Origin of the sequence: Colwellia sp. MB3u-8, from assembly GCF_014076985.1 — a bacterium.
In the GTDB taxonomy this organism is placed as follows: domain Bacteria; phylum Pseudomonadota; class Gammaproteobacteria; order Enterobacterales; family Alteromonadaceae; genus Cognaticolwellia.
Genome location: NZ_JACGVA010000059.1, coordinates 288,358 through 346,028, shown reverse-complemented (window position 1 = coordinate 346,028; position 57,671 = coordinate 288,358). Strand labels below are relative to the sequence as shown.

The 57,671-nt window shown below is 38.0% G+C and carries 43 protein-coding genes and 2 pseudogenes (1 of these 45 running past the window's edge); 13 read left to right on the top strand and 32 right to left on the bottom strand.

Annotation, left to right across the window (positions count from 1 at the left end; genetic code table 11):
• The 7 genes from H4J54_RS08205 to H4J54_RS08175 all read right to left on the bottom strand — a co-directional run.
• Positions 1–22 carry the start of a response regulator gene (locus H4J54_RS08205; protein WP_182190392.1) on the bottom strand. It extends 578 nt beyond the left edge of the window, so 22 of the gene's 600 nt are visible here — the first part of the coding sequence; the start codon lies at positions 20–22; its stop codon lies off the left edge, out of view.
• 271 nt (positions 23–293) lie between these two features.
• On the bottom strand, positions 294–1,187 hold the full coding sequence (locus H4J54_RS08200; RefSeq protein WP_182190391.1) for an HD-GYP domain-containing protein: 894 nt from the start codon (positions 1,185–1,187) through the stop codon (positions 294–296).
• Positions 1,188–1,224: 37 nt separating this feature from the next.
• Complete coding sequence (locus H4J54_RS08195; protein WP_182138094.1) at positions 1,225–1,596, bottom strand: response regulator transcription factor; 372 nt, start codon at positions 1,594–1,596, stop codon at positions 1,225–1,227.
• An 18-nt stretch (positions 1,597–1,614) separates the two neighbouring features.
• On the bottom strand, positions 1,615–4,929 hold the full coding sequence (locus tag H4J54_RS08190; protein WP_182190390.1) for a PAS domain S-box protein: 3,315 nt from the start codon (positions 4,927–4,929) through the stop codon (positions 1,615–1,617).
• 73 nt (positions 4,930–5,002) lie between these two features.
• Positions 5,003–5,632, bottom strand: coding sequence for a hypothetical protein (locus H4J54_RS08185; protein ID WP_182190389.1), 630 nt, complete (start codon positions 5,630–5,632; stop codon positions 5,003–5,005).
• A gap of 971 nt (positions 5,633–6,603) precedes the next feature.
• A complete protein-coding gene (locus H4J54_RS08180) occupies positions 6,604–7,731 on the bottom strand; it encodes an aminotransferase class V-fold PLP-dependent enzyme (protein ID WP_182190388.1) in 1,128 nt (375 codons plus the stop codon).
• A gap of 582 nt (positions 7,732–8,313) precedes the next feature.
• The gene (locus H4J54_RS08175; protein ID WP_182190387.1) at positions 8,314–8,850 is read right to left on the bottom strand and encodes a hypothetical protein; all 537 of its coding nucleotides are present in this window, start codon (positions 8,848–8,850) and stop codon (positions 8,314–8,316) included.
• A 349-nt stretch (positions 8,851–9,199) separates the two neighbouring features.
• On the opposite strand from H4J54_RS08175, the gene H4J54_RS08170 reads away from it, so the two are divergent.
• Positions 9,200–9,742 (top strand): TrmH family RNA methyltransferase, encoded by a 543-nt coding sequence (locus H4J54_RS08170; protein ID WP_182190386.1) that lies wholly within the window; start codon positions 9,200–9,202, stop codon positions 9,740–9,742.
• Positions 9,743–9,856: 114 nt separating this feature from the next.
• Here the strand turns inward: H4J54_RS08170 and H4J54_RS08165 are convergent, their stop codons facing one another.
• The 6 genes and pseudogenes from H4J54_RS08165 to H4J54_RS08140 all read right to left on the bottom strand — a co-directional run bounded on the left by H4J54_RS08165 (position 9,857) and on the right by H4J54_RS08140 (position 17,471).
• Positions 9,857–10,327 carry a DUF1499 domain-containing protein gene (locus H4J54_RS08165; RefSeq protein ID WP_182190385.1) on the bottom strand — a complete coding sequence of 157 codons (471 nt, stop codon included), beginning with the start codon at positions 10,325–10,327 and terminating at the stop codon, positions 9,857–9,859.
• 209 nt (positions 10,328–10,536) lie between these two features.
• Positions 10,537–11,763 (bottom strand): FAD-dependent monooxygenase, encoded by a 1,227-nt coding sequence (locus H4J54_RS08160; protein ID WP_182190384.1) that lies wholly within the window; start codon positions 11,761–11,763, stop codon positions 10,537–10,539.
• 303 nt (positions 11,764–12,066) lie between these two features.
• Positions 12,067–14,631 carry a TonB-dependent siderophore receptor gene (locus H4J54_RS08155; RefSeq protein WP_182190383.1) on the bottom strand — a complete coding sequence of 855 codons (2,565 nt, stop codon included), beginning with the start codon at positions 14,629–14,631 and terminating at the stop codon, positions 12,067–12,069.
• A gap of 520 nt (positions 14,632–15,151) precedes the next feature.
• Positions 15,152–15,274, bottom strand: a pseudogene (locus H4J54_RS19215) (transposase); the annotation flags it as partial.
• 197 nt (positions 15,275–15,471) lie between these two features.
• Complete coding sequence (locus H4J54_RS08145; RefSeq protein ID WP_182190382.1) at positions 15,472–16,383, bottom strand: sensor domain-containing diguanylate cyclase; 912 nt, start codon at positions 16,381–16,383, stop codon at positions 15,472–15,474.
• 224 nt (positions 16,384–16,607) lie between these two features.
• The gene (locus H4J54_RS08140) at positions 16,608–17,471 is read right to left on the bottom strand and encodes a S9 family peptidase (RefSeq protein ID WP_182190381.1); all 864 of its coding nucleotides are present in this window, start codon (positions 17,469–17,471) and stop codon (positions 16,608–16,610) included.
• Between the two features lie 279 nt (positions 17,472–17,750).
• Here H4J54_RS08140 and H4J54_RS08135 point away from each other — a divergent pair, with 279 nt between their 5' ends.
• From H4J54_RS08135 to H4J54_RS08105, 7 genes are all read left to right on the top strand, one after another.
• A complete protein-coding gene (locus H4J54_RS08135; RefSeq protein WP_182190380.1) occupies positions 17,751–18,224 on the top strand; it encodes a hypothetical protein in 474 nt (157 codons plus the stop codon).
• Positions 18,225–18,252: 28 nt separating this feature from the next.
• A complete protein-coding gene (locus tag H4J54_RS08130) occupies positions 18,253–19,128 on the top strand; it encodes a sulfite exporter TauE/SafE family protein (RefSeq protein ID WP_182190379.1) in 876 nt (291 codons plus the stop codon).
• A 304-nt stretch (positions 19,129–19,432) separates the two neighbouring features.
• Positions 19,433–20,374: a lipid A biosynthesis acyltransferase gene (locus H4J54_RS08125; protein WP_182190378.1), complete on the top strand. Its 942-nt coding sequence runs from the start codon at positions 19,433–19,435 to the stop codon at positions 20,372–20,374.
• A gap of 764 nt (positions 20,375–21,138) precedes the next feature.
• Positions 21,139–22,122, top strand: a complete 984-nt coding sequence (locus H4J54_RS08120; RefSeq protein ID WP_182190377.1) for a S41 family peptidase — start codon at positions 21,139–21,141, stop codon at positions 22,120–22,122.
• A 1,136-nt stretch (positions 22,123–23,258) separates the two neighbouring features.
• The gene (locus H4J54_RS08115; RefSeq protein ID WP_182190376.1) at positions 23,259–24,554 is read left to right on the top strand and encodes an efflux RND transporter periplasmic adaptor subunit; all 1,296 of its coding nucleotides are present in this window, start codon (positions 23,259–23,261) and stop codon (positions 24,552–24,554) included.
• Positions 24,551–25,273 carry an ABC transporter ATP-binding protein gene (locus H4J54_RS08110; protein WP_310650083.1) on the top strand — a complete coding sequence of 241 codons (723 nt, stop codon included), beginning with the start codon at positions 24,551–24,553 and terminating at the stop codon, positions 25,271–25,273. The genes H4J54_RS08115 and H4J54_RS08110 overlap by 4 nt, the downstream gene beginning before the upstream one ends.
• A complete protein-coding gene (locus tag H4J54_RS08105) occupies positions 25,273–26,484 on the top strand; it encodes an ABC transporter permease (protein WP_182190375.1) in 1,212 nt (403 codons plus the stop codon). Before H4J54_RS08110 ends, H4J54_RS08105 begins: the two co-directional genes overlap by 1 nt.
• Before the next feature lie 190 nt (positions 26,485–26,674).
• Here the strand turns inward: H4J54_RS08105 and H4J54_RS08100 are convergent, their stop codons facing one another.
• Positions 26,675–28,582, bottom strand: coding sequence for a helix-turn-helix domain-containing protein (locus H4J54_RS08100; RefSeq protein ID WP_182190374.1), 1,908 nt, complete (start codon positions 28,580–28,582; stop codon positions 26,675–26,677).
• Positions 28,583–28,854: 272 nt separating this feature from the next.
• On the opposite strand from H4J54_RS08100, the gene H4J54_RS08095 reads away from it, so the two are divergent.
• The 5 genes from H4J54_RS08095 (at position 28,855) to H4J54_RS08075 (ending at position 35,621) form a co-directional block, all read left to right on the top strand.
• The gene (locus H4J54_RS08095; protein ID WP_182190373.1) at positions 28,855–29,427 is read left to right on the top strand and encodes a hypothetical protein; all 573 of its coding nucleotides are present in this window, start codon (positions 28,855–28,857) and stop codon (positions 29,425–29,427) included.
• 563 nt (positions 29,428–29,990) lie between these two features.
• On the top strand, positions 29,991–30,254 hold the full coding sequence (locus H4J54_RS08090; protein WP_182190372.1) for a DUF4282 domain-containing protein: 264 nt from the start codon (positions 29,991–29,993) through the stop codon (positions 30,252–30,254).
• 17 nt (positions 30,255–30,271) lie between these two features.
• Complete coding sequence (locus H4J54_RS08085; protein ID WP_182190371.1) at positions 30,272–30,619, top strand: hypothetical protein; 348 nt, start codon at positions 30,272–30,274, stop codon at positions 30,617–30,619.
• A gap of 881 nt (positions 30,620–31,500) precedes the next feature.
• Positions 31,501–34,311 carry an XrtA/PEP-CTERM system TPR-repeat protein PrsT gene (gene prsT, locus H4J54_RS08080; protein ID WP_182190370.1) on the top strand — a complete coding sequence of 937 codons (2,811 nt, stop codon included), beginning with the start codon at positions 31,501–31,503 and terminating at the stop codon, positions 34,309–34,311.
• 179 nt (positions 34,312–34,490) lie between these two features.
• On the top strand, positions 34,491–35,621 hold the full coding sequence (locus tag H4J54_RS08075; RefSeq protein WP_259366934.1) for an ice-binding family protein: 1,131 nt from the start codon (positions 34,491–34,493) through the stop codon (positions 35,619–35,621).
• 111 nt (positions 35,622–35,732) lie between these two features.
• Here H4J54_RS08075 and H4J54_RS19425 read toward each other — a convergent pair.
• The 18 genes and pseudogenes from H4J54_RS19425 to H4J54_RS07985 form a co-directional block, all read right to left on the bottom strand.
• Positions 35,733–35,971 (bottom strand): annotated as a pseudogene (locus H4J54_RS19425) (transposase); the annotation flags it as partial.
• Positions 35,972–36,182: 211 nt separating this feature from the next.
• Complete coding sequence (locus H4J54_RS08065) at positions 36,183–37,523, bottom strand: ferric reductase-like transmembrane domain-containing protein (RefSeq protein ID WP_182190368.1); 1,341 nt, start codon at positions 37,521–37,523, stop codon at positions 36,183–36,185.
• Between the two features lie 558 nt (positions 37,524–38,081).
• The gene (locus H4J54_RS08060) at positions 38,082–39,155 is read right to left on the bottom strand and encodes a lipase family protein (RefSeq protein WP_182190367.1); all 1,074 of its coding nucleotides are present in this window, start codon (positions 39,153–39,155) and stop codon (positions 38,082–38,084) included.
• Between the two features lie 626 nt (positions 39,156–39,781).
• Positions 39,782–40,510 carry a hypothetical protein gene (locus H4J54_RS08055; RefSeq protein ID WP_182190366.1) on the bottom strand — a complete coding sequence of 243 codons (729 nt, stop codon included), beginning with the start codon at positions 40,508–40,510 and terminating at the stop codon, positions 39,782–39,784.
• A 732-nt stretch (positions 40,511–41,242) separates the two neighbouring features.
• The gene (locus H4J54_RS08050; RefSeq protein ID WP_182190365.1) at positions 41,243–41,593 is read right to left on the bottom strand and encodes a DUF3147 family protein; all 351 of its coding nucleotides are present in this window, start codon (positions 41,591–41,593) and stop codon (positions 41,243–41,245) included.
• 152 nt (positions 41,594–41,745) lie between these two features.
• A complete protein-coding gene (locus tag H4J54_RS08045) occupies positions 41,746–42,078 on the bottom strand; it encodes a DUF6488 family protein (RefSeq protein ID WP_182190364.1) in 333 nt (110 codons plus the stop codon).
• A gap of 62 nt (positions 42,079–42,140) precedes the next feature.
• Positions 42,141–42,632, bottom strand: coding sequence for a hypothetical protein (locus H4J54_RS08040; RefSeq protein ID WP_404851894.1), 492 nt, complete (start codon positions 42,630–42,632; stop codon positions 42,141–42,143).
• 118 nt (positions 42,633–42,750) lie between these two features.
• Complete coding sequence (locus H4J54_RS08035) at positions 42,751–43,449, bottom strand: HupE/UreJ family protein (protein ID WP_182190362.1); 699 nt, start codon at positions 43,447–43,449, stop codon at positions 42,751–42,753.
• Positions 43,442–46,585 (bottom strand): efflux RND transporter permease subunit, encoded by a 3,144-nt coding sequence (locus H4J54_RS08030; RefSeq protein WP_182190361.1) that lies wholly within the window; start codon positions 46,583–46,585, stop codon positions 43,442–43,444. Before H4J54_RS08030 ends, H4J54_RS08035 begins: the two co-directional genes overlap by 8 nt.
• 88 nt (positions 46,586–46,673) lie before the next feature.
• On the bottom strand, positions 46,674–47,909 hold the full coding sequence (locus H4J54_RS08025) for an efflux RND transporter periplasmic adaptor subunit (protein WP_182190360.1): 1,236 nt from the start codon (positions 47,907–47,909) through the stop codon (positions 46,674–46,676).
• Between the two features lie 2 nt (positions 47,910–47,911).
• Positions 47,912–49,327, bottom strand: a complete 1,416-nt coding sequence (locus H4J54_RS08020) for a TolC family protein (RefSeq protein WP_182190359.1) — start codon at positions 49,325–49,327, stop codon at positions 47,912–47,914.
• Between the two features lie 35 nt (positions 49,328–49,362).
• On the bottom strand, positions 49,363–50,331 hold the full coding sequence (locus H4J54_RS08015; protein ID WP_182190358.1) for a M56 family metallopeptidase: 969 nt from the start codon (positions 50,329–50,331) through the stop codon (positions 49,363–49,365).
• Positions 50,328–50,717, bottom strand: coding sequence for a BlaI/MecI/CopY family transcriptional regulator (locus H4J54_RS08010; protein ID WP_182190357.1), 390 nt, complete (start codon positions 50,715–50,717; stop codon positions 50,328–50,330). Before H4J54_RS08010 ends, H4J54_RS08015 begins: the two co-directional genes overlap by 4 nt.
• Before the next feature lie 610 nt (positions 50,718–51,327).
• Entirely contained in the window at positions 51,328–52,581 is a 1,254-nt protein-coding gene (locus H4J54_RS08005; RefSeq protein ID WP_182190356.1) for a Y-family DNA polymerase, read from the bottom strand.
• Positions 52,569–52,982, bottom strand: a complete 414-nt coding sequence (locus tag H4J54_RS08000) for a LexA family transcriptional regulator (protein ID WP_182190355.1) — start codon at positions 52,980–52,982, stop codon at positions 52,569–52,571. The genes H4J54_RS08005 and H4J54_RS08000 overlap by 13 nt, the downstream gene beginning before the upstream one ends.
• 590 nt (positions 52,983–53,572) lie before the next feature.
• Complete coding sequence (locus H4J54_RS07995) at positions 53,573–54,550, bottom strand: transposase (protein ID WP_182190354.1); 978 nt, start codon at positions 54,548–54,550, stop codon at positions 53,573–53,575.
• An 84-nt stretch (positions 54,551–54,634) separates the two neighbouring features.
• Positions 54,635–55,261, bottom strand: a complete 627-nt coding sequence (locus H4J54_RS07990; protein ID WP_259366925.1) for a chemotaxis protein CheB — start codon at positions 55,259–55,261, stop codon at positions 54,635–54,637.
• 1,000 nt (positions 55,262–56,261) lie between these two features.
• Positions 56,262–57,239, bottom strand: coding sequence for a transposase (locus H4J54_RS07985; protein ID WP_182190353.1), 978 nt, complete (start codon positions 57,237–57,239; stop codon positions 56,262–56,264).
• Positions 57,240–57,671 lie beyond the last annotated feature (432 nt).

Sequence of the window (57,671 nt, the reverse complement as noted above, 5' to 3'; positions counted from 1 at the left end):
TTAAATCAGTTGCTTGATACATGTAATTGCACTCCTTTCTATTTATTCCGTATTTTCCGCATTTTCCGTATATATAAAATATATACTAAGCACTAACAAGAGTCAACTCTGCAGAGTGACGTCTGGTTAAAACAACCCAAGACTGTGTTGCTAAAATTTAGCTGCTATCAAATTTTTTTGTGTTATCTATCGTTGAGATAAAACTGTTAATTTATAACAGTTTCGTTGGTGAGGAGATCTACTTTATAGGCGAAAAAACCAAATATAAAAACGCTTACAGGCTCAAATAAAGCTTAATTTTCCTTATTAATTCTATTGCGTTCATTAATAAGGTCATTACTCACAGAGAAAAAAGCTTTAACAACCTTGGGATCAAAATGAGTGCCGCTGCTTTCTTTCACCATAGCAAGTGCTTTTTCATCAGAGAATGCCGGTCGATAGCATCTATCCATGGTTATAGCATCAAAAAAATCTGCCAAAGCAACAATGCGGGCACTTAAAGGAATTTGCTCACCCTGCAGATTTGAGGGGTATCCGCTACCGTCAAATTTCTCATGGTGTGCTAAAGCGACTTCTTCCGCCATTTGTAAAACAGGAACGTCTGAACCACTTAAAATATTAGCGCCATACTCGGGGTGCTTACGCATTAATGCCCATTCTGCTTCAGTTAATTTACCCGGTTTTTTCAAGACATCATCAGGTACACCTATTTTTCCTATATCGTGCATAGGGCTGGCTTGCTCAAGTAGATTACAGTATTTTTCATCTTGACCATAAGCACGCGCAATGATTGAAGAAAAACGGCTCATTCTAAGGATGTGTGCGCCGGTATCGTCATCTTTAAATTCTGCCGCTCTCGCTAAACGTCTTATAGTATCAAGATGAGATGATTCAAGCGCTTGATATGATTTTTCTTTTTGCTCTATCAAAATCATAAAATCATGATTAAATCGCTCTAATTGTTTATAGGCGGCATTTTTTTCATTTTCATTCATTACTGCTATATCGCGCTCAGCAAGTAGTTTTTGAATATCTTGTGCATAACGAAAAAGCTGAGCTTGTAAGTCTTCTTTTTCTGTCTCCATGACTTTAACAAGGTCCCAGACAAGATTTATGTCTGTTGGCTTTGCAGCAAGTTTTTTAACAAGCGAATCCATTTCATTACCCATAAAATGATGAACTGACATTTGATTATTCTCTATTAACTATTAGATATATTTATAGTTAAGTTAATGCACTATTAACTTTTTGTATTAATTCCAATGGACTAAAGGGTTTAACAAGGTAGCTGTCTGCCCCAACACGTTCTCCTTCTTCAAGGTCAGATTTTTGCCCTCGCGCTGTTAACAACATTACATATGGAATTTTTACACTACTGTCTTGTTTTAGTTGTTCGCAGACCTGATAACCATCAACTTCGCCAGGCATCATTACGTCTAGAATAACTAAGTCGGGTTGGATCACTTTGGCTAATGCCAATGCACGTTGGCCATCTTCTGCTTCATGTAATTCGTAATCACCAAAATCAAGCGTCATTCGGACTAATTTTCTTAATTCACCTTGATCGTCAACAATTAAAATTCTTTTTTGACTCATAGTTCATTCCTCAAGCTATTAATTTTTAACCATGGGTAACCACACGGTTACCACCATTCCCTTTTCGTTATCACTTGCAAACTCAACCTCTCCAGCGTGAATCGAGACAATTTCTTTAACCAATGACACACCTAAACCTGTACCTGGTGTTGCACCCGAGTCGTCTGCTCGATAAAACCGCTCTCCAATACGAGAAAGTTGTTTAGGTGTCATGCCTATACCGTTATCGATAATGCTAACACCGAACTGCCTAATGCCATTTTTTTCTCTTTCACTTGTTTCTAATCGTACTTTTTCATTTTCAGGAGAATATTTAAAGCTATTACTTAACAAGTTATTAAATACTTGACGCATTTTATCAATATCGCAAGAAATTACCGGCCAACTTCCGGTTGACTTGACCTCAACTTTACGGCCCTTAAATGCACCTTCTGCTTCAAGACATGACTGTTCTACAAGTTCTTTAAGCGAATGATTATCCATATAAAAATCTTTTCCCGCTCTTGCCTCTATACGTGATAAATCAAGTAGTTCATCTAATAACTTTTTTAGATTTAATGACTGACGGTGAATAGTTTCAAAAATTTCATGTGACATTTTTTTATCATAATCACGATTCATTAATAATTCAGAAAACCCATAGATACTGGCTAGTGGTGTGCGTAGTTCATGAGCCGCTGTTGATAAAAAATCACTCTTCATCTTATCAACTTCAGTTTCATGAGTTACGTCCCTGAAATACAGTACTTGGCCTTCTTTTTCACCCGTCAAGCCATGCATTGTTCTTTGCTTACAGTTAATAATGCGTACCGTCGGACGTGAGAGATAAATGGTATGTTCACAATCTTCGTTGCCAATAATATTGGTATATTCCATCAGCTCTGAATTATATAAACTTGCCATTGCGTCACTAAAAATTTTAGCACTTTTACCAATAAACTTATCTTCTGTAAACCCGGTCATGTTTAATAAAGCGGGGTTAATATAAACAATATTATTGTTGGCATTTTCTAAAACAAATCCATCTGGACTTAAGGTTAATATGGTATCTAATTCACGCGTACGCTCTTTTACTTTTTTTTCCATTTCAGAACGATAACTATCAAGCTCAGTAATATCTTGACCTACCCCAACGACACCAACAGCTTCCCCATTCGCATTACGTCGGGTGGTGGCATTGAGTAGCACCAAGACCGGATTGTTCTCTTTTGTATAAAGTGGAAACTCGAAGTTAGAGGTTTCCACGCCTTTTAAGGCTTTTTGTAATACTTGGTTTACTGACTCACGATAATCTTCTGTGATCAATTCTTTTACCAGGTTTTTACCCAGTACTTCATCCGCTTGGTAGCCAGTAATAGCCGCTGACTTTTGATTCCATTGGTTGACATTACCTTGAGCATCAACACCAAAAATAGGGGCATTGGCGGTATCCATAAATATGGTTAATTCCTGAGCTACACGTTCCCTTTCAGAACGATAACTGTCTAACTTTATTTGAAAAGCGAGTTCTTTGTTAGCCAGAATTAACTCGTGTTCCCACTTATCTTTCTCTTCGTGAACAAGGACTAATTCATTGGCTCGCTTTTCTTTTTCTTCGTTGGCAAGAATTAACTCCTCAGCCCGTTTATCTTTCTCTTCATTGGCAATAACTAACTCATCTGCACGCTTATCTTCTTCTTCGTTTTGAAAGGCTAGTTCTTTATTAGCGAGGACTAATTCATTGGCGCGTTTTTTTTTCTCTTGGTTGGCAACAATTAACTCTGCAGCCCGTTTGTCTTTCTCTTCATTTTGAAAGGCCAATTCTGTGTTGGCAAGAATGAGTTCTTCAGCCCGTTTGTCTTTCTCTTCATTTTGAAAGGCTAGCTCTGCGTTGGCGAGAATTAATTCATCGGCACGTTGTTCTTTTTCTTCTTTGGCAAGAATGAGCTCTTCGGCCCGCTTGTCTTTCTCTTCGTTTTGAAAGGCTAGCTCTGCGTTGGCGAGAATTAATTCATCGGCACGTTGTTCTTTTTCTTCTTTGGCAAGAATGAGCTCTTCGGCCCGTTTGTCTTTCTCTTCATTTTGAAAGGCTAGCTCTGCGTTGGCAAGAATTAATTCATCGGCACGTTGTTCTTTTTCTTCTTTGGCAAGAATAAGCTCCTCAGCCCGTTTGTCTTTCTCTTCATTTTGAAAGGCTAGCTCTGCGTTGGCGAGAATTAATTCATCGGCACGTTGTTCTTTTTCTTCTTTGGCAAGAATGAGTTCTTCAGCCCGTTTGTCTTTCTCTTCGTTTTGAAAGGCCAGCTCTGCGTTGGCGAGAATTAATTCATCGGCGCGCTGTTCTTTTTCTTCTTTGGCAAGAATGAGCTCTTCGGCCCGCTTGTCTTTCTCTTCGTTTTGAAAGGCTAGTTCTTTGTTGGCAAGGACTAATTCATCAGCGCGTTTTTCTTTTTCTTCTTTGGCAAGAATGAGCTCTTCGGCTCGCTTGTCTTTCTCTTTATTTTGAAAAGCTAGCTCTGCGTTGGCGAGAATCAGTTCATCAGCACGTTTTTCTTTTTCTTGATTTTGAAAGGCCAGTTCTGTGTTGGCAAGCACTAATTCATCCGCTCGTTTTTCTTTCTCTTGGTTGGCAAGCGTTAATTCATCTGCCCGTTTATCTTTTTCTTGATTGGCTAGAAGCAGCTCTTCAGCCCGCTTGTCTTTCTCTTGATTGGCTAGAAGCAGCTCTTCGGCACGCTTGTCTTTCTCTTGATTGGCAAAAATCAGCTCTTCAGCGCGTTTATCTTTCTCTTGGTTAGCAAAAATTAACTCTTCAGCTCGCTTGTCTTTCTCTTGGTTAGCTAAAATTAATTCTTCGGCCCACCTGTCTTTCTCTTCATTTTGAAAGGCTAGCTCTGTATTGGCCAGCGTTAATTCCTCTGCACGTTTTTCTTTCTCTTGGTTGGCAAAAATTAATTCTTCGGCCCGCTTGTCTTTCTCTTGGTTGGCAAAAATTAATTCTTCGGCCCGCTTATCTTTCTCTTGATTGGCAAGAATTAACTCTTCAGCCCGCTTGTCTTTCTCTTGATTGGCAAGAATTAATTCCTCGGCCCGCTTGTCTTTCTCTTGGTTAGCTAAAATTAACTCTTCGGCCCACCTGTCTTTCTCTTCATTTTGAAAGGCCAGTTCTGTGTTGGCAAGCGTTAACTCCTCTGCGCGCTTTTCTTTCTCTTGGTTGGCAAAAATTAATTCTTCGGCCCGCTTATCTTTCTCTTCATTTTGAAAGGCTAGTTCTTTGTTAGCGAGGACTAATTCATTGGCTTTTTTTTCTTTCGCTTCGTGTCGATTATGTTTTTGATCATTATCTTTAAACATAAATAGTCCTAGTTATTTTTAGTAAACAATCAATTAAATGAGAAGGTAAATTTAAACTCTAAATACAACAGTGCTATTTTTTAAAAAGTCCCCGTAAAAAATCAAGCTCTTCATTGACTAAAATTAATTCATTGGCGCGCTTATCTTTCTCTTGATTAGCTAACACTAATTCATTGGCACGCTTATCTTTCTCTTGATTAGCTAGCACTAATTCATCGGCGCGCTTATCTTTCTCTTGATTAGCAAGTACTAATTCATTGGCGCGCTTATCTTTTTCTTGATTAGCTCGTACTAATTCATTAGCGCGCTTATCTTTTTCTTGATTAGCTAGTACTAATTCATTAGCGCGCTTATCTTTCTCTTGATTAGCCAGCACTAATTCATTGGCGCGCTTATCTTTTTCTTGATTAGCTCGTACTAATTCATTGGCGCGCTTATCTTTTTCTTGATTAGCTCGTACTAATTCATTAGCGCGCTTATCTTTTTCTTGATTAGCTCGCACTAATTCATTGGCGCGCTTATCTTTCTCTTGATTCGCTAGCACTAATTCATCGACAAGCTTATCTTTTTCTTGATTAGCTAACACTAATTCATCAATACGCTTATCTTTCTCTTTATTTTGCAAGGCCAGTACTTTGTTAGCGAGGACTAATTCACTGGCTTTTTTTTCATTCACTTTGTTTTGATTATGCTGTTTATCCATATTTCCCAAGGTAAATGGTCCTCATCATCTTTATATTTTAGTAAAAAATTGCCTGAATTCAAGAGGAAATACCCATGATTAAATTCAGCCTAAAAACTTCAATATCGTCTCAATTAAAGCGACGGTGATCATTGATGTATAACAATTTTTCAATAAATCTGATCCTGACCACGATGGTGTCGTGCATGTTGTAAACGACTAACCTGGATTAATTGGCAGTATTTTAGTTTCAACTCCGTCATTTAAGGAGATTAATAGTGGCTCTGAATTTTACGATTGTTCCGACTTTTATGGTTATTCCGATTTTTCCGTATGTTCTGACTTTTCCGTCTAAGTCAAAATTACGCTAAATAAATACAGCAGTCAACTCTATATATTAACAGTAAGCACAATCAATCAAGATTTAACAGCTGATTAACGAAGAAACCTCAGCTAAGAAACATTAAAAAATAAAGCTAGGCATAAGTTCACAGATGGCTCAAAAAAATTGTGCGGTTATTACTCAATAAAAAGCCTAACTAAACGGCGTTTGGGAAATAAATCGTGGATAAATTAGGCATATCATATAATAGTGAGATTTATTATTTTACCGAAAGAATCACTCAAATATTGACGATTGAGCGTAGTGGCCTTACCTGATATCACTAAACTCAAATCGTTAAGCTGAACATTTTTTGCAATAGCTTACGTTTCGTCATCACTTACAGCTCAAGGTTTAAGAACAAGCCTAGATGATCAATGGGCATAAAGCAGCTTGCTAAGGTCAGCAAAGGTTTGAACTGATATTTAAACGCTATACTGGTTTGCTTGTGGCTAATATTGACTATGAATATCTAAGTAAATCAAATTGAATTAAGTTGATTTTTCTGACTAATTTAGTTCAAGGTTAATACCACACTGCTGGACGGCTTGCCATCAATACCATGGATAAATACATGACAAGCGCCCGAAGTTCATACTACAAGATATGTCTATAAGAGACGTGTCAACGCTTGTTCTAGTTGAGCAACAGTTCGGTCAATATTATGCAGTTTTTCTAAACCAAACAAGCCAATACGGAAAGTTTTAAAATCAGCACGCTCACCTACTTGTAATGGCACGCCAGCGGCAATCTGTAAACCAACAGCGGCAAATTTCTTACCGTTTTGAAATTCATCATCACTGGTAAAGCTTACGATCACACCGGGTGCAGTAAAGCCTTCAGCGGCGACACTGTTAATGCCATGTTGAGTCAGTAATGCGCGAACACGTTGACCTAAATCAAGTTGTTCTTGGCATACTTTGTCAAAACCATAGCGTTTGGTTTCTTGCATAATATCTCTAAAACGCGTCAAGCTATCCGTTGGCATAGTCGCGTGATAGGCATGACCTCCATTTTCATAAGTTTCCATGATTTGTAACCATTTCTTCAGATCACAAGCAAAACTATCACTGGTGGTTGACTCTATCTGTTGGCGCGCCAGCTCACTGAGCATCACTAAACCACAGCAGGGTGAGGCACTCCAACCTTTTTGTGGCGCACTAATCAAGACGTCGACACCGGTTGCTTGCATGTCTACCCAGATAGTGCCCGACGCAATACAATCAAGCACCATAATACCACCCACTTGGTGCACGGCTTTTGCCATCGCTTGAATATAGTCATCAGGTAACATGATACCGGCGGAGGTTTCTACATGCGGTGCAAACACGACATCAGGTGATTCAGCTAAAATAGTGGCCACTACGTCGGCTATCGGTGGCGGAGCAAATGGTGCTTGGGCGTCATCACGGGTTTGTTGCGCTTTTAATACGGTTTCGCTGCTAGGGATATCTCCCATTTCAAAAATTTGGCTCCAGCGATAACTGAACCAGCCATTACGAACGACCAAGACTTTTTTGTTACGCGCAAACTGACGAGCAACGGCTTCCATACCAAAGGTGCCACTACCAGGAACGACAATAGCGCTATGGGCGCGGTAAACGGATTTTAGATCGGCAGAAATATCTTGCATGACCTGCTGGAATGAACCAGACATATGGTTCAAGGAGCGATCGGTGTAAACAACGGAATATTCTAATAATCCATCAGGGTCAATATTGGGTAACAATCCAGGCATATCAGGCTCTCTTAGTAATTATTTATAGCATGATATTGCCGTATATTGCGCTAGCTATCAATGCATTTTACAGAAAGTTGCTGTTAGAGAAACCTCGAAAAAATAACTGAACACTCGCTAAGTTTTACAGCGACAGCATGACTACAAAGCGTTAAGTGGATAAAATTTTCACTATTAGGATAAAATAAAAGCCGTGGCTATAAATAAAGGCCCGCCAATGAAAATATTTACTTAAAGATAGCAATTAAAAGCTAATTTGAAAGCTAAGGTATAATCACCTTGTCTGCGTTTACTGATGAGTCTGTGGGATTTTTTTATTATAAGGTCCTCAATGTTAAACATATGTCAGGACGGGACAGGTAATGATTAAAAGCCTGTCAATAACTCTGCCCCTATTGATACTACACCCATTGATAGTAGCCTCTACAGCACCCTCGATAGCAAAGCTCAACATTTGGCAAAAAAATTAAATGACCAAAGTCAGCCAAATTAATGGCTGAACATAGAGTTAGCAAGGGCTGCTTAGTCATTATACACTTCAAATACTGAGTATTCCCCTTTGTATAATCAAGCGTTTAAACCTTACTGAGTGAGTGTTACAGAGCCACCTACTACCTCAAAATTATTTTGACCAAATTTAGCTAGAGATGGGCAGTTGTTTATTACGCCCCTTAACACAATAAAACCACCGGGTTCAACGCCGGCATAAATGCCGGTGCCAGCGACAATATGTAATGTTTCTTCAACCTCAAAAGGTATGATACCTGCGCCGTTTTCACAAGTGGGATCACCTGTATAAACCATGGTGACCGTGTCATTTGCTGTATAAAAGACACCTGTGCGCTCTTTGTTCACAAAAGTATGATTTATGGTGAAATCAGCATTCAAAAGTCCTTTACTAATACCTTTTAAAACCAATTTATCACGGCCAGAACCTGATCCTCTAATGGGTTTTAACACGACTCTAAACTTACCTAACTGCTCGAGATGAGAGACAGAAAATGTTTCTGAAAAACCACGCTTGACATTGTATGTCACTGTATCATTAGTGTTTTCCACTGCTAAGGCAGAAAGACTATACATAGATAATAGCGCTACACTGATTAATAATTTTTTCATAATAATAATATCCTTTTGTTATTTATGTTTGAGCCCTTTTTGGGGTTAGGGATCTAAAAGTTGGAAATAATAATTAACGAAGAAAAGCCTTTTATTTTGACTGGTGTACAAATCCTAGTAGAGGGCTTGAGATTTTTCCATTAACAATGGATGTCTGGTTAATTTTCTTTTACTCCTTGATGTAAATTGGCTTATAAACATTAATTTGATCTTCGCTAGATAAAGTCGCACAATCCTCGGCTCAGCTATATGCTGAGAAATAGGGACCGTAGAGGAGGGAAAGCATCAGCACTTAGTCATAGTAAGTCGTCATAGTAAGTCGTCATAGTAAGTAATCAGAGTAGAAATCATGCATTCAAAAATACAACTTAGCAAAGAAGACCTTAGAATAAGCAAGCCAACTCGAGATGAGTACTTAACCAAGCCAAAAATCCCTTTGGTCGTGGTATTAGACAATGTCACTAATAGCTACAACATTGGCGCTTTTATTCGCTTGGCTGATGCGTTTGCTATCGACAAGGTTATTGTTTGTGGCGCGCTCACTATTTCAGATAAAAAGATGAAAAAAGCCTCTAGAAATGAAGCTAAATGGGTTTGCGTTGAATATAGCGATAATACCACCTCAAGTTTACAAATTTTATTGAATGAGGGTTATTCCGTTTACAGTGTTGAGCTATGCCATGAGTCAGTTGATTATACTGATGTGACTTATCCTGCTAAGTGTGTTTTAGTTTTAGGTAATGAACGTAAAGGCGTGAGTGAAGCCGCATTAAAACTCAGTCATCAACAAATACACATTCCCATGTTTGGTATGGGTAACTCACTGAATGTTTCAACCGCTGGCGCAATTGTTTTAGCCGAATGTGCTAATCAAATAAGAAAAAAACGATAAGGCTAACTGCTGTAAAAGCATGCTATTGATAGCCAAATACTGAAAAAATGTCGCAATCAATGGGGTCTGAATCCAATGACTCTGCCCCCATTGATACTCTGATCCCCATTGATATTACATTGATTCAGACCCGCTGATATTAAGTGTTTTAAATTTAAGTCGAATGGTTTCAATACGCTCTCGATTAACGTTAAAGTCTGAATAACCCACTCTAGAACCTGAGCGAATATGTATGCTGGTATCTTTAGACTTTGTTTCTGGGAAATAGAATTCTACATCATCAACAAAGCCAAACACTTTAGACGTAAACTCAGCCCTAACATAGCTATTTTCGGTCACTGTGACCTTTGAATTTTTTAATTCATTAACAATGCTCACAATATCGTTTTTGATTTCTAACCTCTTGCCCTTAATCATAATGGGCTTGATATAGTGTTTTTCATTATTTGAAAAGCTACTAACACAATTAGGTTTATCTGGACATTGGGTTAATTGCCCATTCTCAATACCTAGGTTTGGTGCTTTTACGGCACAACCCGTTAACAATATAAAACTTGTGAAAACAACTTGAGTGAGTTTATTCATTGTACAGAGCCCTTAAAATAATAGATTTATATAAAATAATAATAACGTTAAGCGCGCAAGTTAATCATAAGATTAAAAAGCCGATGACAAATATACGACTTAAAGCATAACGCTCTTCTTTTGAATCTATGAGCCGGTTAACTTACTCGATTTTATTATTTATTGTAGCACGCTAACGACATTGATTTTCTTAACCCTCTATTAAGTACCTATGACTCTGATCCCATTGATACTGGCCCCATTGATAACTGCTCAACGATATTATAGGCATAAATGGCGTCGAGCTTGTTCGCTGCGATTCTATCGCTAAGGCCAATACGGGATAGTCCTGAAACCAGTGCTAATTTGGCCTGTTCTATTGGCGAACTCATATGATACAAAGCGGCATTTTTACGCGCATTCAGTTGAATATTGCGGGTGCGCGGTAAACGTATATTTTGATAGCTTTGCAACGCGTTTTCAATATTGGCATCACGAGATAAACAATGTGCCAAGGCATAACTATCCTCAATGGCCATCGCTGCACCTTGAGCTAAAAATGGCAACATGGGATGGCATGCATCACCTAAAAGTGTGACCTTTCGATCTGACCATTTTTCAAGGGGTTTTCTGTCGAACAAAGCCCATAAAAAACACTGCTCTGTTGCGTTTAATAATTTGATTACCTCAGGATGCCAATCACTAAAAGTCTCGCGTAATTCATTGATATCACCGGGCTCATTCCACGATTCTTTTTGCCAATTTTTACGTTCTTGCACGGCAATAAAATTGATTAAGTCTCCGCCACGAAGATAATAGCTAACGAAATGTTTGCCCGGTCCTACCCATAGGTTGGCATTGGGTTTAATTAATCCTTTAGGGAGTTTACTTGCTTCGACCACACCACGCCAAGCGACTTGTCCAGTAAATTCAGCTGGTTTTTTGCCTAACATACAGGCTTGGATATTTGACTTGATACCATCTGCACCGATTAACAAGTCAGCTTCTATACTGTCATTGTTGTCAAATTGAATGGTTATATTTTTTCGGGTTTGCTGGTAATTTTGAATAGATTTACCTAAGTAAATAGTTACCTTCATATTGATACAGGCATTATATAGCGCCGTATGTAAATCAGCACGGTGAACATGCAGGTAATCCGCGCCATATTTTTGTCTGGCGTTATCACCCAAAGGCACAGTAAAGTATGGTTTGCCCGTTTTATAATGACGCATCACTGCTGCATCTGGACTAAAAGCCTTGGCTTTAACTTCGTCTGCTATACCAAGTGCTTGTAATACATGCATGGCATTAGGGCTAAGCTGTATGCCAGCGCCTACTTCGCCCACTTGAGGATTTCGTTCGTAAACAGTCACCTCAAATTTGTTTTTAGCCAATGCTAACGCGGCGCACAAACCACCAATACCAGCACCAGCAATAACAATTTTTTTACTCAAAATAATTATCCTAGGATCTAGACTTTCCTACCCCTCAGTGGGGTCCAATACAATGAAAAAATCAACAACATCAATGACTCCATTGATAGCTAACTCCGTTAATAACTGAGGTCAGTCGGTAAGGTTATTAAAAAGCATTAGGAAGTAGTGAAGAATAAATTGAATTCGTTAATTAACAAGCCAAAAATATACCTCTAAATTCGTCAATCTCCCTTAGACGCTTATTGCATTAATACTTGTTAATTATATCAATGTAAAGAAAAAGCTTGAGCAGCAAATACCACTCAAGCTTTTAGATTACGGTTAAAAAGTTACACTAATTTTTCCATAAACATATCGTCCGGTAAAACCGAAAGGCGAAAAGCCAGAGTAAGAAAATAATCGAGAAAATGTGGTTACATCTTCAACCAACTCGCGCGTTGTATCAGGGTAAACATCAAAAATATTATTCGCCCCTAAAGTAAACTTAACACTTTCTGTTAGCGCGTAACTCACATCGAGATCAGTCACCCACTTTTCAGGTAACACTTCATTGCGAGCAGTGTTGTCAGATGGGTCTTGTGTTTCACCATAACGCGTTGTTCTTAGCGTGGCATACCAACTATCTTTATTCCAGGTCGCACTAAGGTTCAATTTACTTTTTGGTGAGCCAACTTCAAATCGACGCAATTCATTACCAGAAAATAAATTATCCTGATCAAATCCTGCATTTTGTAATACCGTTGGTGGATCGATAACATGAGTTACTTCATTTTTATTGTAGTTAAAACCGGCATTAAGTAATAAATTGCCCATCTCTGCCATGTCCATAGAATAGGTTGCAACTACATCAACACCTTTAGTTGTACTATCGATAGCATTTAAGAAAAATCGTGCGCGGTTGGCACCACTACCTGCTAACAAGGTCTCTACTTCAGGGCCTGATAAATTGTTTGATAAGACAATGCGATTGTCAATATCAATGCGATAATAGTCTACCGATAAGCTAAATTCAGCCAATGGTGTCCAAGTAAAGCCGCCGCCAAGACTCATGGCATCTTCAGCGTCTAAGCCCGGAGAACCTAGTGCCTTAGCCACATTACTGTTTGGCGAAAATGTACCTGTTTCTGTTGGTACAGCATCAACGAAAACAGTGGAAATAGAGGTGAAATGTTGTTGCTGTAAAGAAGGGGCTCTAAAACCTGTTGACGCCGAAAAGCGCAGTGCAAACTCATCAGTTAATGAGATCCTATTAGCAACTTTACCACTTACCGTAGAGCCAAAATCAGAATAATCTTCATAACGTGTCGCTACTGTTAAATTCCATATTTCAGTAATATCAGCTTCTAGATCAATATAGGCACTGACATTATGACGGCTATTGTCGCCTGCTGATGCGGGTGTAAATCCAGGAAAAACTTGTGAGCCCGCAGAGCCAAATGGACCATTTATCGGATCAGTTACTGCACCGCCACTACCAAAAGTGCCAAGTTCGTAAGATGCCGTTTCACCAGCTTCAATTTGATAGCCCTCGTTTCTATATTCAAAACCAAAAGCAACATTGAGGCTACTGTCAAACATATCAACATCGACTTCTTTGCTAAAATCTGCATTTAATGTCAGTTGATCATAAGTTAATGTACCAGCATCAAATTCAGTCTGGCTCGACGGACCAAATGAGGTATTTAAGCTATTAGTGACGCCAAATTGAAACTCATCTTTCCCGTAAACTGCTGATAGATCATAATTATAATCATTGATATAACCGCGTACTCCTGCAGCTAAAGAATAATCAGCAATATCTGACGTAATGACCGGTAAAAAACCATCGGGGTAAATACTTTGTATATTACGACTGTCTTGTGCTCGGCGATAAAACCCACCTCCCTCACCTTCTCGGCCGCTATAAGAGCCAAAGGCATAAAGTTCAGCATTTTCGTTAAGGTAGTAGCCACTATTAACAAACAGTGCGATGTCGTCCACGTCGCCATTCCCGTAGGTATGATTATATCTATTAGTTGTTAATTCGCGTGGGTCTAGACTACCATCATCAAGTCGTGCGTAATTTTCTCGTTGGTCATAATCAGCTCGATTGGCCGAATGGCGATTACGAAGCTCTGCTGATACATTGACGAAACCATCTTCACCCAGCGCAAAACCTGAGTTAACTCTTAATGTTAATGTTTGACCATCAGTGACTTTGCGATCTCCACCCTCAACAAAGGCTAAGTTACCATCATCACCAACACCCACTGAATTTAAAGTGGGCACTCCATCCATTGTAGAGACATTAGCACCATAGGTTACCGATGCTGAGCCACCACTATTAGCATTTTTAAGGACAATATTAATGACGCCAGCAATGGCATCTGAACCATATTGAGCCGCAGCGCCATCACGCAACACTTCAATTCGCTCAATGGCATTAGCAGGAATGGCGTTCATATCAACCGCTGATGAACCTCGTCCAGAAGAACCATTTAAATTTAATAAAGCACTACTGTGTCGACGCTTACCATTAATTAATACTAAGGTGTGATCTGGTGCCAAGCCTCTTAATTGTGCAGGTCGAACATGGTCGGTACCATCGGTGATTGAAGGTTGAGGAAAGTTAAAACTGGGGAGTAATGTCCCTAAAATTTGATTGGTTTCAGTAAGACCCGTATTCATAATTGCATCAGCGTCTATAATGTCGATGGGGACAGGACTATCTTCAACACTCCGCCCTAATCGTCTTGAGCCAACAACACTAATTGTTTCTACGTTTTCATCCACCTTAGCCTCTTCTGCCAAAGCACTGGGGGTAAATGCCATTGCTGATAAACCAGATAAAGCGATAGCTGATGTAATTAAGCTTAGCTGTGATTTAATATTTTTAGTCTGTATCATTGTATTATTCCCATAGTAGTTAACTCTCCATTTCGTTCTATTATCAATCAGTTGCTTTTATGTTATCGACTTGTATATCAATCTATCAATATCAATGGGGTCAGAGTTAACAATATCAATAGGGTCAGAGTTAATGACTTTCATTAATTGTTTATTTACTTTCATGATATATAAATGATTTTTTATCATCCCCTCGAGTTAAGGGACTTGCTCTTTTACCTGTTTGTTGTGCTATTTAAGCTTTAAATCGTTCACTACCAAGCACCTAAGCTTTAATTGTTGCTTCTTGTATTTCAAGCAAATTTTTGGCGATATCTGCTGGTGAAATAATGCATAATAAGCCTGTTGTCTCAACTCACTATTTATTTCTAACATTTGATAACAATTTTCATAACAATAATGAGGAGTGATTAGCGACTCGCTTTTCCTCATGCATTATGCTGAAAATCTGACCATAAATAGACACTGGGCGCTAAAACCATATTAGCCCTTCACACAAAATGCCTGTTCGGCAATAAGACTAATTAATATAGCGCACATAATAACAACCCAGTGATTGCATCAATTGACTCATACCTTTTTCAGTCGCGGGTGTAAGTAATAAATGTACATGATTCGTCATCAACACATAAGCATGCACTTTGACCTGAAATTTTTAAGCATAAAATTTTAGTTTATTAAGGTAGGCTTTATAGTCCTGTTCGGCAAAAAATCATAATTGACGATTATTGCCGCGTTGAGCAACATGTGGTGGAATATTAGGTAAATTAAAACGCGGAAGTCTTGCTATATTATTCACTAATCCATGTGCACTAAGTTAGCGTTAAAGCTAATTTATTATTAGCTAAGTATCAATGACTCTGACCCCATTGATACAGAGGCGTTGTCAGCAGAGTTAGTTTGAGTTGAAATATGCACTTGATTTCGACCATTGTTTTTACTCGCATAAAGCGCAACATCTGCTTTCTTAAGTATCAGGGAACGATCATCTCCCGCTTTAAATAAAATAGCACCAATACTTACTGTAATATTTTTCTCTTCGATAATAACTGAAGAGGCGACTTTCCCACAGATATAATCAGCTCGTCTTCTAAGTTCATCTTCTCCTTTGAGATCATAAAGGATAATCACAAATTCTTCGCCGCCGATCCGAAAAACTTTACTCGGAAATTCAATCATATTTTCTAGTAATTTACTCAACTTTATTAATGCGTTATCGCCCATATCATGGCCTAGTTTATCGTTAATTTTTTTGAAAAAATCAACGTCCAAAATAAGCATCCCATAGTTAAATGTTACATCGCTCTTTAATATGTTAGCTATATCATATTCAAATTCCCTGCGATTACTTAATTGTGTTAATAAATCAGTTTTAGATAATCGATCTAGCTCATGTTCAGCAGTAGTGTCTATAACCACTCCGGTGAAACCTGCAACCTCTCCCTTTTCTATCAAAGGTTCGTAAATTGCGTAGCAATAGTGCGAATTACCATCAAGTTTAGTAAAGGAGGTATTAAATTTAACCGTTTCACCAGTCAACACTTTGTTGTAATGCTTCAAATTTCCATTAAAACCTTCTAGTCCAATAACTTCTGATATGTGCAATTCAACGGCTTCTTGTTGAGATATATTATGAATTTTTGAAAAGAATGGATTGATATAGGTGAACTTTAAATTTTTATCTGCAACGTAACATAGAATAGGAGCTGTCTCTACTAACTGCTTAAAAGCTGTGACTGCATTTTTATTCATACAGAATCCTTATTAATAGAAAAAGCTAACATCTCATTTATGATGAAAATAAAATCTACATGTTTTGATACAATTTATCAAATATTTATATTTTTCATAGGATCTATTTATTATTGATAGGGGGAAAAAGCTATGCTTACGTCGTAAGCACTGAATAAAACGAGAACTGCATCAATGGGGTTAGAGTCATTGATGCAGACATTAATACTTACATTTATGCTTATTTATCGACAGTTTGAATTTAAAAATGCTTCTGTTACTTTAAGAAGCTTTGAACGGTTATTATTAAAACTATGATCGTCTTTGATCAACCTATAATTTACATTATTACCTTTGACTTGACGCATGGCGTTAGCTAGAGCATTTATCTCTGCAATAGGGATAACGTCACTGTCTGCGGGAATAAATAGTATGGGACGAATACCAATTTCATGAGCTCTGGTGGTTAAATCTAATTGCTCCCCTCTCTTGGCTAACTCTCTAGTGGCAACCTCCCCAGACCACCCACGCAGCATAAACAACGAATCTGCATACGCAGCCCACATATTTTTAACTTTTTCATCGTCACTTTTAAATGTAACGCCAATATTTGCCCCGTCGTAGACCACACCACAAGCAACTTCAGGATTATCAAATAGGCCTGCAACCGCCATGTGCCCACCCATGCTGTGCCCAATATAAGATATTTTATTAGGATTTATTTTAAACTTTTCGGCATTTTTGGGTTGTTGAAAGAATTTCGTTACCGCCGTTACATCTTGCTCCGAGCCAGTAAATGAAAAATCACCCTCTGCCCCCCAAGCACCTCTATAATGGAAAAATATTACATTCCACCCAGCGTCTCGCATGCCTTGTGCGACATCCAAATTCTTCTCATTTCCAGGATATCCATGTAATAATATAATAGTAGGATGAGGCCCTTTACCCTGCGCACCGTAATAAATAGCGGGTAAACGTTGACCATCAGATAACAGGGTAACTTCAGCAGAGTTCTTTGGATAGGCCTCTACTTGGGCAGGTTCAAGCTTGGCGTGAACACAAAAAGAAACACTCAACAGTAGACTGACTAAAACATAACGATAACTCATGGCAATTTCCATTAGCAGAACTTCAAATAGTAAGACACCAAATATGACACAGTAAAGATATGTTTGACTATATCTAAGTAATAGCCTTTGCACAAAAAAATGGATTTTCATCCACTATCAATAGGATTTTTTATCAATGAATAGATAGTCCCATTGATAAACAAGAGTATTGGGTGAAAGAATTTTAGTGACTCATTTATTGAAAATACCTACCATCAGCAATAGGGAGTCGCTAAACTAGCGTTTTTAGTTTTTAGTTTTTAGTTTTTAGCGAGCATTATGACTACACCCTTTTCTTGTCCCACTAAGTTTACCTCAGACAAAGCTCATTCCGCTGAATGTTCTAGTGAACTTATGACCTGCGAACATGCAATTTTGGCCTATTGTAAAGCTATTTTTCTATCACTGTTTGGCATATTATTAGTGCTGTTTACTGACATAGCTCTATACGCTGCTTGGTTTTTGTTTAGCCTAAGTATACTCAAAACCATTAGTGTTTATTACCAAGAACCTTACGGGTTGGCACGACAAAGGTTAAGTAAAGTCGCTAAAAGTAACACCCGCTTAATCGTCAATGACTTCAATATTTCCATCGAATATCTTTATTTAAGCCATACTATTTTGTGGGACTATATTTCAGCGCTCACTGCAACCTCAAAAGCTTGGCTGAACAGCCATATATTAGGCAAAAATTATGCATTTAATCGCGGTTTATCCACACCAGCCATCACTTTTATCGCTGGTGAACTTTAATGACTTTAATTCGTCAACTGTCATCTAGATGAATAATCCTATTCGTTTATCGAATGCAAAATTTATCTGTTTATTTTTCGGCGCCTGGTTGCTTTGGCTTTATCTCGCCCCAGCTAAAATAAGTGAATTAATGGATTACGCCTTATTCAGCTTATTAGGAATAATAGGCGCTATTTTTGCCAACGCAACGGGCGCTGGTGGTGGTGTCGTTTTTATTCCCATGTTCAAAGAATTAGGCTTTACTGATACTCAATCAGTGGCCACTAGCTTTGCTATCCAGTGTTTTGGGATGACCGCGGGCGCGATAACATGGTGGAATCACTATCAAACTGAAAAAACGGATCTGCGTTTATGGCAAGGCTTTAAACGTATTATTGTGATCACCAGTATTGCTGCCATAGTCGGCATTGGAGCCGTTCAAGGTTTTAACATTGTATCTCCCTCATCTTTACATCATAGCTTCAGCTGGTTTTCGTTAATATTAGGCTGCGCCATTATTTTAACGGTTTATGCTATTAAGCCCAAACGCGAACGTAGCCAAATTCAATGGTTTGACTGGTTAGCCTTGTCAGTTATTGGTTTAAGTGGTGGCGCCATCACGGCGTGGTTGTCCGTGGGCGTGGGTGAATTACTAGCGGTATATTTAATTCTTCGCCGCTTTGATATTAGCTTGGCGGTCTCTGCTGCGGTGATTGTTTCAGCAATCACTGTCTGGACAGGTATTTGGCATTATACTCTAGTTAATTTTCAGGTGTATTGGCAAGTGGTCTTATTTGCTGGCCCTGGCGCGATAATCGGCGGTATTTTAGCTAAAACACTGGTCACTCACTTGTCAGCGACCAAGCTCAAGCTTTTCTTCGCTTTTTGGCTAGTGGTTATTGGCCTCGTTGGTCTTGAACTATAGCTTTTACTCCTAGCTAAAAAACAGTATTAAACCTCCGCCGATCCAGCATGTTAGGTATAGATATCAATGGATTAATCAATATATTATATCAATGGATGTTCTTATAAAGGCTGAAATTGAGTATCAGCTGGTAGAGAAATTATTAGCCTTTCCATAACCATATATGAATAATTGTTGCTGATATATTTTATTGTATTTAATCCCTGCTATTGTTAGCCTACGCAGAAATATACTCCTAGTAATAAACAAGACAATCGTACAACTAGTATGGTGTTTATTTAGTGGCGAACCCTTAAGAGAAATTATGACAAGTCAAACCAAGTTGAATCAAACTGAAGATGTAAAGTTGCTTAAATTTGAATACTTACATCCACAATATTGGGGAACTTGGTTCCTGATTAGCTTTTTATATACATGCAGTTTTTTACCCTTTAAATTGCAATGGCAAGTTAGTCGAGGTTTTGCTTTTTTGGCTTTTCATCTAGCCAAAAGCCGTCGAAATGTTGTTCAGGTTAATGTAGATATTTGTTTCAGTGAAAAAAGTGCTGAAGAAAAAAGTGCCTTAGTAAGAGCTATTTTCCATGAAAATATGCAAGGTTATCTCGACAGTGGTACGTCATGGTTTCGCAATATAAACAAATTTAAAAGCCGTATTGAAGTTCGTGGCCAAGAAATTCTTGAACGTGAAAATGCTAATGGTACAGGCATATTATTAGCAGGAGCACATTTTAGTATTCTCGATCTTGCAGGAGCATTAACAAGCTTAGTTTGCGATTTAAATGTGAGTTATCGACCTTTAAACAATAAATTGATGAATGCAGTAATGATGCGTGGTCGTTATCGTTTTGTTAAAAATGCTTATCACAAAAAAAATGTTAAAGGATTTATTAGCTGTATGCGCCGTGGTGAAATATTGTGGTATGCCCCTGATCAAGATTACGGTAGAAAGCACAGCACCTTTTCACCCTTTTTTGGACGGACAGCTGCCACTATTACGGGTCTAACTTTTTTAGCCAAAGCGGGTAAGGCAAAAGTTATTCCCTATAGTTATCATAGAAAAGGGTACAGCCAACAATACGTATTAGAATTTTATGAGCCATTACCTAACACAGGTTGTGAAGAAGAAGATGCTGAAAATTATAATACTTGGTTAGAGTCGGTTATTCGTCAATACCCTGCTCAATATTTGTGGCTTCATAAACGTTTTAAAACTCAACAGAATCCAGAAGAGCCTAGCCCATATTAGTCTATCAATGAGGTCAGCGTTAATGATTTTCTAAACGCGTAGTCTTGCCATATTATTCACTAATCCCTCTAAGTTAAGCTAGGGTAAACTAGGTTAAGTTACGTTAAACCTAGTTGACTATTAGTCGTTATCAATGACTCTGCCCATTGATAACGACTTAAGATCCAACCTATGAGTTGCTTATATGTTATCGTCACCTGAAAGCATTAAAAATATCAGCAGTCGCTTTAATCCAACTTTTGAAAATTCTGGGCTGAATAGTTAAGCTTAATTAGGTAATAAATCATTTCTATTTTGATAAAAAGATTACTTTATTTTGTATCTTCATTAGTGATTATTTTATTGCTAGGGTTGGTAGTATCACCAAATAAAAGCACGCAATTTTTATATGAAAATGTTTCAGCTAGTGAAGTGCTAGTGGTGAAAGTTCATAAATCCATTGTTCGTCATGCAGTGATAGTTAGCACTAATCAAGCGACTAATTTTAATCACTTCAAGCAACGATCCGTCGAATATAAATTTGTTACTGAATTAACCATATTTCTTGCCTTTGTAATATATTATCTACGTGTTAAATCAATAGTGTTACCTCCGCCTTGGTATATATTTTTAAAGCACCACTCTCGCATCTCTCTTTCTGGTTGGAAAGTCAGTAACTTGTTGTATAAAAACAAATTATTCTACCAATATTAACTCTCCCCTCCTTATGTTTACTGATTTTTATTCAGTCGATGATTTATGGTTTTGATAATAAAGGTAAAAATATGAAATTTATAAAGGTAATACTGCTAACTATACTTTGTTTAAACCTTGGCATGGTTCAAGCCAAGGTTTTTAAATTGGTCACTCCTCTTCCTAACTTTACGCACAAAAACATTATAGAGAGCAGCCTTGAACTCATTGATGTATTAGAAAAATATTATATATTTCCGGAAAAATCCGAAATAATAGCTAAACAGTTACAGTACAATCTCAGATCAAATAAATTTAATCAGATAAATAATTTAGGGCAATTTATTCATGAGCTCGGTATCTTTGTCCGAAGAGTAGGTGAGGATGGATATTTAGATATTATTGAAACAAGTCCTCAATTTGAGATTGGAAATAGCCAAGTAAGCAGAGTCCCAACAAACATAACAAGCTTTGGCTTTGAAAAAATAGAAATCCTGTCAGGAAACATAGGATACTTGAAGTTGGATTATTTCTACCAAAACCCAAAAGCTGAATTAAAGGCTGCTCAAGTATTTGACTATTTGTCAGAAACAGAGGCCATAATCATAGACTTACGTGATGTAGCAGGAGAGTCAATATCCCTCGCACAATATATGATGAGCTTTTTTATCGAGCAAAATACAATATTGACTAACGTTATTTACGATAAGCAAACAAAGACCGAAGTCTTGAAGTCAGCTCCAAACTTAAGTAATGATCGTTTAAAGCATAATTTCCCTGTCTATATACTCACCTCTGCTTTTGTTTCTGGCACAGGAGAGTTTTTTAGCTATACGCTCAAACACTTAGGTAAAGCACTGATTGTTGGTGAAAAAACAATGGGGGTTGCTTACATATCTAGAAAGCTGAGAGTTGATCAATTTATAAGTATTAATATGCCAATTGCTATTCCTATGCACCCTGTAACAAAGACAAATTGGGAACAAGAAGGCGTAGTTCCTGACTTTGATGTTAATGCAGATCTCAGTTTCGATATGGCGTACAAATTAGCTAAAGAACATTTAAATATATTTTAAAAATAAATAATTGGTAGTTACTCAGCCTAAATAAAATTATTTTCAATATTTAAAAATATCCAGTTACTCGGTCTTTTTGGAGCTTTATCATAGCAGTATGAACGATAAAGCTCTGACGTGGTTAAATTGACTCGACTGCCCCCCTTCTATCAAAGCCCCTTCCATTTAGCTTTTATTTTTCTACAAACACCAACAGTCCTTCAATACAATCTACACTGTTATACTGACGTTTCTCCCATGCATATTCTGCTGAAAATGATTCTTTGAGAGATAAATGACTTGATTTATGTACCGTCTCTTTAATAACTATTACAGACAAGCGTGAACATTTAAGGATATCTTTAACCCAATTATTTACCCACAACTATAAATCAATGAGTGGAACTACTTCATTAACCAAACCATATTGAAAAGCCTGTTGCGCACTAATTTCCTATCCTGTAATAAGGTGACCTAAAGCAGCTTTAAATGGCATTTTTTTAGTTAAACGAAAAACACCTCCTGCGCCAGAAATTAATTACAATTTCGCTTCAGGTAATGCATATCAATGGGGTCTATCAATGGGATCAGAGTTAATGATTTTCTAAACGCGTAGTCTTGCCATATTATTCACTAATCCCTCTAAGCTAAGCTAGGTTAAGTTACGTTAAACCTAGTTGACTATTAGTCGTTATTAATGACTTTGAGCCCATTGATAGTGATTTATCCCATTACACTGCATGTATGATTACATAGCTTATGAGAAAATAATGGATGAAAAACTCAATATACTAAGTGACAAAAATCATTGCATTTACTTAAACATTTTAAGTCATAAAGTTATCACTTTTTTTTTCTGAGTTTGATGCTATGTTTTCTCCCACACACAGTATTCACTATGCGAAATGTATCATAATTGATTGTGACACTTATGGTGAGGATCATCATCGCTGAAATAATAAACGACTGCAATTGGCAGCCAATGATGGTTCAAAATTCCCGCGAGTCCCTTAAAAAAAACAAAGGCGAAGGCAAAGTGGAATACTTTATGGTTACTTAAAAATAGCTTCATTACGTTGTTGACGGCAAGGCTCAAACAAGCAGGACTAGTGTTTGATGTCGCACGACCAAGGTTCGAATAAATAGAGGCACCTAACATGTCATCAAATGACCAAAAGTCGGCAACAACACAGAGTGCCGATATTCGCCAGACCTTGGGCATAGATCAGTCTACTCGTCCATACAGTTCACGTATAAAATGGTTTTGGGCTGTCGCTGTTATTATCGTTATTTCAATTGTTGTTTGGCAAATATTTAGTGACGGCCAGTCACAAACCCTTCGCTATAAAACCGCCAATGTCAGCCGTGGCTCGCTGAGTATAACGGTTACAGCCACCGGCACACTTCAACCCGTAAATCAGGTTGAGGTGGGTTCAGAAATTTCCGGCACCATTAGTGCTGTGCTGGTAGATTTTAACGACCGCGTCAAACAAGGTCAGGTACTTGCGCGTATGAACACCGACCAGCTTCAAGCAAAGGTCAATCAGGCCAAAGCATCCCTTAATTTGGCCAGAGCGCAGGTCAAACAGACTGAAGCTACATTGATCGAAACCAAAAAAAAGTTAAGTCGCTCCAGAGAACTTGCTAAAACCGGTATGTGTTCCGAGCAAGATTGCGATGCAGCACAGGCGTCATATGACCGTGCAGTAGCTAATATGGAGAGTACCAAAGCGCAGGTTGTTCAGGCGCAAGCTTTTTTGGATGCCGAATCAACCACATTGGCAAAATCCACCATACATGCCCCCATCGACGGCATTGTATTGAACCGTGATGTTGAGCCAGGTCAGACTGTGGCTGCCTCTTTTCAGACACCTGTGATGTTTACACTGGCCGAAAATCTCACGCAAATGGAATTACATGTGGATGTGGATGAAGCCGATGTCGGACAGGTTGTCGTGGGACAGGACGCCTTGTTTACGGTAGATGCCTACGCCAATAAAAGTTTTCCAGCGAAAATTTCTGAAGTTCATTTTGCCTCTCAAACTGTTAATGGCGTGGTGACTTATGAAACCGTACTGAGTGTCGATAATTCAGCATTATTACTGCGACCGGGAATGACGGCTACCGCCGATATTTTGGTTAAACAGGTGAAAGATGCCTTGCTGGTGCCTAATGCCGCTCTGCGTTTTAGTCCGCCAGTACTGGCGAAAAAAACAGCCAGTAATGACAACCTGATTATAAGCCTGATACCTCGCCGGCCCAGCCGCACAAAACCACAAGACACGGCTAACGCCAATAATAAACAGCAAAAATTATGGCTGCTACGCGACGGCCAGCCAGTGGCCATTGCCGTTACAACCGGATCAACCGATGGCATCAAAACTGAAATCATTAACGGTGATATTGAAACCGACATGCCATTAATTATCGATACCATCAGCAACAAGCAGTGAACGATATCATGCCAAGTCAACAACAATCCCTGATCGAACTCAGAAGCGTAACCAAAGTCTATGGTACAGGACAGGCAGAGATGCAGGCGCTGCGCGGAATAGATTTAACCATCGAGCGTGGTGACTTTGTCGCCGTGATGGGTCCTAGTGGATCGGGCAAGTCAACCTGCATGAATGTGCTAGGTTGCCTCGATACACCGACCACCGGAAGTTACCTTTTTGATGGCATAGATGTCGGTACATTATCCCGTGATCAACTTGCTTTGCTGCGGCGTAATTATCTAGGTTTCGTGTTTAAGGGATACAATTTACTCAACAGAACTTCGGCACTGGAAAATGTGGAATTGCCGCTAATTTATCGAGGCATGGCCGCAGCTGAGCGTCGAGCCCGCGCTTTAAACGCTCTGAAGGTGGTGGGCCTGAGTGGCTGGGAAGACCACACGCCGGGCGAGTTGTCTGGCGGCCAGCAGCAACGGGTTGCCATTGCTCGCGCCATTGTTACACAACCGTCGGTGTTGCTAGCAGACGAGCCAACGGGCAATCTAGACTCATCGCGAAGTCGGGAAATAATGGAACTTTTAAGCTCATTTAATCACGACCAGGGCATTACCATTGTGATGGTCACCCACGAGCCAGACATGGCCGCTTTTGCCAAACGCCAGATTCACTTTCTAGATGGTTTGGTGGCCAACGATGCAGACAACACAGGACACAAGTGATGCTATGGAATGCGTTGTTACTGGCAATACGGGAAATCCGTCGAAATGTTATGCGTTCGTTCCTAACCATTCTGGGTATCGTCATTGGCGTCGCCGCAGTGATTATTATGGTTACCCTCGGAAGCGGAGCCACTATGCAGGTTACCCAGCAAATCAAGAGCCTAGGCAGTAATCTGTTGCATGTTAGACCAGGCCAGCGTGGGCATGGCCCTGGAGGCACGCGCGAAGCGGCTGAAATGTTTGAAGTAGACGATGTTAATGCTATTAGCCGAGAAATATCTGGAATATTTGCGGTGGCGCCAATTGCCTCGAAAACCACCCAGGCCATTTTTGGCAATGCGAATTGGTCGACCAAGATCACCGGCAGCACCAATGGCTATCTGCGAGTGCGGGACTGGCCGCTAAAAGCTGGGCGTCTGTTTACCGAAAATGAACTACGTTCTGGTAAAGCGGTATGCATACTGGGTACGTCTGTGCAGTCGGAGCTCTTCGGTGAACAAAGTTCTTTAGACGCCACAATTCGTTTGCAAAAACTTTCATGCCAGGTGGTCGGCGTACTCGAGACCAAAGGACAGTCAACCTTCGGCACAGACCAAGATGATCTTATACTGATTCCGCTGCGCACCTTTCAACGACGCATTGTGGGGAATACAGATATCAACAGTATCTATGTTTCGGCGCAGGAGGGCGTCTCTACTGACAAAGTCAAACAAAGCATCGAACAACTGATGCGCGAGCGTCGCCGTATTTCATCAAGTGAAGATGATGACTTCCATGTCAATGATATGGAAGAACTCCTCAGCATGATGACGAGTACAACCCGCGTGCTTACTGAATTACTTGGCGCGGTGGCCGCCGTGAGCTTACTGGTAGGCGGCATTGGCATTATGAACATCATGTTGGTGTCGGTCACCGAACGAACACGGGAGATTGGCATTCGCCTGGCCATAGGCGCTCTGGAAAGAGAAGTTCTGCTACAGTTTCTGGTTGAAGCCGTGGTGCTGTCTTCGCTAGGTGGGGTTGTCGGCATCATGCTGGCACTGGCAGGCTCTGTAGCGCTGGCAGATTTAATGCGAATTCCTTTTGTATTCAATACCAGTATAGTCGTGGTGTCATTTCTGTTTTCTGCAGCAGTAGGTGTCATCTTTGGTTACTTTCCCGCGAGAAAGGCCGCGCAACTAGATCCCATAGAGGCTTTACGGCATGAATAACCTTTGCTTTATTCGTTCACTTATATGGTATCAATGTGGTCAGAGTTAATGATTTTCTAAACGCGGAGTCTTGCCATATTATTTACTAATCCATCTAAGTTAAGTTACGTTAAACCTAGTTTACTATTAGTCGTTATCAATGACTTTGACCATTGGCACTACTAAACTTTAAAGAAGAACCTGCTCAACTCTACTTTAGCTTCAACTTAACGATTGAGGTATTAACATCAGCTTTACCAAGGTAGAGGATATCATTCTCATATGAAATTACTCTTTTGTATAATGCACGACTCTTAGTTTTCGATACTAACTCACCTGTTTTTATATCAACAATATGTGTTTTATCCTTAACACTATACCAATGGACAATTCTACCTTGGTGCTCGAACAAAAGCTTGTTCATAGTTGGTTTAGCTATTACTTTTCGTTTTTCATTAACTATGGTGTTAGATAATTTGTCGACAAATAAGCAACCACCTTCACTTGCGAAAGCCCTATCACCTTGTTCTACTATCTTTTGAAAGGAACGGTTACTTGCTTCAAATTGGAAAATTCCTTTGTCAGCTTGAGCAATCAAACATGTTCCATTGGAGACTAGTTTGGTGGCCTTTAATTCACTTAGATATAAAGGTTTTTTGTCAACAATCTTATAAATACCTGATGCACCTGCCAAGTAAAGCTCTTCTTGATAAAAAGCTAAATGCCTAAAGTTTAATTCTGTTTCCAAATAAAGGGTGTTAAAAATAACACCTTCTTTTAATTGCTCGACAACATAACCACTATTGGTTAGCGCCAAAACCGATAACACCTTGTCCGTATAGGTAAAGTCACGCACGCCATTTTCTAAGCTGTATGTAAAATTCCCCGAGATGCTATATATAACTTCTTTAGAAGTGTTACCTAATGAAAAATATAGTTCGTTCTGTAATATTAATGGGTCATCAATTTTTGTTGTTTGAGGAGCTAAAAATAGTGATTCCTTAAAACCTTGAGAAAAAACATCATCAGCTAAATTCATTTTAAACAGCTCGTTATTATTACCAACAAAGAACAAGTTAGTTTTGGATACGGCTATTGAATAAGGCTTAGCTCTGTATTGGTAAAGAGTTCTTCGCTTATTACCCTCAAAGTACATAAGAGACATTTGATCTAGGTGGTTCTCTCTGAGAGAAAACATCCCATTACCATGTGCCTTTATAAAAGCATCAATAAATTTATTACCGTTTTTTGAATCAAAATTTGTAGTTGTAATTTCTTCCAACCGTTTGGTTTGTAGATCATATATGAAAGGTTTGATTGACGAGGTGGGGTTGACATTAAAAGTAATGTAAAACTTGGTATCACTAATCCAATCAAATGAAGGGAAAGCGTTCTGTCTATTACAAGGAATTTCATCAATCAATTCTTCTACAGGCCTTTTAAATATTTTGATTTTACACTTTGAATCTTCCACAACATGCATCACAGTGCGGCCGCTACTGTGAATTTCTATGCCCCTGTATGCGCCAGGATAATCGGCAGACATAAGTATGATATTTTGGCGATTCAAGACTTTATATAGCTTTGATGTTTTATTGTCTCTTGCAGTAACATATAACGAATTGTTATATTTAGCATAATCTAAAATGTAGTCTTTAGATTCAAAAACAGTTTGAGTCGAAACTTTAGGTAGGGAAATTTTCTGATTATCTCTAGGATAAATATTAAACAAGGTAGCCATAGTTAAAATAAATATAAATATAAATATTAACGTACCCAATAAAACCTTAGGAAGCTCCATTGAGTAGCTTTTTTTAAAAGGCTGCTCTATTGATTCAAAGACAAGTTGGTAACCTTTACCTCTTATATTCTTGAAGGATGTCTTATCTCTAAACTTTAGGCGTAAATCACTAATAAGCTTACGTAGTGAGTTATTAGTGACTACTCGCTCTCCCCAAATCACAGCTTCTAGCGTTTGAGCATCAACAAAGCCATCATCAGATTTGAAAAACAACTTTAAAGCTTCTTTTTCCTGATGGCTTAAATCTATACTTTCTTCGCCCCTGACCGCAGAATCAAAATCTACTGACAGCAAAAATCCATTTATTTTAAATATCACATTGGAGTCTATTTATTTTTTTCGAATATTAAACGTTCAGGAACCTTAATTCAAGTAATTTACCTCACTAGGCAACTAATTGATTATTAGGTGGATTCACACTTCATCACACAGTATCACCTTGTTTCACTACCTGTTCCCCCTCTAATTCAAGGATATTCGCCTCGTACAAATTCAGCTTGAGTAATACCTATCGCTTCTGAGCATAGCGTTAGCCAATTAACTTTAGATAATAAAATCGAAGTTAACTTTCATCAATGGAAATAATAAAAATGAAAACAATCGGACTAGTTACAATAGCGATATCAGCAGTCACTTTAGGTGGTTGCTCATCAATAAATAATGCTTCTGTACAGAAACATAAAAGCATTGAGCTTTACAGAGTATTTGATATTAAAACAACAGTTGATCGCTACATTATGACAGAGGCAGCAAGTGATGGTTTGGGTGCTAATGTATCTTTTGCAAATGAACAAAACCCTATTGTAATGGGCGATACACCCGAAAAGCCAGGTAGGTTTAAACCTGTAAATGCAGCCACTGCAATGGGAGGGAATGCTGGTGGTATGATGGGACTTATGGTTTCATCCATAGGTAATAGGCTCAAAACAGCGTCTTGTGATGGTGCAGTTTGGACTGCTACGGCTCAAAAAAATGTTGATTATGCATTCAACATGTCATTCAATCTTTGCCTATGGAAATACCAAGAGGGTTACGCATTAGATGTGTATGCAAATTATACTAAACTAGAGGGTGGTGGCTTTTTGGGAGTCGATGGGTTAGCGAGAAAAGCAGCTTACGCAATTTCTGGGACTCCAGAGGAGTGGGCAGAAAAAACAGTTTAAGATGTTGTTCGCAAGATTAAAGAAGAAGCTGGTGGGGAAGTAAAATTTATTGAAGGCTATCCAAGAATAAACTCTACACCTTGGCAGGACTCAGGAGAAATATTCAATAAAGAAGGCTACTTAGCTCCAGTGCCTGTACTAGAAGATCAAACGTAGTTTCTCTATCATTGAATAAATATAAATATTAATTTACATAGCTTTCAAGTGGATACACCAACCGATAAAGGTTTGTTCAATGAAAATATTATTGTAAAAATAGCCCCACTAATTACGATGAACTTTAATACATTTATTAAGTATCAATGTGTAGCATTATTTATTAAGGATGTTAGCAATTTAGATTAATGTTGAGGCAAGAAACTTATAATATATCAACTATGTAAATAACTCAAAATACATACAATATAATTTATAAGTGTTTTAAATTCATAGTGTTAATGGGTTTACCATTAAAGATTAAGTAACTGAAGTTATTGAAAAAAATCGATCAATAGCTTTAGTTTTTTGCTCCAAACTTAACTGTAATTAAAGCTGGAGCATTTAATAATAAAAAAGGAATTAAAATGAAAGATGTATTTTTCTTTGAATCAATGTTGACCCCTAAAATAATTACGTTCGTCTATTGGTTATTATTGTTAGTCGCTGCCGTTTCTGGGATCAGCACAATGCTGAGTGGCTATGGAGGTTTTACTTTTGCAACATTCATCTCAGGTTTGTTTATTGCAGGAGGCGGGGCTATAGCCGCAAGAATTTGGTGTGAGCTAATGATTGTGCTTTTCAAAATTAACTCAAACCTTCAAAAAATATCTGATAAACCTGAAGCATAGATATCGAAGGAAGGAAAATGCTAAAAAAATTATTATATAAGGTATTACTTTTTACTGGATTTACAGCTTCTATTGGCGTTGGCGTATATGCTGCAAACTTCATTTCTAACATAGAAGCAGAGGCCGCTAAAAATATAGAGGTTCAAGTTAAAAGTGATTTAGAAAACCGTAAATTATGTACAGTGTCAGATGCATCCAAAGCTTATTTAAATTGTAGCGATGGTGATATTGTTTTATTTACACCTGAGCGCTGGGGAAATGAACAATTTCCAATAAAGATTGCCGCTTATATTTGTAACTTTGATAAACCTATTGTGCATAACAAAAGTGCTGTGGCGTGTGTATTCACTTCAGCTAGAGGCTAACAAAGGCTAACAAAGGCTAGTAAGGTGCATAAACGGAAAAATTAAGGTTGAGCCTGTAACGGATTTTGTGTAATTGCCCGTTTTAAATAAAGTCCTTTAAACGGTCTTCGAATTCAATCATAAATTGATTCAAGGCCGTTTTCTAATTTCTTACTCAAGAAAATCACTTAAAATTATTCAATTAATGAATATGCCTTAGTCAGTTTTTGGTTATGTCTCTTAGATAACTTAACGCCTTACTTTTAGTTAATAGGATAAGGAAAACAATTATCCCCCCCCTCCAATAGCCAGATCTGGCAAATAATTATCATTAGAATAGCCACTAGGCCATGAAATAGCAGAAACTTAGTATCAAGTTTGAAGTGCAATAGCTGTTTCTGGGCCAACTACGCTTGCTATTTTTTCATTAGGAATAATTGGTTTAGCAACACGTCGATTTAAGAAAAAATCTTAATCGTTTAAAAGTATCAATGGGGTAAGAATTAATGATTTTTTAAACACGGAGTATTGCCATATTATTCACTAATCCACCTAAATTAAGATAGGATAAGTTAACGTTAAACCTAGTTTATTATTAGTCGTTATCAATGAATCTGATCCCATTGATACAAGCATTATGATTACCACTGTAATTTTCGTTTAAACTGGAAAAAGTCAATACGGGGTTATTATAGGCTGATTTGCGTCTTACTTCGAAATAGGTAAAATATAAGCTGTGGTAGAGATGCAATCACTTGAATGCTGACTCCATCATAATTACCAGTTTCGACATAGCCATAAAATTCAGAGGGTTATTTTGTAATCCATTTCATTTTTATTTTATAATATTATTATGTTATATATAACATAATAATAAGATTACAGATTAAGTCATAACAGATATGAAAAATATTCGTCAATTAATTATTTCTGCCATTCAAGTTTCTCTGCTAATAATAGCAAGTGTTGCAAATGCTGAAACAACTCATTATGAAGCAGCGCTGCAAGCTTATAACCAACATGATATTAAAACTGCTTTTATTCATTTAAAAAATGCTTTGCAACAGAGCGAACGAAATTTGCCAGCGAAATTGTTACTAGCAAAAGTTTTGATAGATAAACACTCTTACGCTGCTGCAGAGCAAGAAATAAATGATCTAATCGATCAGGGGGTAGATACTAATTTAATTATTTATCCGCTTGGGGAAAGTATTTTATATCAGGGTAGATATAAGCAAGCCTTAAGTTTTGCTGACAAAATGACACTTAAACAGGAAGGCGTATCAGCATATAGTATCATCAAAGCTAGAGCCTATATCAGCTTAGATAATTTGGAATACGCTGCAATTGAGTATCAAAGTGTTGTGGATAATGATGCCAAAAATGTGGAGGCATTATTAGGACTAGCAACGGTCTATATTTATCAATCAAACAATGTACAAGCCCAAGAATTGCTTATTAAGGTCAATGCAATTGAGCCAAGTAATGCCATATTATGGCAATTAAAGGGGCACCTAGCTCTTAGCGTCAGTCAGTTCAATGACGCGATTGATTACCTGACTAAAGCGAATGAACTTGATCCAAAAAACATTGAAACCTTACGAATTTTGATTGGCAGTTATGTCGATATTAAAGACTTTGATATGGCAAATAAAATTGCTGATAAAGTACTTGAAATTTCACCAAACGATCCTCAAACCCAGTTTATGAAAGCCATTATTTTAAAAGAAATTAAGCAACCAAAAATGTCAGCAGAAATTCTGGCTGAACTTAGTAATCAATTATCGCAGATTGATGAGTCATACCTGCTGTCTCAGCCCCAATTATTATTACTTGATGCCATGTGCAGCTATGCTCAAGAAGATTGGACACAAGCCGAAAGTAAATTCAAAAGATATCTAAATCAAGCACCTGCTCAAACTGAAGTTAATGAAGTTATGCTATTAGCCAATGTTTATCAGCAACAAGAACAACCAGAGCATGCCTTGTCATTACTAGAAAAAAATGAGAAGGAACTGATATTAGATAAAGAGTATGCACTGATATTAGCGGGTTTATATCTTAAATTTGACCAAAATTATAAAGCCGACTTTGTGTTATCGAAATTACGAATTGATTACCCTAAAGACGAAGCGGTGCTAATTCTATCTGCCAATGTACTCGAAGGCGCTGGCCGTGTCGAACAAGCGCTTGCCTTATTAGAAGATGTAAAAGTTAAGGGCGGTGAAAATTATCAATACGCGTTGTCACTATTGTCATTAAGGACAGGTGCTCTTCAGAAAAGTTTAGATTATATAAGGCCCTTGACTGATAGTTACCCAGATAACAGCAGTTATCATTTGATCACTGCTCAAATACTGATGGAATTAAAACAATTCGATCAAGCCAAGAAAATTATAGAAAACTTGTATGTTAAGCAACCCAAAAGTGTTGAGGTCAGTACTAGTTATGCCTTGCTACAACTTAACTTGGGACAGCTAAACAAAGCAAAAGAAGTGCTGACTGACGTTATGAGTCAGAACGAAAATTATAATCAAGGTGCATTATTACTTGCCAAAGTTGAATATAAGCTTGGTAATAAAGCAACCGCTATTGCAGGATTTGAGCGGCAAACCAAAGTATCATCGGTCAGATCCGTAGCTCTTACTGAGCTAACTAATATCTATATAGCGGAAAAAAAATGGCAAGACGCGCTTTTAGTGATTGACCGAATGCTGAGTGATAATAGACTAAATGTTCAAGCACTATTTAGGAAGGCAGAAGTATTATTTTTTCTAAAACAACTAGATGAATCAAAACAAAAATTAGATATATTGGTTGGATTGATAGGTAAGAATGTACCTATGTTAATGAAATTAAACCAATTACAATTGCAGGTGGGAGACCTGGCAGGCGCCGAATTTAGTCAGGAACAAGCACTAAAGTTAGCTCCTAATTCATTGTCCATTGTGTATGAATTGATCAAAATTAAAATTCAACTAAATAAAATTGATGACGCAATCAAATTACTAGCGGATGCTCAACAAAGAACACCGAAAGATGATGTTAATCTAATCATTTTACAAGGAGATATTCTTTACGCTAGCAATAAACCTACTGAAGCTTTTAGTGCTTATTTTAAGGCGGTTAAGCAAGATCACAATAATGTGTTCGCATTGAGGAAGCTATATCAAACCAGTAAAACAAAGTCATTATCAGTAAAGTTTATTGTTGAATTAAGCACTTTGGTAACTGAATATCCTGATTTATTATTACATCGTCATCTGTTAGCGGATCATTTGTTAGAATATAAGCACTTTCAAAAGGCAAAAGATCAATACCTAATACTCTTAAAAAACAATATACCGGCAATGACAAAAGCGTTAGTGCTAAATAATTTAGCGACTATTTATATTCGCGATGGAGACTTTCCTATTGCCATAGAAACCGCTAAGCAAGCGTTAACGTTAGACCCCGGAATGCCCGCTATTATGGACACTATTGGTTGGGCATTGGTACTATCTGAAGATCTTGACATAGGCTTGTCATACTTAAGACAAGCCTATATTTTATCGTCTACTAGCCCAGATATTCAGTACCATATTGCTTATGCCTTAGCAAAGTATCAACGCGTAGATGAGGCGAAGAAAATATTAATTAAATTGAGCGCTTTACCTGCAAATATCGAAGAACATCAGCTGGCAAAAAACCTGCTTAAAAAACTATCAAAATAATAGCGTCATTAAGCACTATATTTTTTATTTTGTTTTATTGTTTTATTGTTTTATTTTTGTACATTATGATTTGCATTCTGTTACAATTAATGCGAAGGATTAAATTTTACCTTTAAGATTAACTAAGTGTTAAGTTTTTTTATATTCTGAAGTATCAGATATACTAAATGGTGTCTAACTTGAAAATTATAAATATATTATTACTCATCTCAATGCCTACTGTTTTCTTTACGGCACAAGCGAGTTTTCAACCTTTGTTAGGTTCAGACCTAAATAACCAGTCACTTTATGCTAGTGGTTACATAACCATGGGCGCACGTACCACAGTCGGTGGTAATGTTCAGAGTGCCACCGCTATAACGCTCGCCGCAGATGTGATCGTCGGCGGCAATGTTGAAGCTGGCACCACAGTAACCCTAGGCGCCGCTGCAGGTGTCGATGGTTATATAGAATCTGGTTCTACTGCAACCCTAGGCGCGGACGCAACCGTACAGGAATCTATTCAAGCTGGCACTACCGTAACAATCGGAGCGACTGCGGAGATTGGCGGTGATATTTCGGGCGGAACCACAGTAACTGTGGGGGCGGGTTCAATTGCCCGAGGCAATATTGATGCCGGAACTACCACAACTATTGGAGCAGACGTTCAGATAGGCGGTGAACTTACCGCTCATTCTTCACAAGTAAGTCCTCCTCCTGAAGTAAAAAATCAGGAAGAGCTAATTACATCGGTGCAAGAAACTATCAAGGCAATGGGAACGGGGACAGAACTAGTCTCGACTACTTTTGGGACCAACGATGAGACGCTAGAAGCGGGCATCTATAGCACTATAAATTATCTGTCAATTGCTATTGGCAAAACCCTCACCCTTGATGGTAAAGGTGTAGACGGCACTTGGGTTTTCAACATCTCAAACTACTTGAGCTTTGCTGCTGACTCGAAGGTGATATTGAAAAATGTAACAGATAACAGCAGTATTCTCTGGAATGTCATAGGCGACAAATCAGGTTCAACTGGCTACGCACAATTAGGCGCAGGCGCAGAAGCTAGAGGCTATATTTTTACCAAGGGCTTCGTCCAGACAGGTGCTGATTCTCTGATAGCAGGCATAGGTAATGATTGTGGTGGTGCTTATTCAGCGACAAATTTTATAGAATTTGGCGCAGATAGCGTCATAGGAATGAAAGGTTGTACTAATGGCGCAGCTGCTGCTTCTGCCCTTACTACAGTACCTGAGCCAACATCAATTTGGTTATTAGCTTTAGGTTTATTCGGTTTAATTGTTATAGCTAGACGAAAGCAAGCATAGACTTTAAATTTAATAAATAGCGCCCCTTCTGGAGTCGCTATTTTTCGTTATTGATTTTATGTGGTTTACACCGGTTGAACAGCCTGAACAGATTTTGTGTAACTGCCAGTTTTAAATAAAGTCCTTTAAACGGTCTTCCAATTCGATCATAGATTGATTTAAGGCCGCTTTCCAGTTTCTTATCGGCATCGTCCATTTCTTGAATGCTGCCTCTATCGCAAAATAAACCACCTTCTCGCTGAATCATCCGTCGGAAATAGCCTACCTTTCTTGATCGCTTTTAGAATAACACTATAAAGCGCTTCTATTGCATTCGTGGTGTATATGGCTTTTCGAATGTCTTGATGGTACTAATGTTTTCAGGTACTTGGATAGCGTGTTCAAATTAAGCCTAGTTTACTATTAGTCATTATCAATGACTCTGACCCCATTGATGTTCTGTCCCGTTGATAGTGCTCAAAATCCACGCCTTATTTGTAACGTCTTGAATTTATTTTAACTAATTTGATTACACATTTAGTAACGTTTAGTAACGTTTAGTAACGTTTAGTGAAGTTGTCACTATCTCATATCAAATAACTCTTGATGAAAGTCATCGTTTGTAAGCCCTTTCTTTAAGAAGCCTGCGCGCAATGTTTTGCCAAACTCTTTGGGTCCACAAAACCAAATAGTTGAACCTTGCCAATCAGAAACTTGGTCGCATATTTGGTTTGTGTTTAATAGTCCGTCTTTATTAGCGACTAAAACATGAAGTTTTACACCTGCCAGCTCTGAAGAATTTTTTAGCGCGTTAATGAAAGATTCATCAGGTTCATTGGTGCAATAAAAAAAATCTATACCTTCACTAGTTTGTTTATCAGTTTTCTTTGCTGCTAAAGCCTCAATACGCGCGATAAATGGTGTAATACCTATCCCTCCTGCAACCCAAATCTGCCTAGGTTTACCGGTACTAAAATCAAACTGTCCATAAGGCCCTTCAATTTCAACCTTGTCTCCTGCTTTTAAAATACTCGGTAGCGTTTTTGTATAGTCACCTAGTCCTTTGATAAGAAATTCAATCCTAGCATCGTTATTCCATGCTGATGATATAGTAAAAGGATGAGGCCCTTCTTTTTTATCAAAGGTAACAAAAGCAAATTGTCCGGCCTGATGTCCACTCCAACTATTTTCTAAATCAATACTTAGACCCAATACTCGATTGTCACTGTGATAGTTTATATTTTTTATATTACCCACAGAGCGTCGAGAAACGCCAATTTTTCGTGACAAGGATAGAAATGCAGCAACAGTTCCACCGATCATTGATAATACTGTCAACCAAGCTATGGCCTCATCCCAATAATCAACTTTCATAAGTATGATCGAGTGAAAAACTAAAAATAGATAAATAACAGCGATAAATCGATGAGTTTTGAAAAAGTATCGATACGGAAACCATTTAACCAAGGCTAAAACAATAAATAATATCAGGGCATAAAAGGCCCATTCACCGATAGATTCAGCAAGACCATGCTGTTCTTTAAAGAAAAGTAATAGGGTGTTGGTTTCTTCATTTGATCTATTGCGAGCAGGCTTATTCATTAACCCCCAGCCAACTAACCATTTGGGTACCATTACCCATAGATAATGTAAAACTGAAAAAATAAGCGCTGTTACGCCCAGCCATTTATGTAAACGATAGGTTTTATCAAGCCCACCAAGCATAGGTTCAATAATAACAGGGCGAATTGCCAATATCATACCAATACTCATAACAGCAATGGCCATAATACCGGTGTAACTGAGCATAGATTTTCTCAGCGGAAAAAACTTATATGATGAAAAGAGTATTGGGTCTGCAAGTAACCAAAGTAATGTCAGAAACAGCAGAATGATAAAGTAGATTAATTTGATATTTTTCATGTGGATAATACCTTTTCTACAAAATGTAAAACAGAGGCTGTATTCGTTTCGTTATGCCATAAGAAATTTAAATTTCTTTATCAAACTTAGTATAAAGGCATCAAGGTGAAAGTTATGAGATCCGAACTCATTCGCCTTATTAGCTTAGAATCTTCAATTAAATTTTATATGCTGTAATTCTGTGATTCTTTGATCGCAAACTTGTTTTAGCAAACAAAAAATCAAATAAATGAAACATATCTACTGATGAAGGATTTTTCTTAATATATAGCAGATGAACGCCTAGCCCTTTGCCGTTGTATTTACTCACTAAATCGTTGACGATTAGCACCTCGCTAAACAATATGTTGAGATAAATTAAATCTGGGTAAACCAGCCACCTATAATATCGCTGTGAAAGAACAAAAAAATTTAAGTATAGAAGGCTAATTTATATAATCAACGACTCTGACCCCTTTGATTTACCCCTTTGATTTTTTGATGTTCTTTTTATTAAGGGTGGCCATGTTATTTATTTTACTGTCTACGCGTTTATGATTTTAAACTAATTAGGTGTTTTTATTTGTTGCGCTTAAGAGCAATTATCATCAACTTTTTACTATAATTACTGATTGAATGGTCAGAAAGCAATTTTCCAAATGGTAGTGATTTAACAATTAGAGCTTTTATACGATAAGTAAAACTCACGGAATATAGAACTCTAACGGCATTAAAGTCCCCTGATTCACAGTTAGTTAAATAACGCATATTACCAGCATGCATGTATCTACCAAATTTTTCAGATAGCCACTTTGAAGTTGGTTCACCAATACTAGGAATAAACCTAAGACAAAAACTAACGGCTGAAATGGGTACATCACCCGGAGGTAGCATTGTGACAGAATCGGCAGCGTTTACTATTCGATGAATTGGCGTCTTAATATTATTAACCCAGTCATCATTGCCTACACGAGGTGAGCCAAAAGTGTAACATGCAGCAATCCCACCTTTGTGCGTTAGGAATTTTGTCGCGACTGTTGCTAACGCTCCACCTAAACTATGGCCAGTAATAAATAATGGTTTATTTGCGTATTCTTTTTTATTGATTTCTTCTTCGACATCACGGCGAATATAGTTGAATGAATCTCTAAACCCTGTATGAATTTTACCTTCAGAGACTGAACATTTGGTTATGCTGGCTTTCGCATCAGCTTTAATATCACTTAGGCTGTCCGCCTCAGTCCCCCTAAAACTCAAAATAATATACTTCCCAGCATCAACAAGAATGGCTTGTGTCCCCTTTTCATCAAAAGTTTTCAAAAGTTTGAATTTAAATTCGTCTAGGTTACTTTCTAGTTTTGCTTTTTCGGCTTTAGGGTCATAATTTATTTTATTAATTAATGTTGAAACTACTTTCGATTTTTCTTCACCGACGAGAGAGTTAACTTTTTTAATGAAGTGCTTTTTTATAAAGTCAGTTGAGCCACTTTCGGGGAATAACAAATTGAACTTTATATAAGCTAACTCAGACATTACTGACATTATCCAAGCAGTACGGTCACTGTAGGCTTGCCGATATGTTGGTAACTCTTTTGATAATAAGTGAGTTGCATTTGTAGCGTCATCTTCAGATATAAAGTATTTATCATACATGTAACTAATTCCTTGTTATTTTTTAAATTAAAATCATTTAAGAGTAAATATTAGTCAAGATTACTTTCGCTAAGTACATTTTTAGTTTCAACTTGTACTCAATCCGGTTTTTTATCTGACTAGATACATTAATCATCATCTGTTGTTGATTTTAACTAATACATTCAGTTGACAGTATAGATAAGTTTGATGAATTTGTTAGAGTTTAGAGCAACCTTTTGGCTTCAAAGCTGCTAAAAGCAACCCCCTTTCAGATAAATTTGAAAACAACAAAAAACCCCGCGAGTGCGAACTGTTAGATCAGCAGAGTGCGAAACTAATCTTCAACCCCTTTGGCTTCAAAAACAGCCAAAAATAAAGCCCCTCCTTACAGGGCTTTGACATTAAAAATGAAGAAGTAGAACGGATGTTCACTTATACCATCAAGAATACTATGGCCGCAGAACATCAAGATGGTGGTTAAAGTAATTATCTAAGACTCACTAATGCCAATTTGCCGACGTTAGGCAATGATATGAATAGTGTATTTGGATTAGATTTTTTATTGATAGTTTTACCAGCAAGAGGTCACAATAAGGAGCACCTCCGGCTAGCTTTGTTTAGTATTAGTTTAAAGTGAATATAGTCTAAAAATTACTTATTAATTTGTAGGTTATATCTGTATTAGTTGCACTTACGATCTTTATACTTACATTTTTAAAATTTACTACTGGTGATTTTGATATGTCATATTCTAGTTCTTGAAAGAAAATTGGTTTGATAAGACTTTCAGAAAGCTCTCTATATACAAACTTCACATCATTTCCTGACCGACCATTGTAAATAAATTCCTGTACAAAATTATCTTTTCCTTCAATAACTACCTTTGAAAACTTAATCTTTTCAAAATCTTGTTCTAGGTATATTTTATTGGTCGCTATTGCTAAAAATACTTTACCATCTTGTTCTTTGCATATATCACCTGTAATAAGAGGGTTCCCAGGACAATTCCAATTCGTATTTCCATTAGCAAGAGTCCGCCGAAAAAGAACAGGGCCAAAACAGTCTGCCGATGTACTTTTGGTTTCATACACCCCTCGCTTATATGCTGTATCTGGCACCACACTTAGAGCACAAGTCATCATTGATGACTCTCCATCTTTTTTATTGAATTGAGTCTCTTCTAATACTTTAGCTGCGCCTCCAAATGTTTGAATCCCTTTAGCTAAAATGACATCTCCAAGTTTTTTGGATACTTCTTTTCCAATTTGAGGGTAATTAATTAATTTTTGCTCGGATTGATCTATTACTCTAATAGGGCTAGTACACCCAACAACTAATAAAATAAAAAAAGATAATATGAGATTTTTATACATTTTTAATTTCCTACGTCCTGTAAGTTAAAACTGTTAGGCTATGATGGACGAAATCTTCAGTATATTATTGATACATTCAATAATATCCAAGCCATAACAATAATTTTTTACATTAATGTCCCATATTATCAAGGCATAAGAAACTATAAAAATAATTTTCTGTGCAATAGTTGTATTTAACTAGCGCCTTTAAATCAGTAATTACTGATTTTCTGTTGGTTAATAATATCTCATACTCTTGGGGATGTATTATTGGTGAGTTTTAGTAACGTGACAGAAAATATATGGCAAAATTTTAAAAGTTAACGTCAACAATACGCACAGAGTGAACCTTACATCTCAACAAATAAATATCGATTAATTCATCTGTTCAAAAGGTCGCGTTCTGCCACATAAAAAACCTAATTCACGCGTAAATTTACCTCCATAAATAGTCCGCTTTGCCACTACAGCGCGTTCAGAATGAGTTTATAACGCCAACTAATTGCGTGTAAAAATCGTTAACTATTGGTTGTTCTTTAGGTCAACTGCTCGCTAATAGAAGACATTTTTGACGGTGTTATAAAGGCTATTTGATGGCATTATCTTTTACCTGACGGACTGTTTTTTTTCTATAATCAATCCTGTATCGACAGCCCCTATTTAATGAGTAAAACAATAATGGCTAAAATGTTGAAGACAAAGTACGGACAACTTATTTTCCCATTATTTAATTTATTACAGGTATTTATATTACAACAAATTTATACCAAATCGTCGCATTACTAACGCAAAAACACCAAAACATGTCATGGTAATAACAACACAAGACACTAGTGTTAGCCAAAAACCTAAACGAGGTAACAAAAGCGGGAAAGCCAAAAACATAGGGAGTGTTGGCACTACATACCAAAACGTATACCAAGCATGATTAGCTATTTTTTCAGGAGATTGATTATCTAAATAAAGCCAAACCAAGGTTAATACCGTCACTAAAGGAAGCGCGGCCACTAATCCACCAAGTCTATCGCTTCGCTTTGCTAATTCAGAAACTAAAATAACAACCACTGCTGTAATAAAATATTTAGTAATAATCCAAGGCACACTCTATCTCCAAAAAATAACAACATATATTGTAGATGCCTAAGTTCTCCCATCTACTTGATTATCCAAAACGATTAAAATAGTCTTTAGCTATTTTCAATAAACATAGTTTAAAAATCAAGGGGGCTGTGTATAACAACCCTTTAGATAATTTAAAACTTCGCTTCAGAATTTACTTTTAATACTTCGCCTGACATTGTCATCAGGAAATAAATTGTTTTATTTTCTGATTTATTGTTAGCACTAACAATATAACGGTTAGCCTCTGCCGCATGTAGTTTGAAATCTTCTGAGGTCAAACTCTTCCAGCTCTGGTCTAATTTTCCAACCTTGAAACCAAAATCTTTAAAAGTCAGTTTTTGGGTAGCTTTAGCTGCAATTTGTGTTGCTACTTTAGGGCTTATTTTTCCGTGGTCAGTATGCGCGAATGCTGAGCTTGTGCTAAATATCAATGCAATGAATAAGGCTGCTATTAAAGTTTTCATTTTGGTATTCCCGTTGTTTTAATTACATTCAAAGTGTGTTTTTTTTCTATTATTTGAGATGATTATTTAAGGCCATGCTTGGTGTATTCACCTTTTACAATAAGCTGGACAGTAACAGGATCATCAGAAGTGTTTTTCCAATACCAACCATGAGAACCAGAAAATGGTGCCGTAAAACTCCCTTTCATTTCACCCAGAGTTGCTATTGCATAACTTTCAAAATACCCCGTAGTGTCACCTTCTGGTTCGCCATGTAAGTCAAAATACAATGCTGAACTATCTGTTATCCATTCGTATTCAAGCTTTTGGTATTGCGCCATGATAAATTTGTATTCAACACCGCGACCAGCAGGCACAATTACTTCAATGGTTTCTGTAGCAACTTTTGATTTTTCGGCTACTTCTTGTGAAGAGAGTGGAGTAGATATTTCGGCCTTTACGTTGTGAAAAACGGTTAGCCCAAGTTCATGCCCAATCCCTGTGGGATCGATATTATACTCAGCAGGCAATATAATGGTTAAAAGTGTAATTGCTGCAAATACTAAGCTGAACATAGTGTATTTGAGCAATGCGGTATTCGTTAATGTGATAGCTTCTGGCGTAGTTTTTTGCATCGTTTTATCTCTTAAATTAGGGTAAAGTTTACTAAGTAAAATTGATTAAGTTAGCTAATTAGTTAATGAAATAACCTGTTAGTTGAAAGCCTACCAACATAAACCCTGCACTCATCAGCAAACAATTCGTGTTTGTCGCAAAGCGATTGAAGCTGCTGTGTTTACGCCAAAAATTAATCACTAAAAGAATAAAGGCCAAGGCGGTAAACTGTCCTAATTCAACCCCAACATTAAAGGCAATTAAATTAGTAATTAAGCCGTCATCAGGAAGTTGAAACTCTTGTAACTTGGTTGCTAAACCAAAACCGTGAAAAAGGCCAAAAATCAGTACCGCAAGCTTTGCATTGGGTGATTTACCAAAGAGTCGATTAAAGCCACCTAAATTATCAAAGCCCTTATAAACCACTGATAACCCAATAATGGCATCGATTAAATAAGCATTAACTTGTATGTCACTGATCACGCCAAACAATAAGGTTAAGCTGTGTCCTAGCGTAAACATACTGACATACAATAAAACATCTCGACTTCTATATAAAAAGAACAGCACACCTACTAAGAACAATAAATGATCGTACCCCGTCACCATATGCTTAGCACCGATATACAAAAATGGGATGATTTGAACGCCAGTGTTTTGTAGTAAAAATGCTCGTGTGCTTTCATCGACACTATGAGCAAAGGCTTCAATCGGTAACCATATGGCAAGTAAAGCGATAAAACTCAACAAGCCATATCGCTGTATAATATTAAACATTAAAGGTTTCCTTTGAATGAGCTGTTTTAGTGGAGGTTTCTTCGCGATGTAGTAAACGATATAAAGCTGGAAGAACGAATAGCGTCAATATAGTTGAGGAGATCACCCCTCCGATCACCACAGTTGCTAGTGGGCGTTGAACCTCAGAGCCTATGCCTGTATTAAGCGCCATAGGCACAAAACCTAATGAGGCAACAAGCGCTGTTGTTAGCACAGGTCGAAGTCTTGTCAATGCACCTTCGATAATAGCTGTATCTAAAGCAGCTCCTTCGCGTCTGAGTTCTCGTATAAACGAAACCATAACCAGGCCATTTAAAATAGCGATGCCTGATAAAGCAATAAAGCCAACAGCGGCTGATATTGAAAAAGGAATATCTCTCAACAGTAAAGCAAAAATCCCCCCTGTTAAGGCTAATGGAACACCAGTGAAAATAATCATGGAATCTTTAAATGAGCCTAAAGCCAAGAAAAGAAGACCAATAATCATCACCAACGTAATAGGAACCACGATAGATAGGCGTTCTGATGCTGATTGTAATTTTTGGTAGGTGCCGCCATATTCAATCCAGTAACCCGCAGGTATTTCAACAGACTCATTAATTGAAGCTTGAATATCCTTAACAAATGACCCTAAATCTCTCCCTCGAACGTTAGCGGTAACAAACACTCTACGTTTTCCATTTTCTCTATTGACTTGGTTTGCACCTTCAACCAATACCAATTCAGCTACCTCCTGTAATGGAACATAACTGTTATCGAACATCTGTATTGGTAAGTAAGCCAATGCATCAACATCGGTTCTTAGCGCTTCGGGAAGACGTACTACTATGTCTGCACGTTGGTCACCTTGATAGAACTTACCCGCAACCGTACCGCCTAACGCTGTGGAAAGTTGATCTTGTAGTTGCTTCACGCTTATTCCATATTTTGCTAGCTGGGCAAGTTTGGGATTAATCGTCATTATAGGTAAACCAGTCGTTCTCTCTACTTGAATATCAGCAATCCCCTCAACATTAATAATAGCTGTGTTTATGCTCTTTCCTAACGCTGCTAAAGTCTCAAAGTCATCGCCAAACACTTTGATAGCCAGCTCTGCACGAACCCCTGATAACAACTCATTAAAGCGCATTTGTATTGGTTGTAAGAATTCATATCGATTACCCGGTATAGGCTCTACTACGGCTGCTAATTCCTCAACAAATTGTGCTTTAGGTTTATTAGGATTTGGCCATTCACTGCGTGGTTTTAAAATAATAAAATTATCGGCAACACTCGGTGGTACTGCATCTGTTGCAACATCGGCTGTGCCTATTTTTGCAAAGACACGTTCAACTTCTGGCATTTGATTGATTTTTTCTTCTAAGACTTTTTGTAACGCGACAGCTTGCGATAATGACGTGCCTGGAATACGCAAGGCATGCATGGCGATATCACCTTCATCCAGGTTTGGCACAAATTCGCTACCAAGTTTATTGGCAGAAAATCCTGCTAAGCCGACAAGTCCAACAGCGAAAACCACAACAAACCAGCGAACTTTAAGCGCAAACGTTAAAGAGGGACGATAAAGCGCTAATGACGATTTTATAATAATATTTTCTTTTTCTTTAACAGGACCTTTGAACAAAATAGCAATAGCTGCCGGAACAAAAGTTACTGATAAAAACATTGCACAACACAAGGCTATAACAACGGTTATTGCCATAGGGTGAAACATTTTACCTTCGACACCCGTTAGGGCAAAAATAGGTAAATATACGGCAGTTATAATAAATACGCCAAATAATGCCGGGCGGATGACTTCTTTAGTTGCTTCATAGACTAGTGCTAATCGCTCATTAACTGGCATGGTACGACCATTAGCAGAAGCTGAGCTGAGCTTTCTTAGACAATTCTCAACGATGATAATCGCACCATCAACAAGTAGTCCAAAATCTAACGCCCCTAAACTCATTAGATTGGCACTTACGCCTACTTGTACCATGCCCGTTACGGTCATTAACATCGCAAATGGGATAACCGCAGCAGTAAGCAATGCAGCTCTCATATTGCCTAACAATAAAAACAACACGACAATAACTAATAACGCCCCTTCAAAGAGGTTCATTTTTACTGTATCGAGTGTCTTTTCAACTAAGGTAGTACGGTCATACACTGCGGTAACGGTAATACCTGAGGGTAAACTCGCTTTAACTTCGTCTAACTTTATACCAACCGCTTTAGCAACATTTCGACTGTTTTCACCAATAAGCATGAAAACGGTACTCATCACAACTTCTCTACCATTTTGGGTTGCTGCACCTGTTCTTAACTCTTTTCCTTCTTGTACTTTAGCGACATCAGAAATTCGAATTACACTGCCTTCAGTCGTCCGAACAGGAATATTAGCGATAGCATTTAAACTTTCTACCTGTCCGGGAATACGTAATAACCATTGAGCACCATTTTTTTCTATAAACCCAGCGCCCTTATTATCATTATTATTTTCGATCGCTTGAATAATATCTTGCTGATTAAGGCCAAATTCCAGTAGCTTTTTAGGCTCAAAGGCAACAAGTATTTCACGTTTAAAACCACCAATAGGGTTAACTTCAACCACACCATCGACTTGCATTAACTGAGGGCGAATAATCCAATCATGAACCGTTCTTAAATCTGTAGCTGTTATTAACTTCCCTTCATCATTACGTGCATTAGGCTCAGCATCCACGGTAAACATGAATATTTCACCTAGCCCGGTTGCTATAGGTCCAAGTTCAGGCTCTACTCCAAAAGGTAAATCTGATTTTGCTGAGACTAAGCGCTCATTCACTAATTGTCTGGCAAAGTAAATATCAGTATCATCACTAAAAATGGCGGTTACTTGCGATAAGCCATAACGTGAAACAGAGCGTGTACTCACTAAATTGGGTATGCCTGCCAATGCGGTTTCTAATGGGTAAGTAACCCGTTGTTCCACTTCAAGCGGTGTATATCCTGGGGCTTCTGTGTTGATCATTACCTGAATGTTGGTGATATCAGGGACGGCATCGATCGGCAGCTTGGTAAAATTCCAAAGACCAAGTCCTGCGAAGGCGAGTACCGCCAACATAATAATTGAATTTCTACGAATAGAAAATCTGAGTAAATATTCGAGCATTATTTTTTCCTTTAAGGAGTAAGCCTTTAAAAGTAAGTCTTTTAGCCGTAAACTTTTTTACTAACCATTGTAATTAAAAGTGAACCCCTTAGTGATCATGTGATGCGCCAGATTTTTCAACATCGGCTTTGAGGATATAACTATTCTCAGTGACATATTCAGTGCCTACGGATATACCGCCTAACACTTCAATTTCATCACCCACTATGCGGCCTAATTCAAGCATTCTTACTTCATATTCATTGCCAACCTTGGCATAAACCACGGTAAAATCACGAAAGCTCTGCAATGCGTTACGCTTTACCGCCATCTCTACGTCAAATGAGCCAATTTCAATTCTTGCACTTACAAAAGAGCCTTCAGATAATAAGGAATCACTATTGTTTACTAAGACACGAAATAGCTTCGCCTGATCATTCCTAACTTTTAATACTCGGCTATCAACTTTACTTGTGTACTTTTTTTTAACACCATTAATGTTAAGCGTTGTTTTTGCGCCAATATTAACTTTGGCTAAATCCAAAGGAAAAACAGCTAGCTCAGCAACTAAGGTTTCATCATTAGTCACCGTAAGTAATATTCGGCCTTTAGATTGCTCACCAGAAGTAACGTTAACCGCACTCACAATGCCTTTTTGAGCTGATGTCACCTGATAAGATTGCAAACTTTCATTACTTTCCAGAGTGAGTAGCAATTGACCTTTCTTAATTACATCACCTAGCTTGACGTGAACTTTTTTAACCAGTCCATCGAATCGAGCATAAACATTACTGGTAGCATCGGCTGGTAACGTTAACTTTCCAAACACTTCAATGCTTTCATGGAATGTTGATGGCCCGACAACTTCAGTACTAATTTCCATTGCCTCTGCAATTTTGTCATCAATACTTGTTCGTCCTTCAAAATTGTCATATTGCCAACTGTAAGTTTTTCCCTGATATTTAGCCGTTAGAGAGACAATAAATGAGTGAGGTTCGTAGATAACCATATCACCACGAAGATACTGGCCTTCTTGAAAAAAATTAATGTCATCGACACCATCACCTAATCGGGTCAATTTTACATTTAGCTCTACTTTCGCAGGGTCGATAGCTTTTCCATTCTCAGTTGCCCACACACGAAACTCAGGTGGCACTCCCGTTTCAAAAATGGATAGTTCAATGGCAAAATTATCTTTTTTCAACAGTCGTCCACGATTCGGCCCTTTCTCTGGCTCGGCTTCTTCTACCTTTTGCTCTGAAACGGCAAGGCTAGAGAAACTTGTACTTAAGCTAACAAAGCACAGTGTGCTTATTAGAGTTAATATTTTAAATGTTGATTTCATGATTATTTCTCGTTATTTTTTTCAATAGAATGAGCGTTAAAAGGTGTATTAGCGTTTTTATTAATGGCAAATAGGGACGTACCCGTTAATCGCTCTATTTCAATATTGTTTAAATGTGCATTTTGATAAGCAGCAATCAAGTCTGACTGCGCATCTAATAATTCTTTTTGAGTATTCGTCCACTCGGTATAGCTATATCGGCCAATTTTGTAAGCTTTTTCAGCTTCAACAAAAGCTTGTTCAAGCACAGGTATAAGGTTTTTAGTCATAGTATGAATGACATGTTGGCTGTGTTTCATTTGTTCAATAAGCACATACAACTGTGTATTCAATTGATGAACCAGTGCTTGTGACGCTGTTTCTAATTCAGTTTTAGACGCGTGTAACGCATTTATTTTCCCTTGATTTTGATTGCTATCACCAAAAGGAATTGAAATTCCAGCGACTAAACCAAAATCATCGGTTGATTCGTAACGTCTTAATCCCGTTGTAAATTTCCATAGTGGTTTAGTTTCAATACGAGCAAGTTCAATCTCAGACTGGACAATTCGCTGTTTTGTAGCGAAAAGACTGACCGAAGGCAGTTGTTTTAGATGAGTAAATAGTGAATCAACATCGCTGCTATTGGTTAAAGGTAAGTGGGGTAAGGATAATAATGACCCAATGATGTTAGTTTCTTTATGTTGCTCGCTTTGCCCCTGTCCTTGCCACTGGGCCAATAACTGATATTTACTGGCATCTACTTCATGAGTTAAGTCTTCAACAACTAATTCTCGTTTAGCGACTTCAGCTTGTGATTTTAGTTTATCAACTAAAGAAGACTTTCCTGCATTTACACGTTTAGTCACTGCTTCAAATGAGTCAACCGCTTGCTTTAAGCTCATTTTTGACAGTTTTAATCGCTCTTCGTTGACCAACACTTGGATGAAATATTTTGCTGTTTGTGCGGCTAAATCTAGTGCTTTAATTTCTCGCGTAAATGCAACGGTTGATCCCTGAATCTTAGCATTTTCCACTCTATTTTTTACTAGAGCGTTATCTAAAATCCATGAGATCGATAGTGTGGATTGAGCACCTTTAAAGCCACTATGATCACCCGTACCCATTGCATCCTCAATGGTAAGTCCAACTTCTGGTCTAACCTGAATACCGGCTTGTTGCGCATACCCTTTATATATTTCAGCTTGATTAGCAAATACTTTCAGCTCTGGGTGCATACTCATGGTTTTAGATATTGCGGTAGATAAATCAATCGATTTCAGAGTGCTGCCTTCTGAGTATGCATAACCTGAGTATGTATAAGCTGAGAGTGTTGAAGTGATTATCAGTACCACAGTGCTAAATTTTAAATAACGCCTTGATAAAAACCGATTAACGGTCGGTTTTTTATTTGTGAACGATTGAGTAAATAGTTTCATTATTATTACCTTGGATTAAGCCTTAAATTATTATTTTAATGATCGAATAGCGTTTCAATAGCGTGATGGAGGCTATCTACTGATGTCATTGATATGACGGCTAATAGTATTATTGTGAGTAAAACCACTTTCATTGGAAAAGGTTTGAGTTGAGTATCATTAAGCAATGCTAATACTCTTTGTTCAATAGATTGACGACAAAAGTGAACAAGTAATGCACTTTTGAACTCTTCATGTATGGAATATTTAGCCGCTAACTTGGTAAACCTCACTAATGTACCAGCAACATTGTGCGCCTGTTGTTGAGTTTTTACGAAGAAAGAATCAGCCGCTTGCTCCATGGTAATTGCCATCATCGATTTCAATATTTTCTTAACATTAGGTGAAAAATAAGAAGACAATAATGAAAATACCCATTTTTTCAGCGGGTCAGCATAGTGTAAATGAGCAAGTTCATGTTGAATGATTATTTCAATGTCATCTGAATCTAGTTGCTCCATTAAGCCTGTAGATATAAAGCACGATGGTTTGAGTAATCCCCCTGTGAATGCTGTCGGGATCGATGATTCTATTATAAAGACGTTCTCACTCTTCTTTATCGCTAAAGTACGCAACACACTTATCTGAGAGTAATTTTTGTAAGCTATAACTAGGCTTCGAACAGCAACGGTGAGACTGAAGCCGATGAAGAGAATTAAACTAATACTATGCCAGCTTAAAAAATAATAAATATTAGGATGATGCCAGTGAGCTAATTCAGTTAGCCAAACAAACATTGCCCCTGATTGAAAAAGAGGGCTAAATAACAGCGTTACAGATAACGCAATAATCCAAGGTGAAAGCACACACAACCAGAGTAACGATTTACGGGTAGACACTGTATAACTTTGAATTTTATTTTTTACCGACCAAAAAGCAAGCGAAATAAAGCCATTTGCAACGATAAAAGCTAATACGGCAATCGTGAGTAAATTAAATACTAACGCCCAATGACCATAAATCATTTTTCGACCTTTGTTTTTAATTTTATCCGCTGTTGCTCAATCATAGCTTCCAGTTTATCTAACTGCTCCTCATCGAGATCAGATGAAATTGAAGAAAAAGCCGCGACAACGCTATTTTCATCTTTAACAACAAAATCATGAGTAACACTTTTAATTAATTGCCCTATTAATTCTTGGCGAGCAACTTTAGGAAAATATTGATATGCGTGGCCGTTCTTTACCCGACTTAACAGATCTTTTTTAAATAAACGTTCTAACGTGCTTTGAATAGTATTAAGAGAGCCCCCTCGATTTTTTTCGAAATAGCTATGTACCTGCTTGGCATCAGCAGGCTGGCTTTTCCATAAATATTCTAGAACTTGCTTTTCTAATTCACCGAGTAACATAATATTTATCACCATCTTTAAAGTGTGAGAATAGTGCCACACAAAAAACCGAGAGACAATCGGTTTTTAAGTATCTCCTAAATCTGAATGGAATATTTAAAGTTAATTGAAATTGCTGAAAGATAAAAATTTCAATTAACTTTTATCTTTAATAATAAATTTCATCAAAATATTAATGATTTTTATTACGCCTCTAATGCTCAGATGAGTTTTTAAATCGAATTAACAAAAGGTCGTATCCTAGAGGATCTTTTTGGTGCTGATTTAGGCTGTTAGAAAAGGTTTCGTTTGTTGCTTAATTAGCGTTAAGAGATTGAATACCACTGTCCGCTTGAGCTTAAAGCGGACGTTAATAATAACGGTGGTGTAACTTCCGCGATGCGCACATAGTTAACCATAAACTTAATTACTGCGTTCAACATTAATCATTTCATTATTCACATACTGAAGTAATGGTTCAAGGTCTTGAGGCGAAGATTGAGCCAGGAGTATTTATCTTCTTCAGTAATAAATACGGGCATTCGTTTTTGTATTGAAAGGCGTATTAAACAGCTCACTCACTATAGGTGAAATTGCTTTGTTTACGCTAAATCGACCACACATATTAACCTCAACAGTTTATCTTAGGTATTTCTGACCAGTTACTCGTAGAGCGAGGTGATAAGAAGTTTCGTCTCATTGCCCACTTTTCGTTTTTTTCAGCGACAGCGACTTCAACTGCGCCTCTACCATAGCGATGATTTATTTGGTCATAACATTTCATTAAAGGCGGGTTATTCACACTAAGACTAAACATATCTTGTTGCTGAAATTGACTATTCTCTAGTTCAACGCCACCTACTCCGCAGCGATAAAAGCTAACACCTTTACTATAAATACTATCAAATACGTAAGAAATAGCACCTACTAGCTTTAAGGTATTATCAGTCGCAATGGGGAATTCATAAATAACAGATTTTTTATAGTAACTGTCATCATGTGGCGAGCTTGATGCAAAAATAACTAATCGTTTAATCAAAGAGCCTTGTCTTCTAACTTTTGCCCCAATAAGACTGGCGTGACTTGATAGTGCAGCTTTAAGCGCACGAGGGTCAGTTACTCGCTGACCAAAGCTACGTGTAGAAAATATCTGCTGTTTGTCTTGCCCTATTTCATCCCAATTTAAGCACTGCATGCCATTCAGTTCATTTACAGTTCGCTCAACGACGACACCGAACTGACTTCGCATTGCTTTAGGTGATTGATTAGCTAAATCCCATCCATTTTTAAGCCCTAATATACTTAGTCGTTTGCCCAGCTTATTGCCAATACCCCACACTTCGGTCAGTGACATTCTAGAGAGGATTTCTTTACGAGAGGCTATATCATCTATCACAGCGACACCATCAAAACCTGATAACTTCTTCGATGCATGGTTCGCGGCTTTGGCTAATGTTAAGGTCGCGCCGAAGCCTACACCAACGGGTAAACGTGTTTCTCGCCACACCGCCTTGCGTATTACATGGCCGTATTCGTGCCAGTTATCAACACAGCTAAAGTTTTTGAAATGTAAGAACGATTCATCAATAGAATAGACATAATGGTTATCTGAGTAACGCGCAATAACATTCATCATTCTTTCACTTAGGTCTGCATACAGTTCATAGTTTGAAGAACGAACAACGACACCGTGCTTTGCTAGAAAAGACTTAACCTTAAAATAAGGGACAAATTTAGGTACACCTAGCTGCCTAGCGATAGGACAGACAGCACAGATACAGCCGTCGTTATTCGTTAAAACGACAACAGGTTTATGCCTAATGCTTGGGTCAAAAACCTTCTCTGCACGTGCATAGAAAGAAACAGCATCAACTAACCCAAACATGACAGCAGTACGGGGAGTTTTTTGTGCAACCTGAAGGATACATTTACTACTCCTTCTATTTGAAAGTCATCGCTTTCGCTTATTTTAATGGGCTTGTGTGCGTCAGAGGCAGATAACAACAATGCATTATCAGTATCAATTATTTTACACACAAAGCAGCCATTAAAATTTGCTACAATTACAGAGCCATTACTAATATGCTCCACCCTATCAACAACAAGCACATCGCCATTAAAAATTCCTCTGCCTTCCATTGACCGTCCATTAGCGAGACCAAAGAAAGTCGCATTAGGGTGCTGAAGAAGTAACTCCTCTAATGAGAGATTTAGTTCTCGATATTCTGCTGCGGGTGATTCAAAGCCGGATATGCCTGCTTCAATATAAACGGGTATTACTTTCATAAAAAAACCAATCATACTGTACATAAATACAGTATAGTTGGTTTTGGGTATATTATGAAGTGCGAACATCAGTTAGGTATAACTAAAACCAATAGCGTATAAAGTATGGTAATGAATTGAACTTAATGCTTTGATGCTAAATACTATTAAGGTAAATTGAGTATTACTAGGTTGGTCTTAGTCACTGTGGGTTTTCAATGTGACCTTCTATGAACTTCTTGACAACGTCGCCAGTTCTCCACAACTGAAAAGGCTTAAAAGCCAAAGATATATTCCTAAAGTTACTACTAAACCAAACATTTATTCGGTACTTATTACATGACATTCAAAAGTTTATTATTCCCTTGTGTACTGCTCAACCTTAAATACATTAAATACATAGCCACCCATTTTTAAAGTAACAACATAACCCCTTTCTATTTTAGTTGCGATCACCTTTTATCATTTTCACAACGAGAAAATTCAACAGGATGATTTAACCAATTAGCACTCGATGGCCATTTCATCAGTAATATGGTCGATTTAACACAGCAGAAAAGCTTGATATCAATCAAGCCTAAAGTGACGTTATGGGATTTAAAAGTTAGCGTTTAGGCACAAAACCAGCGCTGGCAGTTTGCTGCGCCTTGTCGTCGCTTTCGCTCTAGATGCTCACAATATTCCGTTAAAGCAGGTAAAGCCCCGACAGCACCTTTAAATAATGAACCAAACTCTGTGGTGATTTTTAACCAGTTCTCCCCAGGAATGTTTAGTCTATTAAGAATAGCTTGGCTGCTTGAACTAATGGCACCACGCTTATCCTCTCGAATAATTCGCCCGGTATCTTCAACCAGCGCTATGTAGTCTTTTACACTGAACATTAAACCATTAGGCATGTTTACACACTCATTTCCCACAAAAGGCAATAATCCTGCTGGTTGTTGACCTTTTATCGCTGACTTTATTCGCCGTTGAATGCTGGTGTAATCTGACGTTTCTGGTGTGGTGGCCATTTTGGCGCGGATAGGATTCAAGTCGACATAAGCCATACAGCTCAGAACCGCCGCTTCGTCGAGTAACGCTTGGGATTTAAACCGCCCTTCCCAAAATCTGCCAGTGCACTTATCTTCTTTGTTGGCCATTCGAGCTATTGGCTCACTGAGCGAGCGCATAAACCAACTAATATCGACCAAGCGTTGTCGGTATTGCGTTATACAGTCATTCACTGTTTTACGTTCAAATTCGTTTAGGTCTTCACCTTTAACAAACTTCTGCGTCAGTAATGTCCCTTTAAAGCCTTTGTGCCATTGCATAATCACGTCTTTATCTGACCAGTGTTTCACTTTATCTGCATCGACTTTAACGACTACATGCAGATGATTGCTCATGACTGCGTAGGCACATATATCAATGGCAAAGATGGTGGCAAGTTCAAGAATACGGGAATCAACCCATTCCCGCCGATGTTCAAAATTCTCACCTGTTGAATTATCGATACCACACAGAAAGGCTTTACGCACCACACACGAACAACAGTGATAATAAGGTGTGACATCTAAACTAACAATGGTTTGTCTTGGTCTGGCCATCTTTAATTACCATTTTAAAAGGGTAATTAAAGCGTAGCTAAGTGTACGTTATTTAGCCAAAAAGTTGGGTGGCCATGTTATTTTCTATGTTATTTTCTTTAATTCCGCGTGGGCAATTCGTACAATTTCCTGAGCGATACTCTCAGGTGCCAGAATAAAATCGATACATCCACTGGCGATGGCACTCTCAGGCATATCAGGCTGCCCGGCAGTGTCGGGTTTCTGCGCGATGGTAATGCCGCCTTCATCTTTAATGCTGCAAAGCGCTGCTGCCCCGTCACCATCATAGCCCGAGACAATAACAGCGATCAGTTTACCGTCCCAGTGCCCGACCATTGAACACATAAAAACCGTAATCACGTCGGGCCATCCCTTGGGCTTTGAGATAGGTTTCAGGCGGAACTCTCTGTTTAGAACATGCAAATCTCGATTTTCAGGAATGATGTACACATGGTTAGGCTCGAGATCTAATCTTTCTGTGATCAGCTCAACCGGCATCTCCGTGTACGTCGGGAGGATCTCGTGGAGCATGGTAGATACTGTTCTGAGGTGATTAACGATGACAATGGCAACCCCCATTTCAGCCGGAATATTCTTTAGTAAGCGGATGTAAGCATCGAGCCCGCCAGCCGATCCTCCGACGCAAACTACAGGAAAGTCTTTTGATCTTTTCTTTGCATTCATTCTGTGTTGCCCCATATCCAGTTTCATACTTCTGGCAAATCCTCGCCGTTTTTATCAATATATACCAAAGCCATTGGCGTTGTAGCCAGGCGACCAAGGAACTCAGCCCCATGAGCTTAAATGTACTCAGTGATTGAGGTGAGTGAGATCAGCCAACAACGCTGCAGCGTCAAGGGAGACGGGTATATGTTCTGTGTTCAATAAGTTTTTCCTCCAGCATTAGTTTCAGTTTAGCCGCCTTATCACTCAATTGTGGCAGACTATTTATTAAATCTATTACCAGGTAAACCGATCAAGGTCGTTAAGTACTATTACTATTTATATAGTAAAAAAACTAAAATAAATAACAATTTTTTTATGTGCTTTATCACATTTCTTTGTGTTATTGCACCCCATCTTACACTCTCTAGTTATTTTAACCTTTATTAAAACACTGTATAACACCTGCATAAATAATAAAAGAGTGCTCTCAATTGTCTGAAAGCTTTGCCCACTGAACTTATCTTCGCCATATAAAAAAGCACGGCGAACACAACGTGAAATACAATGAAAAATTTTTAGGGAATAAATTGGAACAGCTTCAGCTAGCTTCGAAGAAGTGAATAACAGGGATGTTATTCATAAAGTAAGGCGGTATCAACCAAGAAAACCTGTGTTGCACAAGATTGTCTCACAATAAGCTCCTAATCATCCAAAACAGTGCCTGAATAAAATAGAGAAGCGGATTAAAATTTAGTTAATTAGATGGGTATCCAGCTATTTCCATGGTAAATGTGCTGAACAAATACATGAACAAATACATAGCGAACAAATACATAGCCACCCATTTTTAAAGTAACAACATAACCCCTTTCTATTTTAGTTGCGATCACCTTTTATCATTTTCACAACGAGAAAATTCAACAGGATGATTTAACCAATTAGCACTCGATGGCCATTTCATCAGTAATATGGTCGATTTAACACAGCAGAAAAGCTTGATATCAATCAAGCCTAAAGTGACGTTATGGGATTTAAAAGTTAGCGTTTAGGCACAAAACCAGCGCTGGCAGTTTGCTGCGCCTTGTCGTCGCTTTCGCTCTAGATGCTCACAATATTCCGTTAAAGCAGGTAAAGCCCCGACAGCACCTTTAAATAATGAACCAAACTCTGTGGTGATTTTTAACCAGTTCTCCCCAGGAATGTTTAGTCTATTAAGAATAGCTTGGCTGCTTGAACTAATGGCACCACGCTTATCCTCTCGAATAATTCGCCCGGTATCTTCAACCAGCGCTATGTAGTCTTTTACACTGAACATTAAACCATTAGGCATGTTTACACACTCATTTCCCACAAAAGGCAATAATCCTGCTGGTTGTTGACCTTTTATCGCTGACTTTATTCGCCGTTGAATGCTGGTGTAATCTGACGTTTCTGGTGTGGTGGCCATTTTGGCGCGGATAGGATTCAAGTCGACATAAGCCATACAGCTCAGAACCGCCGCTTCGTCGAGTAACGCTTGGGATTTAAACCGCCCTTCCCAAAATCTGCCAGTGCACTTATCTTCTTTGTTGGCCATTCGAGCTATTGGCTCACTGAGCGAGCGCATAAACCAACTAATATCGACCAAGCGTTGTCGGTATTGCGTTATACAGTCATTCACTGTTTTACGTTCAAATTCGTTTAGGTCTTCACCTTTAACAAACTTCTGCGTCAGTAATGTCCCTTTAAAGCCTTTGTGCCATTGCATAATCACGTCTTTATCTGACCAGTGTTTCACTTTATCTGCATCGACTTTAACGACTACATGCAGATGATTGCTCATAACTGCGTAGGCACATATATCAATGGCAAAGATGGTGGCAAGTTCAAGAATACGGGAATCAACCCATTCCCGCCGATGTTTAAAATTCTCACCTGTTGAATTATCGATACCACACAGAAAGGCTTTACGCACCACACGCGAACAACAGTGATAATAAGGTGTGACATCTAAACTAACAATGGTTTGTCTTGGTCTGGCCATCTTCAATTACCATTTTGAAAGGGTAATTGAAGCGTAGCTGAGTGTACGTTATTTAGCCAAAAAGTTGGGTGGCCATGTTATTTTTTATAGCTATGTGACTAATGATTTACTTTACTTTCCTTAAATTTTCACCATTTTTAACATGTTACTTATGGTAATCAAAAAATATTTCTTATCATGCAAGTTAACGATTACTATTAAAGAAAGTCTATTTGTCAGGCACAAAAAAGGTGAGCATTAAGCTCACCTTTTTAAACAAAATCGAGTCACAAACTTAATTGTCCTCACAAACTACCAAAATTAAGTCACATACTTAATTAGAACACGACACAACTGTCATGCTCTAATTAAGTTTGTGACTTGGCTCTTAAAAATAGAGGGCTGTAGCTTACAAAAAGTTTAATTAAGTTTGTGACAAAGAACAAATCTAAT

Excerpts from the sequence above, each read along its gene's own strand:
- H4J54_RS08195 (WP_182138094.1), bottom strand. The coding sequence starts at position 1,596 with ATGAGTCAAAAAAGAATTTTAATTGTTGACGATCAAGGTGAATTAAGA.
- H4J54_RS08025 (WP_182190360.1), bottom strand. The coding sequence starts at position 47,909 with ATGAAATCAACATTTAAAATATTAACTCTAATAAGCACACTGTGCTTT.
- H4J54_RS08090 (WP_182190372.1), top strand. The coding sequence starts at position 29,991 with ATGAAAGATGTATTTTTCTTTGAATCAATGTTGACCCCTAAAATAATT.
- H4J54_RS08190 (WP_182190390.1), bottom strand. The coding sequence starts at position 4,929 with ATGTTTAAAGATAATGATCAAAAACATAATCGACACGAAGCGAAAGAA.
- H4J54_RS08130 (WP_182190379.1), top strand. The coding sequence starts at position 18,253 with ATGAATAATCCTATTCGTTTATCGAATGCAAAATTTATCTGTTTATTT.
- H4J54_RS07995 (WP_182190354.1), bottom strand. The coding sequence starts at position 54,550 with ATGGCCAGACCAAGACAAACCATTGTTAGTTTAGATGTCACACCTTAT.
- H4J54_RS08180 (WP_182190388.1), bottom strand. The coding sequence starts at position 7,731 with ATGCCTGGATTGTTACCCAATATTGACCCTGATGGATTATTAGAATAT.
- H4J54_RS08140 (WP_182190381.1), bottom strand. The coding sequence starts at position 17,471 with ATGAGTTATCGTTATGTTTTAGTCAGTCTACTGTTGAGTGTTTCTTTT.
- H4J54_RS08065 (WP_182190368.1), bottom strand. The coding sequence starts at position 37,523 with ATGAAAAATATCAAATTAATCTACTTTATCATTCTGCTGTTTCTGACA.
- H4J54_RS08085 (WP_182190371.1), top strand. The coding sequence starts at position 30,272 with ATGCTAAAAAAATTATTATATAAGGTATTACTTTTTACTGGATTTACA.
- H4J54_RS08185 (WP_182190389.1), bottom strand. The coding sequence starts at position 5,632 with ATGGATAAACAGCATAATCAAAACAAAGTGAATGAAAAAAAAGCCAGT.
- H4J54_RS07990 (WP_259366925.1), bottom strand. The coding sequence starts at position 55,261 with ATGAAACTGGATATGGGGCAACACAGAATGAATGCAAAGAAAAGATCA.
- H4J54_RS08020 (WP_182190359.1), bottom strand. The coding sequence starts at position 49,327 with ATGAAACTATTTACTCAATCGTTCACAAATAAAAAACCGACCGTTAAT.
- H4J54_RS08010 (WP_182190357.1), bottom strand. The coding sequence starts at position 50,717 with ATGTTACTCGGTGAATTAGAAAAGCAAGTTCTAGAATATTTATGGAAA.
- H4J54_RS08105 (WP_182190375.1), top strand. The coding sequence starts at position 25,273 with ATGCTATGGAATGCGTTGTTACTGGCAATACGGGAAATCCGTCGAAAT.
- H4J54_RS08000 (WP_182190355.1), bottom strand. The coding sequence starts at position 52,982 with ATGAAAGTAATACCCGTTTATATTGAAGCAGGCATATCCGGCTTTGAA.
- H4J54_RS08135 (WP_182190380.1), top strand. The coding sequence starts at position 17,751 with ATGACTACACCCTTTTCTTGTCCCACTAAGTTTACCTCAGACAAAGCT.
- H4J54_RS08125 (WP_182190378.1), top strand. The coding sequence starts at position 19,433 with ATGACAAGTCAAACCAAGTTGAATCAAACTGAAGATGTAAAGTTGCTT.
- H4J54_RS08170 (WP_182190386.1), top strand. The coding sequence starts at position 9,200 with ATGCATTCAAAAATACAACTTAGCAAAGAAGACCTTAGAATAAGCAAG.
- H4J54_RS08175 (WP_182190387.1), bottom strand. The coding sequence starts at position 8,850 with ATGAAAAAATTATTAATCAGTGTAGCGCTATTATCTATGTATAGTCTT.
- H4J54_RS08030 (WP_182190361.1), bottom strand. The coding sequence starts at position 46,585 with ATGCTCGAATATTTACTCAGATTTTCTATTCGTAGAAATTCAATTATT.
- H4J54_RS08200 (WP_182190391.1), bottom strand. The coding sequence starts at position 1,187 with ATGTCAGTTCATCATTTTATGGGTAATGAAATGGATTCGCTTGTTAAA.
- H4J54_RS08155 (WP_182190383.1), bottom strand. The coding sequence starts at position 14,631 with ATGATACAGACTAAAAATATTAAATCACAGCTAAGCTTAATTACATCA.
- H4J54_RS08060 (WP_182190367.1), bottom strand. The coding sequence starts at position 39,155 with ATGTATGATAAATACTTTATATCTGAAGATGACGCTACAAATGCAACT.
- H4J54_RS08005 (WP_182190356.1), bottom strand. The coding sequence starts at position 52,581 with ATGTTTGGGTTAGTTGATGCTGTTTCTTTCTATGCACGTGCAGAGAAG.
- H4J54_RS08040 (WP_404851894.1), bottom strand. The coding sequence starts at position 42,632 with ATGTTCAGCTTAGTATTTGCAGCAATTACACTTTTAACCATTATATTG.
- H4J54_RS08045 (WP_182190364.1), bottom strand. The coding sequence starts at position 42,078 with ATGAAAACTTTAATAGCAGCCTTATTCATTGCATTGATATTTAGCACA.
- H4J54_RS08055 (WP_182190366.1), bottom strand. The coding sequence starts at position 40,510 with ATGTATAAAAATCTCATATTATCTTTTTTTATTTTATTAGTTGTTGGG.
- H4J54_RS08145 (WP_182190382.1), bottom strand. The coding sequence starts at position 16,383 with ATGAATAAAAATGCAGTCACAGCTTTTAAGCAGTTAGTAGAGACAGCT.
- H4J54_RS08165 (WP_182190385.1), bottom strand. The coding sequence starts at position 10,327 with ATGAATAAACTCACTCAAGTTGTTTTCACAAGTTTTATATTGTTAACG.
- H4J54_RS08095 (WP_182190373.1), top strand. The coding sequence starts at position 28,855 with ATGAAAACAATCGGACTAGTTACAATAGCGATATCAGCAGTCACTTTA.
- H4J54_RS08120 (WP_182190377.1), top strand. The coding sequence starts at position 21,139 with ATGAAATTTATAAAGGTAATACTGCTAACTATACTTTGTTTAAACCTT.
- H4J54_RS08015 (WP_182190358.1), bottom strand. The coding sequence starts at position 50,331 with ATGATTTATGGTCATTGGGCGTTAGTATTTAATTTACTCACGATTGCC.
- H4J54_RS08035 (WP_182190362.1), bottom strand. The coding sequence starts at position 43,449 with ATGTTTAATATTATACAGCGATATGGCTTGTTGAGTTTTATCGCTTTA.
- H4J54_RS07985 (WP_182190353.1), bottom strand. The coding sequence starts at position 57,239 with ATGGCCAGACCAAGACAAACCATTGTTAGTTTAGATGTCACACCTTAT.
- H4J54_RS08115 (WP_182190376.1), top strand. The coding sequence starts at position 23,259 with ATGTCATCAAATGACCAAAAGTCGGCAACAACACAGAGTGCCGATATT.
- prsT (WP_182190370.1), top strand. The coding sequence starts at position 31,501 with ATGAAAAATATTCGTCAATTAATTATTTCTGCCATTCAAGTTTCTCTG.